This is a genomic window from Herbiconiux ginsengi (assembly GCF_900107435.1).
GTDB classification, from domain to species: domain Bacteria; phylum Actinomycetota; class Actinomycetes; order Actinomycetales; family Microbacteriaceae; genus Herbiconiux; species Herbiconiux ginsengi.
Map to the genome: position 1 here is coordinate 57672 of NZ_FNPZ01000005.1, position 54704 is coordinate 112375.

Below are 54704 nucleotides of genomic sequence, written 5' to 3' on the forward strand. Positions count from 1 at the left end.
ACGCGCCCGACAAGGCGTCCCTCTTGTTAGCCGCGGTTCGACGCTCGACCGACCAGATTGAGCAGCAAGTTGAAGCCCTCGCCCAGGCTTGTCATCTTTCCGCAGCGGAACGACTCACCAATGTGATCGCCTTTCTGCTCACCTCGTTCACCAAAGGCACGCACCGAGTGTTCGTGCTGCAGGCACAGGTGGGGTCCCTCGAGGTCAAAGATCAGGCAATCGCGGTCGACTCGATCAACGCAGTACAGTCGCACATCACGCTCGTGCTCGAGCAGGGCGTTCGTACCGGAGAATTCCGCGCCAGCTCGAGCGCCAGCCTCGAGCTGGCATTCATCAGCGGGGTGATGGCCGCTGCGGTGCGGCAGATGGCACTGGACCCCGCCCGCACGGCTCAGGCCGTCTCGGAGGCGACTGCCTTCATTCTCCGAGCGGTACAGACCTGATTACCCATCCCGAGGCCGCCCAGCAGAAAACCACTACGGATTCAATTGGCCACGGAATCGATCGCAGCGCGGGCTCACCGCTCACGTCCGCCGAGAACCGCACTTTGAGCGGTTCGATGTATTCAGGTGTGCGATAGTACGGAAGATTGTGACAGCAAGGGCCTCGGCGTGCGGGACCCACGGCGTGTCCAATCGCCAAAGGTGTCGCGACGCTGTCCGCAGCGACGATCGAGGCAAGACCCAAACACGGAGACCGTCAGTGTCGCGCACAGAGACGCCCTGCGTGTGGCGCTGCTCGATTCAGCGTCGACAACCCTAGACAGTCCGCTCGGGTGTCGAATGACTCGACTTGGCTTACATGTCACTTCGACTCCCAATCGAACTGGCTGGATCAGTAACTCGAATGCAACGACGATGAGGTTTGCACGGGATCCACGGGTCCGCCGGCATTTGACATTCACCCCATCCCGAAGATCCGCCCACAGGTCTCGCGATGTCGAGCATGCAGAAGCCGTCCGCGGCCTCGCCGAGCTTGGGGGAACCCAAGTTGTGCCGCCTAGGCAGTCAACCTGGCGGGCCTGTGCAGGTGTCTCCGACTAGCCCGCACATAAGGTCGCCAACGGTTCGGCGGCTAGAGAATGTGTGCAGAGCAGTCGCAGCGTCGACTGTAAGCCCACCGGACGCGCCGTGGCATTCTCCAAAATCTTCCGACAAGGACCTGTTGTTGCAACCGCGTCTACCCGACCGTGCAGGGTTCACCCGGTCGCATCACCGGTGTCGGTCTAGTGACAACTTTCCGAGTGGAGGAAGAGTCCACCCGCTCAGTCAAATCTATTGGGTTGCCGTCGGGCGGTGCTTGTTGTTTCGAACCACAAAAGGTAAGAGATCTCCGCGACGACCGTGGGCATCAAGACCACCAGCGGGAGCACGTATTCCGCCGACGCCATGCACGGCTGGCCCACGAAGAGGATGCCTAGCGCGCCACTTTCAGTGAGCACGAAAATGCCAAGCCCACGGCAATCCTGAACAACGGGGCGAGAAGGTGCACGCCGGGGAGTTCAACATGATTCTTCGACAGAAAGTCTCCCTCATCCTGCTTGGGCACGGTGTTGCGGGCACCGTCGTCAAGGTCGGTGCTGCCCTTGGTCGTCTCTATCGAGAAGATTAGCGAGACAAGCAGTCTCGCTAATGACATAATTGAAGTGCGGGCCCACCCATCGCTGCCGACGAGACATCGGCCTGCATCGAGGAGTGTGTCCGAAATCCAATTTCCACGGGCCGCTTCAGCGGCTCTCCAGTTAGGAGCTGACAATGAGTGATCGTCTGACGGGCAGAGTTGCCCTCGTAACAGGCAGCGGCAACGGAATCGGGAAGCAACTCGCCCTGAGCTTGGCAGCGCAAGGCGCAAGTGTCGTGGTCAACGACCTTGGTACCGATGTCGGAGGCCAGGGCCGCAGCTCCGCGGCTGCCGACCTCACTGTCGCCGAAATCGTCGCAGCGGGAGGATCGGCCGTTGCGAACTATGATTCGGTCGCCGAATCCGAGGGTTGCGACAGCGCGGTCTCAACCGCTGTCGCGGAGTTCGGCTCCTGCGACATCGTCGTCGCCAACGCCGGTGCGCTACTGCAAAACACCCTGGCCGGCCTGCAGGCCACAGATGATGCCTGGCTACAACTGCTCAAGCTCTACGTCGGCCAGAAATTCTTCCTGGCCCGTGCTGCCGTGCCCGCGATGGCCGAACGAGGCTGGGGGCGGATGCTGTTCGCGACTTCCGAGATCGCTCGCGGAACGCAAGCGAACCCCCTCGGCGCGATCGCAATGAGCGGTGGCATCGGCCTCTGTCATGACCTGGCGAATCAGTACAAGGGTTCCGGTCTGACCTTCAACTGCTACGCGCCTGCAGCAGGCACACGCACGTTCGACGCGTACAAGAGTCACATGGATGACGCCCTTCGCGCCCAGGGCGTTCCTGAGGACCAGTTCAGCGCGTTCTACCTGCCGCCGGCTGAGTTCATCGCCCCTATGCTCACTTGGCTGTGCACTGACGCCGCCTCCGACGTCACCGGCCAAGTATTCAGCGTTAAAGGTTCCGAGGTCACGCGCTGGACTGGCACAGAGGACGGGCCAAGCATTACCAAGAACGGCGACCTTCGCTCCCTGTGGACTCTGGACGAGCTCGATGCCAAGGTTCCGTCACACCTCCTCGCCTAGCCCGGCGCACCTTCGGCACGCCGGGCGGGAGGCGGGTTCACTCGCGTCCCGCCGGTGGCCGCCCGCGCCGTGAGGGCCGAAACTGCGAGATGATGGACCGGTGTCTGCACGAGGTCCTGGAGCCCAGCGCTCCGAACGCGCGCGGAACGCGATCATGAAGGCCACGCGCGGCGAACTCGCTGCGGAAGGCTACGACCGCCTCTCGATCGACCGCATCGCCGCGGCTGCCGGAGTCGGAAAACAGACCATCTACCGCTGGTACTCGTCGAAGAGCGCGCTAATAGCGGAGTGCATCCTGCGCGGGGACGTCCTCCCACTGGGATTCGTCGTACCTCAGACGCAGGATTGCCGTGCGGATATCGCGCAGTGGATCGACGAATTTGCCACGGAGAGCCGATCGCCCCTGTCCGCCGCCTTGACTAGGGCCGGCGTCGCAGCCGCCGCCGAACATCCCGAGGTCGCGGCCCGCTATGCGGACGTGACCCGCGCGACTGAGTCAGCCCTGATCGCGCGGCTGGATTTGGGGGTCGCCGCCGGCCAAATCTCCGACGCGATGTCGACCGCGACCATGACCGAAATGATCCTCGGCGCCTTGCTGTACCGCGTACTCAACCGGCAGGAGATCACCGAACAGTACTCAGAGCAGTTGCTGGAACCGTTCTTCATAACTGCTGTACGAGTGTCGCGCGACTAGCAACTCACCCGCAGGCGTTGTCGCTGAGCGCTCAGCTCTCAAGGCTGGGGTCGATTAGGATCTTCACCGCCCCGCCGGAAGCGAGCTGGGCCAACGCATCCTGAAGTCCGCCCAGTCCTACGGTCTTGTCGATGAGGGGCGCCGTCTGCAATCGACCGCTGATCATCAGCTCGATAGTGACGTAGAATTCCGGGTTGAGGTGCGCCAACGATGCCATGAGGCTGACCTCGCGCCCCAGCCAGATCCCGGGATTGATGGTCACGGGTTTGAGTGGAGTGCTAACTAGCACCACAGTGCCGCCCGAGCGGGAGAGTAGAGGTCCAGCCTCGAGGGTGGCTGCCAATCCAGCACAGTCCACGACTAGGTCCGCGCCGAGACCGTTCGAGAACGCTCCCACCGCCGACTCCGCGTCATCCGGATGCACCGAGCCGTCAGCGCCAAGCGCGTCTCCTAAGGCTCGACGGCTGTCCACCGGCTCGACGAGCAATACCTTCGCGCCGCTGAGCTTCAGAAACTGCACGGCGAACAGCCCGACCGGTCCGCCACCGAGTACCACGGCGACGTCTCCGAGGCCGACGGGCTTCCTTCGCACACCATGAAGTGCTACCGTGGCCGGTTCTACCATCGCAGCCTGTTCATCGGTGAGTTCGTCCGGGATCCGCATGACCTTCTCGGCCGGGATCTGAATCCTCTTGGCGTAAGCGCCGTGCGGAGGTTGATGCGGGTGCGTACCCATTGAGAGCAGGTGAGCGCGCTCACATCGTCCTCCGTGGCCCGCGACGCAGGTGTCGCATTCCTGGCACGCCTTTGGGGTGCAGTTCAGAACCCGGTCCCCCGCCTTCAACAACGTAACGTTTTTGCCCACCGAGATGATCCTGCCTGCCCACTCGTGACCCGAGAGATACGGCGTGTAAGGCTTACCGTCCTTAAACGCGGCCACGTCGGAGCCGCAGACTCCCACGCGAGAGATCTCGACGACCACAGTGCCCTCGTCGGCCTGCTCGGGAAACGGCGCATCGATCACCTGGTAGCGAGCATCGCCACCGACGAGCACTGCTTTTTGCGAATATGTCATGGCTTTAGCTTTCATCGTTGATGATGGTGATGACCCGAGCCGGGCACACCGCGGCACCCTCCCGGGCTTGCCGGCGCGATTCGACGCCTTGTGGATCATGGTCAAGGACGACCACCACACCATCCTCGTCCCGCTGGTCGTAGACGTCGGGGCCGGCCATGACGCAGCTCCCCGCTGAAATACATCTACTTTCGTCGATCTGTATCTGCATGTTCCTACGCCTCTCCGGACACGACGGTCCGCTCTATTGCATCTGCCAGCTCGCGACGATGCTGCGCGAGCTGGGGGCCGAACCCACTGGTCAAGAACCCGGTGATCTCACCGTTGTGACGACCGACGAGTCCCCACTTGCGCGAATCAAGCTCGCCCCAAGCCAGGTCGTACTCGTCTCCGGGCCCGATCATGCCGAATGACTGCAGCTTGAAACCAAACTGATCGGTCCAGAAGAACGGGACCGGCACGTAGGCAGAACGCGTGCCGCTGAGGGTGAGCGCCAGATGTGCCGCGCCCTCGGTCGCGTTCGCCCGGGTCTCGAAGCGCATGTGCCGCCGGTAGCCGGGGTGGAAGCCGTTTGCGACATCACCGACCGCGAACACGTCCTCGCAGGCCTGCTGATATTCGTCGACGACCACACCGTTGGTGATCTCCACACCGCTCCCCTCCAGCCACTCGACATTGGGACTCGCTCCAATGGAAATCAACACCACGTCGACCGGCACTCGCGACCCATCGGAGACCACCAGTTCCGTGATCTCCCTGCCATCGGCGACGATCTCGGTGCACGATGCGCCGAGCACCAGATTGACCTCGTTGCTGCGATGCTGCTCGAGTAACCACGCCGACAGCTCCGGTGTGATCCGATTGGCGAGGGGCTGCTCCGTCGGCTCGATGACCGTGACGGTCACACCGAGGTTCACTGCGCTCGCTGCGACTTCAAGGCCGATCAGGCCACCGCCGACGATTCCCAGACGCGATCCCGGCGTGAGTCGCCTGCGCAGCTCGGCGGCATCACTCAGAGTCCTCAAGACGAACGCGTTGCCGTAGCCGTCGAACTGCGGCAAACGCCTGGGCGAGGCGCCCGTAGCGATGACCAACGTGCCGTAGTCGATGTCCTCCCCATCGCTCAAGTGCACCGTCTTTTGGGCGAGATCGAGGGCGGTCGCGGCCACTCCCAACCGGCAGACGATCCCCTTTTCAGCGAGCTCCTCATGGCTTGTCAGAGCGATGTCCTCGAATTCCTGCGTGCCGCTCAGCACTCCTTTGGACAATGGGGGACGGTCGTAGGGGAGGTGGCTTTCCGCTCCGATCAGGGTGATGCGGCCGGCGTGACCGTGTGCACGCAGGTCGAGTGCGGTTCCGACACCGGCCCCGGAGGCCCCGACGATGACGACGTGATCGGCCGCGGGCATAACCGACCCCATCAGCTGCGTCCCCACTCGACGACGACCTCGGCCGAACCCTTGCAGAGGGCCCGCTCCCGCCACCCCTCCGACGGAAGCACGTTCTCGAATCGGCTGTACCGTTTCACGATCTCTTGGAGTGCGAGCGTGATCTCCATCCGGGCCAGCTGAGCTCCGGGGCACGCGTGCGGCCCCAGCCCGAAGGTGACGTGCCGAGCCGGGTCGACACGGTCCATGTCGAAGGTCAGCGGATTGGGGAAAGCGGCCGGGTCGGTGTTCGCGGCTAGGAGACTGCCGCCGACGCTCTCGCCTCGCTTGATGGTCGTGTTGCCGAGGATCGCGTCCTCTTTTGCCATGCGGGCGCGGGGGAAGCTGATGCCCACCGTCAGGAGGCGCAGCATCTCTTCGAACGCTCGCGGGAGCGCCTCGGGCTCCCGCTTCAGCCGCTCGAAGGTGGCGACGTCATATGAGAGCCATTCGATGCAACTGTTTAGCATCACGCCGGTGGCGTCGTGAGCGGCGGTGAGCAACGTCATACCCATTCCGCGTAGCTCGTCCTCGGTCCACTTGCCCTCTGCGGTGTCCTGGATCATGGCGCTCATCAGGTCCTCTCCCGGCTCACGCTTCTTGCGTTCGTACAACTCGACGAAGACCGGCGTGATCTTGGAGTACGCCTCGTACACCTCCTCCATGCTCGTCACCCGCGAATCCACGATCGCTGAGCACGCGTCGATGAACACAGGGTCTGTAATTGTCGGCATGCCCAGGATCGAGCACAGGACATGCATTGGCAGCACCTTGCCGATCGTGGAGGTTATATCGGAAGGGTTTCCGCGCGCCTCGAAGTCGTCGAGGCACTGATTCACGAACTCCTGCGTGCGCGGGCGGAGGGCGTTCACGCGCTTGACCGTGAGGTGCCGCATGAGCACACCGCGCTTGGTCTGGTGGTGCTCCCCGTCCGTCGACAAGAACGACTGCGTCAGGGTCGTACTCTTCTCGGTCTGGCGCATCCTCGGGAAGTCTTCGTCGCCGAAGAACTCGACGGTGTAATTGGGGTCCGTGTAGAAGTCTTTGACGAGGTCGTAGGTCGTTGTCATCCATCCTTCGCCGCCGAAGGGGAAGTCCACGCGGACGACGTCGGAGTCCTCACGCAGCGCTGCGTAAGCGTTCGCCGTCTCGGACCAGTTGACCAGATTTTGCTTCGACTGAAGTTTGTAGGGTGTCATGTCTGTGGAGCCTCTCTTAAATCCTGGATCTGTATTGGGGAGGGCACCGGATCGGTGTCGCCTTGAAGAAGTAGGGTCATTGGATCGAAGATCTGGCCGGCCGGATACTGGTTTCCGAACATCCGCGCCCCGTTGGGACTCAGGTGAGGCTCGAGCGAGAACGATCCACCGGCGGAGCGGGCGACGACGAGGAGATCGGCGATCGCTATGCGCGCGTCCGGAACACCGGGCGTGGCGACCGTGAAGGAGCCGGTGTCGCCGATGATGACAATCCCAGGCTCGTTCAGATGAACCGCCAGCAGACCGCCGTGGCCCAGGTAGCTAATTCCCGATGTGGAGCGCCACACGATGGTGTCATCGGCAGTCGTCAACTGACCCGAGAAGGCGAAACGTCCATGCCCCACCGGCCGGACCTCGCCGGCAATCTCTATAACGCCGTCAGGCATGCGTGCAATGTAACGGGAGAAGGACGATTTCACGGCCCAAAGGAGGATCGCCTCTCGTTGTGACATTCAGACGCCCCCTTCCGGCCTCATCGCCAATCGATCTCGACTTCTTATCTCGACAGGTAGATGTTAGGTCGCAAAAGAAAGCGAAGTCAAGAAAATCATACTCGGTTCTGGTTTTAAGACCATATCAAGCACTTCTAGTGTGAGGGCTGATGTTCTTTTAGCAGAACTGGTACTGGTTAGTTGGGGGTGGTATCTGGCGCCTGTACCTAAGTCATCCGCGCTTTGACACAATGGTGCAATGTGGCATTCGTCGTCGACCCCCGTCCCGCCGAACGAGCTGGTCTTTCCCGCGGCATCTCAACCATCCACCCGGCCACAGATCGAGCGCGCAGAGCGCATCCTCTCGATTGCCGCCGACCTCCTGGAATCTGGCGGGGACGGAGCCGTTCAGATGAAGGATCTCGCCGAGCGGGCCGGCGTCGCTCTGTCGACGCTCTACCGATACTTCCCATCCAAGCGCTGGGTCGTAATCGCAGCTGCTGTTCGGCGTCGTCAGGCTCGCACCCGCGATTCTGGCCGCCCCGTAGAACACGCCGGTCGACCCTCGCAACGTGTTGCGGGGTTCTTTCTCGAAAATTTCCGCGACGAGCGGAGGCATCCGCACTTCATGGCAGCCCTTCGGCGGGCGACCTCGGCCGTTACTGGTCCCGGAGAGCGGTCGGCCGTCGAACTCCTTCGCGACCAGTTCCTACGCAACCTTGTGCAAGACGCCGGCCCGTTCTCGGCGGAGCAGCTCCCCATCGTCGAGTTCCTCGTGGAGGTCGTCGACCTCGTCGAATCCCGCTGGGCTTCCGGGGACCTGACCGGCCGCCAGGCGCGGACACGAATCATCCTCGCCTGCAAACTGCTCGACTTGCCCAGCGCAGAGGTCAATGCCGCCACGGCGGCTGCGATCGAGTCCAGCTGATTCAGGCTTCAGTCAAAGAGGCTGAGCGTGGTGGATGGTCTCACCCGTCCACCACGCTCAGTGAAGCTCAGTTACCCGGACGCCATTCCGCGAGTAGCGGAACACTGCGGGCCTCGGTCACCGCAACGTTCTCCACGGTCCCCGTGGCGTAAACGTCAGCTATTGGATTACCTATCGGCACCAGATACGCCTCCTCCGTCGCCCGTTCGCTGATCTTTTCCCAGTAGGGATTGGGATCAGCCGCGCTAGCGCCCTCAAGGAACTGGCCATCGATTTCGGGGTCCGTCCAGCTTCCGGGGTGCGCGAACCCACCGGGTGCGAAATAGGTGCCGTACTGAGAGAACATCGAGCGGTCGAATTGGGGAGCGACTTGGCCGACCGGAGCACTCTTCAGGTTGGCGATGTAGTCAGTGGTCGAGTTGCTTGGGACGATATTCACCCTGATGCCGATTTCCTCCCAGTTCTCCACCACCGCCTGGGCGACGAGACCGTAGTCTGGTCCGGCGAAGTCCTCAGACACCACGTCCATCTCGAACCCATCCGGATAGCCGGCCTCGGCAAGAAGCTCCTTGGCCTTGTCCTGGTCAAACTCATAGCGATCCTCTAGCTCGAGCACGTACCCGTCGAGACTTGCGAGCTCCGAGCTCGGGGTCGCGATGCCTTTGTAGACGGCTTTCGCGATGGCTTCACGATTGACGGCGTAGTTCAAGGCCTGCCTGACGCGCACATCTCCGAGTGCAGGAACCTGCTGACCATCGGCATCCATGATTGCGAACGCCTGCTGGGCCAGCTTGAATGACTGGACGTCCACACCGGGGATCTGCTTTGCCGCCTCGGTGGTGGAATAGTGACCGTTCGCCGCGTCGACCTCGCCTGTCTGCAGCGACTGGAGTCGGGTGTTCGGATTGGTCATGATCCGAACGACAATCTTGTCCCAGTTGACCTTCGAAGGATCGTAGTAGTGCTCATTCGGGACGAATGTGTAGGTGTCCCCCGCCACGGACTGGGTGGGGTCGTAAACATACGGCCCTGCTCCAAAAGTGCTGGTCGCGAGCATCGCCGGATCGGACTGGACTGCCGCCGGCGAGACCAGTCCGCCCCAGTTAAGGCCGGAGTCGGAAAGGATGCGCGGGACGTTCGGGTTCGGCCGGCCGAGATTCAGCGTCACCGTGTTGCCGTCGACGTCGATCGAGTCAATCGGACCCATGAGCCCCGAATATGGGCCCTTCGCCGCTGCGAAGTACTCGAGCCAGATCTTCGCAGACTCCCCAGTCACGGGAGTGCCGTCCGAAAAATACGCATCGTCGCGCAGGGTGAACGAGAAAACTCTGTTCCCATCTCCCACGTAGCCCCACTCTGTTGCGAGGCCCTCCGTGACCGTCCCGTCGGGTTCGAGGTGCAGAATTGCCTCGTTGGTAATCTCGTGCACGGGATTCTGGAAATCTTTCGAACTGTCGAGCGAATTCGGCGCGTAGCTGCCGCCGAAAGTGAGGATCTTGTCGGATGCCGCTGGTGCGCCGGCGCCGCTGCCGCCGCACGCGCTCAGGACGAGCGCCGAGGCAAGGGCCGCAACGACGGCGACGCGTCCGCGGAGTTTACTTCTTCGTACTGTGTTCATCAGTGTTGCTCCTCGTTGAGTGATGACGGAATTGCAGGAGAGAGACAGAAGGCGACGGCGGCGGTCACGTGGTCGCGGCGGCGGCAGATCGCGCGAGCCGACGTAGTCTCTGTCGGGCGGGATCGGGGACCGGTGCGGCGTCGAGCAGCGCGCGGGTGTAGGGGTGCTCGGGATTGTCGTACACTCGAGCCGATTGCCCCCGCTCGACGATGGAGCCCCGCAGGAGTACGAGAATCTCGTCGGAGACGTGCCGGACGACCGCCAGGTCGTGAGAAACGAAGAGGTAGCTTAGGCCAAGTTCTTCTTGAAGATCCATCAGCAGGTTGAGTACCTGCGCTTGGACGGAGAGATCGAGTGCGCTTGTCGGCTCGTCGCAAATAATCAGCCGAGGCCGCCCGATAATCGCCCGCGCGATTGCGATTCTCTGCCGCTGTCCGCCCGAAAAGTTACCCGGGTAGCGGGCAGCAGCGCTCCGCGGCATTCCGACCTGATCGAGCGCCTCCTCAATCCGGTCCGCTCGCTCACTGGCGGACAAATCCGCCACGTGACGCAGACTCTCGGCAATGGTCTGCCCGATGGTGCGCGTCGGATTGAGGGAGCCATAGGGATCTTGGAAGATCACCTGCAGTTCCGAGCTGAGAGCGCGGCGGTCACGAGACGTGATCGCCGCGAGTTCGCGCCCGCCGAATGTCACCGATCCGACTGAGATCGGTGACATTCCGAGGATCGCCCGACCGATAGTCGACTTGCCGGATCCCGACTCGCCGACCAGGCCGACTGTCGTGTTGCTGGGCACATCGAAACTAACGTCCCGGACCGCCGTGAAACCGTCACCCCGACCGCGGGCGGGGTAGGTCACGGTGAGGTCGCGTACCTGTAGAAGCGCGTGCTCAGACATTATGGTCTTCCAGTTCGTCCGCTCGGATACAACGAACGTCGTGTGCCACCTCGACCTGCCGGAGAGCCGGCGATTCGCCCTCCGCGCAGGCCTCAACCGCGAAAGCGCAGCGGGTGCGGAAGTGACACCCGGACGGCCAGGAGCCGGGCGGCGGCACACTGCCCGCAATCGAGATCAGGCGATGTTCACCGATCGAGCGATGCGGGTCGGAGGCTAGGAGACCCTTCGTGTAAGGATGCAGCGGAGCCGCGAACAATTCGTCGATAACTCCCCTCTCCACAACTTCGCCCGCGTACATGACGATCGCTCGATCGCAGACGTCGGCGACGACACCCCAGTCGTGCGTTATCAGGATCATCGACATGCCGCGCTCTGCGACCAGACGTCGGAGCAGGTTCAAGATCTCTGCTTGGATCGTCACGTCCAGGGCTGTCGTGGGCTCATCCGCGATTAGTAGGCGAGGCTCCCCGGCGAGTGCCCGAGCGATCACCACTCGCTGCGCCATGCCGCCGGAAAGCTCGTGAGGGTAGCGTCGCAGCACCTGCTCCGGGTCACGAAGCTCCACCTGCTGGAGTAGCTGAAGCACCCGCGCCTTCGCTGCTCGCCGCGACAGACCCGTGTGGTTGCGCACGACCTCGGCGAGCTGCCAACCGACGCGGAAGCCCGGGTTCAGGCTCACTGAGGGCTCCTGCGAGATCACGGCTATTTCCTTGCCGCGATAGGCACGCATGATTCGTGCGTCGAGGTCGAGGAGGTTGACGCCGTCGAAGACGATACGGCCCGACTCGACGTATCCACCGGAGGGCAGGGCGCCGATGATCGACATCGCGGTCGCCGTCTTTCCGCAACCCGACTCCCCGACCAGGCCGACGGTCTCTCCGCGCCCGACATGGAAGGTAACACTGTCGACCACCCGGACGGGGCGCCCGTCGGGGCGCCGAAACTCGACGTTCACATCCTCGACTCGCAGAAGTGCGTTGCGATCAGCGGGCTCGACCTCAAGACCCTCCTGGGCACGGCGTGATCTCGGCTTCTTCGCTTTCGTGCTGGAGCCCGCCCAACCCTCGGTCGTGGCATCACGGACCGAGTCCCCGAGCAGCCCCAAGGCCAGAGTGGTCAGCGTGACAGCCACTCCCGGAGGCCAGATCAGCCAGGGATCGACCAGGAGATTCTGTAGGCCCTCAGCGATCATGCCTCCCCAACTCGGTGCGGGCGCTTCGACGATCAGGCCCAGAAACGCGAGCCCCGTCTGGCTTATCAGGGCAGCCGCGCTGATCAGGGAGGCCTGGACGATGATCGGCCCTGCAACACGCGGCAGGACGTGCTGCGTGATGATGTACGCGTCGCCAAGGCCCGACACGCGGGCGGCTGACACGTACAGCTCCTCCTTGACGGGGAGCACAGCCGATCGAACGATACGAGCAAGGCCAGGAGCGACGAGGACGCCCAGTGTCACCATCGCTGCAGTCATGCTCAGCGGGAAGACCGCGAGAACGACAAGGATGATGATGATGCCGGGGAGGGCGAAGAGGAGATCTGCGATCCAGGAGATCACCCGATCCGTGCGGCCGCCCACGTACCCGGCGATCAGGCCAAGCGGAACGCCGAGCACCAAGGCGACAGCGAGGGCCTGAGCCACCCCTATCAGTGTGATTTGGGCTCCGACCAGGATCCGCTGGAACACGTCACGGCCGAGCGAGTCGGTGCCGAGTAGATGCTGGAGGCTAGGAAGTTGATTGACGTCGGCGAGGTCACCGGTGCGCTCGGTGAGCACCTCAGGCCAGATCATCGGCGCTACGATCGCGACGATGACCAGAAGGAGGATGTAGGCGAGGCAAACCCGAGCGAGTCCTCGCTTCAACAGCCGGCGAAGAAAACGCGGGGACTGCGCCGCGTGTGGGGAGACTTCGGCGGCGGCCGACTCTTTCCGGCTCGACTTGGTGGCGGTCATCGGGCACTCACTCTCGGGTTCAGCCAGCTGTAGGCAAGGTCGATGGCAACGTTGATGAGCACGACGAAGACCGTGAACACCAGCACGATTCCTTGGATCACGGGTAGATCGTGCCGTCGGGAAGCTTCGACGGCCAAGCCACCGAGTCCCGGCAGTCCGAAGACGGATTCGACGAGGACTGTGCCACCAAGAAGCCCGATCGCCTGGAGGCCGAGAACTGTCGAGATGCGAAGCCCCGCATTCTTCAACGAGTGCCGCAGGACGAGGGAGACCTCGCCGACTCCATTGGCCCGCGCCATTCGGATGTGCTCGCTGCCGAGCACATCCAGCATCGCCTCGCGCGTCTGCTTAGAGATTGCGGCAACAGCGTGCGTCGCCAGAGCCGTAACAGGAAGCACTAGACACAGAAGCCAGGCCATAGGGTCCTCCGCGAACGGCACATACCCCGACGCAGGTAGCCAGCGGAACCGTACGGCGAACAACCCGATCAGCAGCGCACCCACCCACACGGTGGGCAACGCAAATCCGACAAGCGCAAGCGAATCGACAAGCTTGCCGCTCCACCCGCCACGAGCCGCACTGTATACACCGACGATCATTCCGATTATCAACGAGAGGAGGAGCGAAGCGACAACCAGGGAGATGGTGACCGGCATCCTCGCAGCAATCGCCTCGGACACGCTTCCCCCCGTGTAGATCGATGTGCCGAGGTTCCCCTGCAGCGCGTTCAGCAGCCAGGAGATGTACTGCTCCCACACGGGTCTGTCGAGACCGAGTTGGCTACGGAGCGCGAGATACGCTTCCTCACTGGCATCGATCCCGAGCATCTCGCGCGCTGGGTCACCGGGAGTGAGGGAGACCAGCACGAAGCTGAACGCCGTGACGACCAGGATGAGCGGGATCGCCCACAGCAGCCGTCTGATCAGCACCGCCACTACACCGGGCAGACGCGGCTTTCGTGGGGAACGCTGTAGGGCACTCCCCTGCGGCGCGGCGGTCTTCTCGCCAACAGACGTAGTTTCGATCACTCCTGCTCCTTTGCGGGGTGGTGATGTCGTTGAGGCGGCCATCTCGCCTCGAAGCCTTCGCCGACACGATCGGAATGATGTCGACGTACTGTTTTAAGAGACTTTCGATAGTCAGTTCTTGAAGTCCCTCACGCTATTGACGCAAGGTTGGTGACCTAATGATTGCCTTCGCAACCCTAATTCCGTTGACTCAGTGGACTGCACCGATGCTAACCTCTGAGCGGGACCGGGTCAATAATCGGATTTGATTCTGGTTTTCCACTTGCAGACAACTTGGCGTCGGCTATCGCCGCCCACTCAAAGGAGAGCACGTGAGCATCGAGAGTATTGACCTGAGCGGTTTCGAGGGCCTCTGGGTCATGGACCTGGGACATTCGAGGATCCGCGACGAGAATACGGGGGGCTGGAAAGCGGAAGACCTGGAAGGTCAGACAATCGAGATGCTCCACCACGGCGACGTTCAGGAGTACAGGATCCGAGTGGATATCGCTCCGGACCTCACCACCTACATGGGGTACACGTGTACGTTCGGCGACCCGGAGTGGGTGCCCTATTCCGTCGTCGAGATCGCCGGAGATCCGAATCATCCTCGACTCAAGCCGAACAAGGTCCTGAAAGGTGGAACCCGACTGGGCGAGCCCATCGCGTGGGTGAAGCAGGTCTACGTCGACCCGCGAACCCACTACCGCATCACCAAAAACCCTGATGGAACGGCTCAGTACGCGATGCTTCGCAGACTGTCTGAAGACGGCACGACGCTCGTGTCAACCGTACTCAGTGCTGATGGAACCTCCGACGTCGCGAAGCACTTCGTCCGCGCGACTTGAGTGCCATACGCACGCGTCCAACATTCCGGCGTCAGTGCCGTCAGCAGGGACACTTTAGACGCGCCGGCGGAATAAACTCTCGGTATGGCGACGCGAAACTACTCGAAGGGGGCAGCAAAGCGGGAGGAGATCCTCGACGTCGCTTTCGAGACGGTTGCGCATAGCGGATACAACGCCGCGACGATCCGCACGATCGCTGAGGCCGCCGGCCTAAGCAAAACGGGCGTCGGCCACCACTTCGGCAACAAGCATGAGCTGCTGACCGCGGTTCTCACCAGACGCGACGAGATCGGCACTGCGGCTGCGCGCGATGGTGGCGATCACTTCTTCGAGACGCTCCGGGTCATCCTCACGGAGCGAGCCAAGGACGTCGGTCTCATGGAGCTGTATGTCCGGCTCTCCGCGGAGGCCGTCGACCCGATGAATGGGGCACACGAATTCTTCGTTGAGCGTTATCAGCGGATAGATGAATACGGCGTGGCGGAGATCAAACGACAGCAGCGCTCCGGCGCCATCGCGGCAGACATCGATCCGCACGTCCTCTCTCTGTTAATCGCGGCGATCGTAGACGGTCTGCAGCTCCGCATGCTCTACGACCCGAAGGTGACTCCTGCGCCGATCGCGGATGCGCTCCGGGATCTGCTCGCGGCTCCCGCCCGGCCCACTTCGCAGGGCTAGTCGACCCGGCTGGCCCCTTGCCCGGACTCCGCCGCTACCGTGCCCGCACGCCTTTAGGCACCGCGAAGCTGCTTCTCCTTCTTCGAGGTGAAAGGCGGATGAGTGAATTTCACCAGATTCGGCAACCAGGTCACTTTCTTGACGACGGAACGCTCGTGGCTGAACGTGCGCACGCTCTGCTCGCCATGATACGAACCCATGCCGCTCGCTCCCACCCCGCCAAACGGCAGTGCCGCAATCCCGTTCTGAATGAGCGAGGCATTGATGGCCACCGACCCTGACGAGGTCCTCGTCAAGAAAGAGTCGATGGGCATCTGGTCGGTGGAGAAGAGGTACATCGAGAGCGGCTTGTCGCCCCGATTGACAACCGCGATTGCCTCATCCACCTCGTCCACGGTAATGATCGGCAGGATTGGCCCGAAAATTTCTTCATGCATAGCCGGATCGGTCACACGGACGTCGCGGAGGACGGTCGGTGCGATGAAACGATCGTCGCGTGCGACCTGACCACCGATCGCGATGTCGGCTCCCTCGAGCAGGACCGTCAGCCGATCGTGGTGGCGGTCGTTAATGATGCGACCATAGTCAGGGCTTGAACGCGGGTCGGTGCCGTAGAAGGCCGTGATCTCCTTTTGCAGGGCCTCGATCAGCTTCGGCTGCACCGCTGGTGTGGTCAGGACGTAGTCGGGCGCCACGCAGGTCTGGCCGGTGTTCAGGAATTTGCCCCAGGCGAGCCAGTTCGCAGCCGTAGCGATGTCGGCAGACGGATCGACCCAAGCGGGGGTTTTTCCACCGAGTTCGAGTGTGACAGGAGTGAAATGTTCGGCGGCGGCCTTCAGCACGATCCGACCTACCGTGCCGTTACCGGTATAAAAGATGTGGTCCCAAGCAAGTGACAGCAATTCGGTGGTCTCGGAGATGCCTCCTTCGACGACGGTAACGGCTCGGCCATCGAGGTACTTCGCCACCAGGCGCGCTATCAGGGCGCTCGTCCTCGGAGCGAGTTCACTTGGCTTCATCACGACTGCGTTTCCCGCGGCGATGGCGCCGACGACTGGCGAGAGGAGCAGGTTGACGGGGTAGTTCCATGGTGCGATTACGAGAACAGTGCCGAGCGGCTCGCGTTGGATGAAGCCTTGCGACATGACCGCTGGCGCAAACGGGATCGAGCGTCGCCCCGTCCATTTTTTCAGATTCTTGAGTACGGTCTTGATCTCCGATCGCACCCCCTTGATCTCGGTGATGAAACTCTCGAGACGCGGCTTATGGAGATCTGCGTAAACCGCCTCCTCGATTTCGATGTGATTGTCTTCAAGCAAACGGTCCAGTGCTGAGAGTTGTTCACGCCGCCACGCGAAAGGGCGGGTGATGCCCCGTTCGAATCCACGTCTGATGTCTGCCACTCGGACAGGGATGTCAGTGATTTCCGGATTGACACTCGATTCCACGCTGATACTCATGTCGCAACTCCTTCGTTATGCCGGGATGACTTCCACTGTCGACGCCTCGAGAATAACAGGACAACGTCCTGTTTTGGCAACTACACTCGACTCAGCGCCGTGGCGAGCGGCACGCTTCTATCAATGAGGAAGAAGGATTGAGATGACCCGAGCCGATCAGAAGGCCTGGCTAGGTAGCAGCGATCGCTACGCACGACTTCGCCGTATCCTCGCCCTGGATCCGGCGACCGATTACCACGAGATCACCGAACTGTTTTACTACGACTTCCAATCCGTGATGATGCCTCAGGCCGTTTCCGGCTTCCTGTTCACGTTCTCGGCACCTCGGATGTCGCGGATCCTGAAAGCGAGCAAGCAGGTCGAGCACCACACCGCAAAGCGAGTGGTCGATACCGCCTTGCTCACGGGTGCAGTTATGCAGCACGGTCTCGAGCCAGGCGACGGGCGCGAGGCGGCGAAGCGCGTCAACGCCATGCACAGGCAGTACGACATCCATCAGGACGACTTCCTCGCCGTCGGTTGCGAGGTCCCGATCACGTCACTTCGTCTGGCCGAACGGTTCGGGTGGAGAACCGTCACAGAGACCGAGAAGGCCGCCGTTCTACTGCACTACAGCAAAGAAGCACGTGCCTTCGGCTCGCATAGACCACTCCCAGGCACGCTCGAGGAGGCCGAGTCGTTCTGGAACTCGTACCTCGACACCGAGTTGGCCTTCGAAGCGCAGAACAAGGAGCTGACCGATGCCCTACTGCGCTTCGTCCCGACCCTGTTCCCCGCGGGTCTTGGAAGCGTCCTCACCCCCCTGATGCTCGCGCAGGTGGACCAGCGCATCCTCGCGGCCTGCGGTCTTCGGGAACCCTCTGGAACGAAGAAACGTCTATCCGCCACCATGATGCGTCAGCTCGGAAAAAGCGATCCAAAGCCGGATTCTGTAAAATCCGCGACCGACCCGATCGGAGACCTACAGAAGAAGCTCTACCCGAACGGATTCGACATCAAGGGTCTCGGCACCCATCTCAGCCAGCACGCGAAGGCACAGCCGTCGCCCTCTGCGCAGAAGTAGCTGCTGCCGGAATAACTCGAGGAGATCGAAGCTGCAGCAGACGGCATCGGGTTGCAAATTTGCAACCCTCCGTTCACCAGGGATGCTATCGGCTAAGTCCACCCCGTTCGCGCTGCATGCGCGAACCATTGGACACCGTGCGCGCCCGAGTCTGCTTGCCAGGGGCGCTGTCTACGGCAGCAGTCGCAGGCAGGGCGTTGTCGCGGTCGCTGATGATTCTCACGCGAATTAGCTCCGGGTCGAGCCCGGACTCCTCCAGCCGGGCTGCGGCGTGCCGCCGACTTTGGGCGCTGTCGTATGCGTGAGCGGAAGAATTCCGGTTGGTCGCTGCCGCAGTCGAGACCTGTTCGCGGGCGAGCCCCTGTGTCGGGGCGTCGACTTGCGCATCTCGCAGCTCGTGATCGCTCTGCTCGACGTCGAGCTCAACTTGTTCGGCTGCAGCAAGCAGCGCGATGCCCTCGGCATCGTCCTTCCTACTCTCACCGCGCTGTGCGGCCGCATCAGCGCGATCGCGTTCGGTGCGCTCAAGCAGTGCTCGAACACGGATTGAATCGGCGCCAAGTTCGGCAACATCGATGTCGTATCGGACCCGAAGTTCATCGCCCATCTGGTCTGCAGTTCGGGCGATGCCCGGGTCGACTGGTCGCCACGCTTCGGCAGTTTCGTATGCGGCGGATATCTCTCCCACGCTCGTATGGTTCCACCATTCGGCCTGCTGGACTAGGGTCAAGCTCGCGGCAGCCGCGGAGCGTTCGGCATCAAAGCGAGCTTGCAATTCCAGCGTCTGTTGCTCGGTGTGGGACTGAGTCACGCGCGCAAGCTCTTCGCGGAGTCGGGCGAACCGCTGCGCGAGCTGCAATGCGACGGCGAGTGCCGTGCGGAGTTGGCCGTCAAGCGCTTCGCCCATACCGTCACTATCCTCAGCCATTGTCGTTGCCTCCCTGGTCATCTCTCGTGGCCGTCGCGCTCGATGGGCGTGGCGGTGGTTCTGGGTCTCTGCTGCTCGATCGGGTTCGGCAGCGGGCTCCCGGCGCCGGGGATGACCTGGCCGCGTCGCGCGACCTCTACGACGCGTGCGAGCTCGGGGTCGATGCCTTCGGCGGGGCCCGGCATAACCGCACCCTGGGCTGCTGCGTCGGTCTTCGGGATCGCGGGGAGGCGATCGCGCACGGTGGTGTACTGCTCGCGCAGGGTGCGGTCCAGGTGCGCGGCACGTTGGGTGTCTCCGACCGCCTCGTGCATCTCCATCACAGCCTTGACGGTCGCGGCGAGCTGGCGCAGCATGAGCGCTTCGACCATCGAGCCCTTGCCCTGGTCGTCGGCCTGGAGAAGCATCATGGTGGCGCCGGCGACGGAGACGTGGCCAGCAGGGCGGGGCTTGGATTGGTGGGCGCGGATCTGCGCTGTTCTGGACAGATCGCGGGCGGTCTGAGCGAGCGGTCCGGGTGTCACCTCGACGCGCTGCGACCACGCGGCGAACGCGCCGGCCGTGTCGCGCGCGAGGTGCGCCCAGCTGGCCCGATCGTCGATCGGCACGTCACGCATCTGCGCGCGGAGCTCCGCGATCTCGGCCGTGTAGTGCTTCCACAGCTGCGGGTCGGGCGTTGACTCTTCCCGGCCGGGCGTCACGGGCCGGTACTGCCACGGGTTCTTTGCAGTGGCCTTCCACTCGTCGACGGCGCCCTGTGCGGAGTGCACACTGTCTGGCCATCCCTCACGCATGCGCGGAAGGGTTAGGTCGCGAGCGAGGCGGCCGCCGCCGTACCAGACGACCTGCTTGTCGGGCTCGGGCCGCAGCGCCACGGAATAGCCGGCCACCACGTCGTCGCGGCCGGCCGCGAACCGCGGGCGGATGAGCACTCCGCCGCGGCGCAGGCGCCGCACGAACTCTGCCTCGTCGAGTGATGACGTGGCCGCGGCGCGTACGGTGCGCTCGAGGCGGTGCACTCCGACCTCGGCGCCGGCGCGCGTTGCCCTTGCACGCTCGGCCGGCTTCACGCCACGCTCTCCGATGCCGCGCTCCCGCGACTCCAGCTGCTCAAGGCCGTGCTCCTTCTCGAGGTCGCGGCAGATGTTTTGCGCCCGCTGGTAGTCGTTGTGAGTGTTCGCCTTGGTGCCGTCCTCGCGCACAAGCGAGACGGCTACGTGGATGTGATCGTTGCCGCTCGTCGACAGGCCGTGACGGACGGCGACCCACCGGCACGGTGCCCTGCTGCCGCCCTCGGTGGTGAAACCCATGCGGTCGACGAACTGCTGCGCGATCGCCCCCCACCTCTCATCCGAAAGCTGCCCCTCCTCGGCGCGGAGCGAAAGCGAGCAGTGCCACACGTCAGCCGGCACAGTGATGCTGGTCACCTCGCCCGTCTCCGGATCTGCAATCCGCTCCTGGCGGGTGACGTCCACGCCGAGCCGCACGCGCGGTTCGTCGAGATCCTTCGCGATCGCCAGAGCGCTGTCGCGGTCGAGTACTCCGTAGCCATGCATCGTGACGATCGCGGAATCCCCGGCGACGAGGTGCTGCTCTTCGTGCTCGTTCGATCGGCCCTGGCCGACCAGGTAGACCATCAATCCACCCATCCGATCGCCGCGGCTGATGTTGGGCATCATGTGTCGGCCAGCGTCTCGATCGCGGCCGACAGGCGAGGGACGAAAGCACGGTACTCCGTGATGATCGACTCGGCCTCAGCGGGGAACGAACCCTCCGTGTTCGCGAACCGGGCAAGCTGATTCGCGTTGTTCGCAATGCTCGCGAGCAACCGGCGCACCTCAAACATCTCCACGATCGCGGCCTTGCGATCGGTATCCGTCTCGACGTCCGCCACCATCGCCGATTCGAACAGAAGCCGCGGCACGGTGACCTCGCGAACGGCCGCCCGGGCCTCCAGCTGCACCTGCTCTTCGGGGGTGACATAGACGCTGTAGAACTTCTGGCGAGCACCGGTAACGTTCTTGCGCCGGCTGCGGCCGAAGAGGCGCCCTTTGTCTGGTTCAGCCATCGTTCCACCGCCCTTCCTGGCCCAGCGCAGCGACCCCGCATCCCGGGGACCACACGTCCAGTATGCACACGAGAACGCCGCCGCGTCGAGAGGAACGAGCAAGTTACCCTGGGTAACTTCATAGCTTGCTCCGTTTGAAACTCCGCCCTGACGGCCCGTTCGAGCTGGTGGGCCTGCACCTGTAAGGTGCGCTTCGCTCTGTCGCGAACGACGTGCGCGACAGTTAGTGTCGGAGGATGAGTGATGCTTTGGTGAGTTCTCAGGAGGCGGCCGATAAGGCCCGTGCGCTGGTCGAGGCTGAGGTGAATGCGAAGGTTGAGGTCGTCCGTGTCCTCGCGGACGCAGCGAATGCCGCGGACGCTGCCGAGCTGCGGGCCAAGGAAGCGGCGGCGGCGCACGAGTCAGCGTGGACGGCCGCGCTGAAGGCCGGTTGGTCGGAGAAAGAGCTCCGCGCGACGGGTGTCCGTGCACCGGGTCAGGTTGGTCGCCGAGCTCGTCCGCGCGCGTCAGCGGCCACCACGTCCGAGGGGTGAGCCTGCGGCTCTCCGTTCTTCCACAAAGCCCCGTCGAGCTGCGCTCTCGGCGGGGCTTGACGTACTGCAACACGTTGCCTTTTGCACCAGGTGAGCGTACGCGTCGGCTGCGCTCCGGCAAGGGCTTTCGCGGCATATCCTCACTCCGCTGCGCTGCGGTGCGGTATTCCACGGTCTCTTGCCTCCACGCCTCCGACGACTTTCTTGGCGGGTGCCAAAAGGCAATGAGTTGGAGAGGGAAGGAGCACCCTGATGGACAGCATCGTCACCGTGTACGTGAAGCCGGGATGTGTACAGTGCACGGCCACGGAGCGTGCGCTCGTGGCCAAGAAGGTCACCTTCGAGATCATCGATCTCAGTGCCGATGAGGTCGCGCTCGAACACGTCAAGGAGCTCGGCTACCTGCAAGCCCCGGTGGTCGAGACGACCACCGCACACTGGTCCGGATTCCGCCCCGACAAGATCGACGAGCTCGCCGAGACCCTGGTGGCGTGAGCGTGACCATCGTGCCGCTTCTGCTCACTCCCGCGCAGACCGCCGCCATCCTCGGCACCACGACCGCCACCCTCAGACGGTGGCGTGCCAAGGGCACCGGGCCGCCCTTCCACACCCTCGGGCCCCGATCCGTCCGCTACAACAAAGCCACCATCCGCGCCTTCATCACCACCAACCGATAGGAGAACACTCATGTCCACTCGCACCATCACGGGGAACCTCCCTGCCGATCCTGAACAGATCACAGTCGGCAGCATCCAGATCACCAAATTCCGCGTCATCGAGAACACCGGAGACTACTGGCGCGGCGAGTGGGTCGCACACGACACCCCAACCACCCACTTCGTCGAGGCCCGCTTTGAACTCGGCCAGAACGCGCTCGGTTCCCTGAATAAAGGTGACGCGGTCATCGTCATCGGCGCCGAACACACCAAGTCCTGGGGCGACGACACGAACCGGCAGTACGGCCGCGTGCTCCAGGCCCATCACATCGGTCTCGACCTCGCCCGCGCGAAGAGCGGCACCACCATTACGACCCCGAACTAGACCGCACCCGGCAATGCTCCGACGCGGTGTGGGCCGCGTCGGAGCACTGCCCGTTATCGTGACATACAGAGCCGCGCGAGCGAAGGGTTGGTCGATGGTGCAATTGGTGTGGCTGCCGGCCAAGGGCCGACCGCCGGGCACGGCCGCGTTCTGGTTCAACCCCGATCACGTCATTGCCCTCACCCCGCGCTTCAACGACGCCGGCGCGTCCGTGACTCTGTATGTGCGGATGAAACTGCAGGGCCTCCCCGAAGGCGACTATTGGCTGGGCGATTTCGAATCGATGAGCGACGCCGACACCGGCTGGCAGGACTTCCTGGCACGCCTGACGTGACAGAATCCGTGATGAGTCAGGCGAACCGCCAGCCCCCTTCGAAGCAGCCGCACCGGTATCCGTCCAGCACAGTGGTCTCGGTCACATACGGGTGCCATGCCATCGCAGCCCCGCACAATGGGCATTCTGGCACCGAGCGCTCTTCCCACGTCCCCATGCCGCGACGATAGCGGCGCTCTGGGCCGTGTGTCTATGAGCCGAACCTGACTGCTGATACCGCCAGTCGCACACCATCTCGGCGGATCGTGTCTACACGGGGCGAGCGCCCCAACTCCCGATTCACGTGCCGCGACTATTCCCCGATTCCGCGGTCTCCCCGACGGTCATGCCCTCTTGTCGGTGTCCGCGATCGAGGCATGGATTCCTCACGAGCGTGTGGTTGCCTCCCGGGCGAGGGGTGATCAATGCGGGAGAGATCAGCGATGCGCTGGATGTCCGGATCGAGCTGGGCAGAGCTTCCCGCGCCCGGTTCACCGGATACGAGTCGGTCTGCGAGGTAATCGGCAAGGGGGCGCTCGTGTCCCGCGACAGCGTTGAGTCGGAGCGCGCGAAGGGTGTCGACGTCGACACGTTCCCAGTCGATTGGGTGGCCGGCGCGCTCGGCGAGAGTGGTGATGTAGACCGCCTGGGACCGGGTGTTGCCGTCCCGGAACGGGTGGATGGCGGACAACTCACCCCATCGGTCAGCGAGTCGATCCGCGAACTCGCGCCCACTCAGTCCGGCGAGGTAGTTCTCTCGGTCGAGTCGACCAAAGAGCGTTCTGAGGTTCTCGTCAATGAACTCGGGGCGACAGTACGGGATCCCTGTGCCGGTGGCTTGCACATCGACGTCACGGACCCGCCCGGCGATGGCTGGCACGAGGTGCTGAAAGAGACGGGTGTGGATGTGGCGAAGGTAATAGAATCACGGCCGCTCCGGAACCGGCTCCCGGCGCAGCGCAATCATCTCGAGGGTGGCCGTGTCATTCATGGCCTCGTCAAGGAGCGCCTGATCGCGGACTTCGAAGGTGTTGACCAGCACTCCCCCGCTACCGGGGTAGGTGTATTTGTCGTCCTGGGCCACTACCGCGAGTACTTCGCAGCGATCTCCGCGCGCGCTTCTTCAACCGTCAGGTCGCCATCAAGGACTCGGCGGCCGCGCTCGAGCGCTTCGGCGTCCGGGAAGTGGCCCGCGAGCTGCTGCCCCTTCTCGACCATGGCCATCTCGCGGTCCGGGTCGAGTCGGCGGCCGTCGGCCGTGGTTATGATGCTGCGGGTCTTGCTGGCCATAGCGAGCTCCCCTTCCTGAGCGTCAATTCTACCAGCGCCTCCCGACATCCCGGCGAGAATGTAGAGCCTCGGGGGTGCGATCCGTCGCGTTTCCGCGACGATAGGCCGCCGTTGGCGGGCCCGCCCCGGGGAGTGTGAGGGGCCCGCCCCTCACGACCGGCCCGTGACGGGCCGGTCGCCGCGGTCAGACCACTTCTATGGCGTGGGTGAGAATCCGCGCCATGTTCTCCCGGATGAGTACGTGGCAGCCTACCGACGTCGGAGAGGTGACAGGCCCCGGGACGGCGTAGACGGGCGTTCCCATCTGGTTTGCCTGTGCGGCCGTTCTCAGAGCACCCGATCGGGATCCTGCCTCAACGATGATGAGCCGGTGGCCGAGCGCAGCGATGATCCGGCCCCGTTGTATGAGGCGCAAGCGGGTCGGTGAGGTCGTCGGTGGCAGTTCACTGACGACTGCTCCCCCGTTGGTGGCGACGCTGTTGATGAGATCGCGGTGACCAGCCGGGTACGGTCGGTCCACTCCCCCGGCGAGAACCACAATGGCCGTTCCGCTGTCCGCCAGGGTGGCACGGGTGGCCGCTCCATCGATGCCATACGCTGCCCCGGTGACGATCGCGTGCCCTTCTCGGAGCAGATCGGAAGCCAGGGTCATGGCTACGTGCTCGCCGTAGGAGGTCGCAGCACGCGATCCCGTGATTGCGGTGGCCTGCTCTTCATTGAGAGTGGAGGTGTCCCCCGCGCACCAGAGAAGGAGCGGCTCGGCGTCGCCGAGTGCGGAGAGGCGAGCGGGCCAGGTGTCGTCTTCGGGGGTGAGGATTGCGAAGCCGAGGGCCTCGGTGAGGTCGAGGTGACGGACAACGCGTTCAGGGTTGTACCCAGTCCCGGCCAGGCGAGCGAGCTGCACGGGCGCGGCAGGTGTGGAGGTGTTCACGACGAGTTCGAGAGCACGGATCGGTCCGTGCTCGGCGATGAAGGCTCCGGCCTCGGTGTCGCCGGGGTGGATGATGACCGACCATGCAGCGCGGGCGATCGCGTCGTCGCTGTGCCGAAGTGGTGCACATGCGGCGCGGCGGATCGCCTCGATCGGGTTGTGGAACCCGCCAGCGGTGGGGACGTGGTCGTTTCCGGTGCTCTGGAGGGGGTGCTGTTCGCCAGTCATGCTGGATGTCCTTTCAAGGTTGGTGAGAGGGGGCGCGTGTGCGCCCCCTCAGGTGGGTGTTTAGAACGGGTTGGGCTCGTCGGCGGGCTGCTCAGCCGTGTCCTCGGTTCGGGGGGTTTTGGTGTAGACGGTGGTGCCCCAGCTGAGGTCGTGCCCGATCGCGTCAGCATCGATCTCGACACTGATTCCGCTCTTGTCCTCGGTCTCCCAGGCGCGAACCCGGAGCTTGCCGGTGACGATGACTCGCTCGCCTCGGCGGATGCTCTCGGTCACGCCCACTGCGAGCTGGCGAAATCCGGTGACGGTGTACCAGTTGGTTTCGCCGTCGACCCATTTCTGGGACTCGGAGTCGTAGCGGCGCTGGGCGGATGCCAGCCGGAAGCTCGCGATGTCCAGACCCGCCTGGGTGACGATGTGGCGGGGGTCGGTGGCGACGATTCCGGTGATGGTGATGATGTCCGACATGAGTGGTTCTCCCTGTGGTTGGCTGATCATTTTTCTGTGCGTCTCCGCGGGAAGATCCCGTGTGAGCGGGAGCGTCGGAGCGTCGGGACCGTGGAATACCGGACCGGGCGAAGCCTGGGAGGATATGCCGCGAAAGCTCGGCGTGTAGACGCGAGAGCGAGCTAGGGTCTCCACCCGGAGATGCGCAGAAACCTCTAGGGCTGCCGCCGGCTGCGCCGGCGTCCATTCGGCGTCGCTCCGTCGACGCTGCCACGCAGTGGCCACCAGCTGTGCCGAGCCGGCGTTGTACGGTGGGTGGCATGTGCGGGCGCTTCGCGATCGACGGCAAAGTCAATGAGGCCATCAGTGAGTACGTGCACGCCGGCGGGAAACCCCAGGACTGGCGGCCCTCCGACTGGGCACCGAACTACAACGTCGCGCCCACTGACCCCTCGGTGATCATCCGCGACCGCATCGACGACAGCTCGGGAGAGATTCGCCGAGAGGTCGACTGGGATGCCATCTGGGACTTCCGGCCGCCGTGGCTGAAGACACCCGCACCGCAGATCAACGCGCGCATCGAGAATCTCACGAGCTCCAACCTGTGGAAGAAGGCCTTCATCGGCCGCCGGGCAATCGTTCCGATGCTTGGCTACTACGAGTGGAAGACCATCGCCGGCAAGAAGCAGCCGTACTTCATCCACTCCGACGCCGACTTCCTCTCGGCGGCCGGCATCTATGTTCCGGTCGAATCGGGCGACGGCTGGGAGGTGCGATTCGCGATCATCACCCGTGAGGCGCGAGACGCGTCCGGTGAGATCCACGACCGGATGCCCGCCTTCTTGACCCGCGAGTCGTGGGACACCTGGCTTGCTCCGGACGATCTCTCGGACCCAGCGGACGCACTCGAGATGTTGAAGGCATCTTCCGAACAGGTGGCGACCTCGATCACTGCGTATCCCGTGGGTATGGCGATCAACAACGTGCGGGCTCGCCCGGAGTGGGACGATCCGGATCTGCTCGAACCGGTCGACCTCGACACGCCCTCGCGGTAAGGCAGGTGAGCCTGTCCGGGCGCGTTCATGATGTGAGCAGCGAGGGGCCGGCTTTCACGGCCACGGCCAGATTGCATCGATGGCGCGACGCCCGGCTTTGGCGCCTCTGGTTGGGGACTCAGTTACCGCGCAGCGCTGCTGCGAGGTCGTTCTCCGAGGGAAGGGCTGCCTGCATCGCAGGCGGGAGCATGTCGTAGCTGGCGACGCCGATCGGAGTCTGCTGCGAGCCCAGGGCGTAGCGAACCACGGCATCGTTCTTGTTGGTGACAAGGAGCAGTCCGACGGTCTCGGCGTGCTGTGGTCGGCGTAGCTTGTCGTCGACGAGCGCGACGTAGAAGCCGAGTTGTCCGAGGAATTCGGGTTTGAATCGCCCGGTTTTGAGTTCGATCACGACGTAGCGGAGCTGCTCTACGTGGAAGAACAGGAGGTCGACGAAGAAGTCGTCTCCGTCGACGTCGAAGTGGACTTGTTTGCCGACGAACGCGAACCCGTCCCCGAGTTCCCGGAGTGTGTCGATGATGCGATCGACAAGAGCCTGCTCGAGCTCGCGTTCTTTGGCGTCGCCGTCGACGGCGAGGAAATCGAGAACGTACGGGTCTTTGGTGATCTGTTGGGCCAGGTCGGAGTCGCCTGGGGCGAGGACACGGCCGAAGTTGGATGGTGCTGCCTCGAACCGGGTGTGAGCGCTTGTGCGAATGTGGTGTTCGAGGACGTTCCGCGACCACCCGTGGGCGAGCGCGTTGGCGGCGTACCAGTCCCGCAACGGTTGATCACTGATCCGGTCGAGGAGGACGGTGACGTGACCCCACGGCAATTGCGCAACAGCTTGTTGCGCAATCTCGGCATCGGGCCAAGCGCCGGCGAATGTGCGCATGTAGGTCAGATTCCGGGGAGAGAAGCCTTTCATCTCGGGGAATGACTTTCGGAGGTCGGCGGCAAGCCGGCTGACGACTTTGGCGCCCCATCCTTCGGCGTCTTGGCGATCCGCGATCGTGTGCCCGATGTGCCAGTAGAGCGCAACGAGTTCGGTGTTCACGCGTCGCTGCGCGGTGAACCTGGCGGCACGAACTTGGTGCTTGAGTTCGGCGAGTGTGGACTCGTAGGAGGACGGCACCGGGGTGTTCTCGGACATGATCCCTCAGTCTGACTCATTCACCGGGAGTATCCCCGTTCACCACTCCCCCACCCTGACAGCTCACCCGGGGGTGCGTCCGGCTCCCTCCGGGATCATCGCACTCCGTGCGATCACGCAACGGGCTGTTGCGCGATTGAATTGCTTAGCCCCACGGCAGCGATCTGCCGACGACTCGCCGTCTGGGTATTCGAATGTCGCTACCGTCGCGCATACTTGACTATCGATTCTTTGTTCGCTTGGAGGTGTGGTGCTCGCCCTTCATCCTCAACCCATCTCCCCAGAAGTCGTGGCCGTCTTACTGGCGGCTCCGACCGCGGTGGCGTGCGGGTTCCCCTCCCCCGCCCAGGACTACTACGACGGCCCGATAGATCTGACCAGCATGCTGGTTGAGGATCAGGCGGCGACATTCATCGTCCGCGCTGCCGGGCATTCCATGACAGGCGCGGGGATCAGCGATGGCGACGAATTGCTGGTTGATCGCTCGAAGAGGCCGCGGCACGGGGACATCATCGTGGCGATCATCGACGGCGAGCTCACGGTGAAGCGGCTCGCACTCACCGCTGACGGCGTCGTGCTTCGCTCCGAGAACTCCGAACACCCTGACATCGTCGTCGCCGAATTGTCCGACTTGCAGGTGTGGGGCGTCGCGACCTACTGCCTTCATCACCTTCGGTAGGCGGCGTTGCTCGCTCATGTCGACGTCAATTCGGCATATGCGTCGTTCGAACGGGTCTTCAATCCATCTCTCGACGGTCGCCCACTCGTCGTCCTCAGCAATAACGATGGCATGGTCGTGGCCGCGTCGAGAGAGGCGAAGGCGATCGGCCTGGATCTCGGAAAGCCGTGGTTCGAGCTGCGGCCTCACGCACAGCGATTAGGTGTTGCAGCGGTGTCGAGCAACTATGAACTGTACGGCGATATGAGCCGAAGGGTGATGGAAGTACTGGAGCGGTTCACCCATGAGCTCGACGTGTACTCCATCGACGAGGCTTTCTTGACGGTTGATCGTCGTGCCGCCACCGATGCCGCCGCGATGACCCGTCTGGGGAGGGAGATCAAGAACACTCTGCGACGTTTGCTGGGCGTTCCGGTGTGTGTGTGGATCGCCCCGAATCGCACCCTGGCGAAACTAGCCAATCGGACAGCGAAAAAGCTTCCCGTGTTCGACGGCGTCTGTGTGTGGACGGCCACTCGCCCGGAATGGCGCCAGCAGCTCATGGAGGCACTGCCGGTGTCGGAAGTGTGGGGCATCGCCAGCCGGCTCGAACGTCGGCTTCTCGGTTATGGGGTCCGGTCGATTTGGGATCTGGCCACGGCGGAGCCGGTGCAGGTCCGGAAGTGGTTTAACGTCGTCGTCATGCGGACGGCGCTCGAGCTCCGTGGGGTTGCTGCTATCGGCCCGGAGGAGGACCGCACCGGCCGGAAGGATCAATTGATCGTGTCCAGGTCATTCTCGGAGAAGGTCACAACGCGAGCGGGTATCCGCCAGGCGCTATCGGTGTATGCGCAACGGGCGGCTTCACGTCTCGTCCGTCACGGCCAGGTCGCCAAGACGCTCACGACCTTCGCCGGCACGAGTCATTGGACGGAGCAGATGCATCATCCGAGCGCGACGGTGCGGCTGCCCTTTCCGACTGCGGATCCTGTTGAACTGACCCGAGCGGCTCATCTGCTTCTCCCCCAGATTGAGGAGGGCATTCGGTATGCCAGGGCGGGGATCATGCTCACAGATCTGATGCAGGCGGGTGCGCAGCTCCCCCTCGAGCCGTTCCGCCACCGCCACGAGGATGCCGGCATATCGACGTTGATCGACAGCGTGCAGAAGATGGCCGGGCGGGAGTCCCTGGCGCTCGGCTATGCGGGACTCCGGCCAGGTCCGTCGTGGCAGATGAAGCGGGAGCTGCTGACACCGCGTGCGACGACCCACTGGTCCGAGCTCACCACGGTGAAGGCGTGATGTCGTCGCAGGCGGGTGTCAGTTTCAGGTCAGCTTGTCAATGAGATCGGGACGGTAGCCGGACCAATGGTTGTGGTCATCGACGACCACCACTGGTGCTTGGGCGTAGCCGAGGTCGTCGGTGACGTACTCGAGAGCTGCACTGTTCTCGGTCATGTCGACGTCTCGGTACACGAGGCCTTTTCCGTCTAGGTGCCGTTTGGTGGCGGTGCACTGGACGCATGCGGGCTTCGAATAGACCGTCACGGTTGTCTCGTTCATGGTTTCTACCTTTCTCCTTGGAGCGCCTCTCTCGGTGCCTGACGTGTCGATTGAGTGCGAGGGGGCGTGTCCCGTGCCGGGTCGTGGAATACCGGATCAGGCGCAGCCTGGGAGGATATGCTGCGAAAGCCCGACACGGCGGCCGCGCCGCTTGCTATGGTCGGACCGGCAGGCGGCCGAGTGGCAATGCATTGGGGGAACTGAAACCAAAGCATGGGCGAGACACCCACCTAGGGCCCGAATACATGTTCGATTAGGACTCTGGCTTTAGGGGCCCATAGTCAGGCGGCAACTCGTTCGCGCTGGTTTTCCGCCACCGCTCCCCCGGCCCTTGACGGCCGCTAGGGCCGCTTTCACCCCCGATTTGGGCCAGCCACCCATCACGGCCGCCGTTCGTCGATTCTGAGCCAATTCCGCGTCAGTATGCGGATGTTCTGCCGGATTTTGCTACACCAGTAATACTGGTATTTCGGGTTTTGCTGGTGTTACTTGTTTCGATTGCATAATTGGATTTCCCAGTAATCCTGTAAACCCTTGTATTGCTTGGATTCCGATTCGGCCCGCGCGAAGCAGTAAGCCCTGGAATCACCGGCCCTGCCTTATGCCTTGGAATACCCGGATTGCATGTTTTACTTGCTAACCTGGTTTCACCTGAATAGCCAGGAATACTTGCATTACTTGTTTTAGGAGATTGTCGTGGCGGAGATCGATCGGAGCGTGCTGCAGCGCACCGTTGCTGTCATCAATAACAAGGGTGGCGTCGGCAAGACGACCTTGACGACGAATGTCGGGGGACTGCTGGCGGCGTCGGGGTGGCGCGTTCTGATCGTCGATTTGGATCACCAGGGCAATGCCGGTTTGGATCTGGGGTATCGAAATACGGAGAAGGACGATGACGGCGCCAACCTTCTGAAGGCGCTGATCATGAACGAGGATCTGCACCCAGTCGAGGTGCGGCCGAACTTGGATGTCGTGGTGGGGGGGAGTCTTCTCGAGAACGCAAACGGACCGCAGCCGGCGTCGGCGTCGAAGAGGGGAGATGCCCGACTTTCGGTTGCACGAGCGCTGGAGCCTATTGCGGGCGATTACGACATCATCCTGTTGGATTGCCCACCGAGCAGCGATGTGATTCAGTCCGCTGCGGTCGCGGCAGCCCGCTACGTGCTGGTTCCAGTGAAGACGGACAGGGCGAGCTTGGAAGGCCTGGCGCTGACAGCGAATCGTCTAAGTGCCATCTACCAGCTGAACCCAGACATTGACCTGCTCGGCATTGTGCTGTTCTCGTCGACGACGTCGGCGGTGAAGGTACGCGAGGAGTTCGTCAACCAGATCGTCGAGGTGCTGATCAGCGACGACGCGGGCCCCGAGGAGCGGGATGCGGCGAAGAAGTCGATCTTCGACAATTTTGTCCGCAACGCCGAGGCGGTGGCGAACTCCGCTCGGAATAAGGGCGTTCTCGTGCACGAGTTGGATGAGCAGGTGCGGAAGGCTGACAAGTGGTGGGTGTCGCTTCGGAAGGGGGAACCGGCGAAGCGAGTTGGACCTGCGTCCTCGAAGAGTGTCGCTGATGATCTGCAGGCCATCACGCAGGAGCTGGTAGCGCGATTGACAGAGCTTGAGGCTGAGACGGAAGTGGAGGAAGCGAATGTCTGATGACGCATCCCGTTTTGTGGGCGCGCCGCCTCCGCCGCCCCGAAAGGCGCGTGGCCTGACCCGAGCCAGCCGGCCCCCGGTCACCGCAGAGCCCGAGCCAGACACCACGCCGGCGGCCGACTCGACACCCGTCAATCTGGGGAGCGACGTACGGCTGGAGCAGGTGGCAGCCGTCGCGGCGCCGGCTCCTCAGCCAGAGACGGAAGCCCTGACGGCACCTGTCGTCCTGCAACGCGCGACTGAACTGCAGCAACCCGCTACCGTGCAGCAGCCGTCGGGGGAGGAGTTCGAAGTTCCGGGAGCCCGTCGGCACAGGATCAAGGTGACGTTCGAGCTCGATTCTGACCTGCGGATGCGGGCGCGGACGATGTTCAAGCTGACGGGCGATGACGAGGGTGATGTGTCCTTCGGTGGCATGCTTGCAACGCTGATCGAGAACGAGTGCATCCGCCGTGAGCGGTTGTATAACGGCGGTCGTCCTTTCGAGGGAACTGACCGCAGGCTGCGTCCGGGCCGCCCGTTGGGCTGACCGGGTAAACACAGTGCCGCCCGCGGCGGCTCCGCTCGCCTGCTCTCACCGGTTCCCGTGTGCGAGTGCCCGCATGGTCCGGTGAGGGTGCGTTCTGGTTTAGTCGAGTTCTGGCTGCTCTGGGTTGTCGGTGAGCGCGTTCGCGAGGGTATGGGCTGCTCGGAGTACTCGGCTGGCGGTGTTTCGGATGGTGTCGGGGTCGCAGTTGCTCCAGCCAGCGACGTATCCGATGCTGTATTTGCTGGTGTCGAGTCCCATGATGCCGGCGACGATGTAGGCGACGCTTTCGGCTTCGGTTTCTTTGATGCCGCGGTGCTCGATGTACTCACCGGACTCCTCGTCGGTGTGTAGCAGGACGTGTCCGGCCTCGTGTAGGACGGTTTTGGCGGCTTGGGCGGGGGAGAGGTCGGCGTCGACGATGACGCGCTTGCTTCCGTCTTGGGTGGTGTATCCGTTGACCTCGCCGGGGATGGGTTCGCGGGTCACGGTCCAACCAATCGACGTCAGGTAGTCGGAGGCGGCGTCGTAGATGCCAGCCGGGTCGTCGCCGGTAAGGCGCTGTCCCAGCGCGCCGGGGTCGGGCTGCGTGGGGTCGATGAGGTCGGTCTGTGCCCGGTCGAAAACGGACAGGACGGGGAAGTAGGCTACAGTTTTCGCGCCGTCCTCGCCTGCATCGACTTTCTCGCCGTCGCCTGCGTCGCCGGTGAGCTTCTTCTGCCGGAACCCGAAGATGCGGATGCCGCGCTCTCCTTTACGCACCTGGCGGCCGAGTTGCTGCCACTTCCGGAACCCGGCGACATAGGTCGCGGTGGGGCATTGGGTGAGGATCAGGACGAGGTTGTTGAACGAGTAGTTGTGGAACGCCTGAGCGAACGTGAGGAATCGCTCCCATTCGCCGGTTTCGCGCAGCTTCTCGACCTCGGTAACGATCGACGCCTGCAGCGTCTCGGCGTGGGCGCGGCGCTCCTCGGGGGATTTGCTGGGGCGGGTGCTCGTGACCTTGCGCATTGCTCTCTCCTCTCAACCAACCCCTCACGTTGTTTTGCCGTGAAGGCGGTTGACCGCCGCCAGGGAGAGGCGACCGGAGCGCCAGTGACCGTGGAATACCGGACTGAGCGCAGCGAGGGAGGATATGCCGCGAAAGCACTGGCGCTCAGGTCGGCCGACCGCACACTGCCGAAGGCTTCACGGCACAAGAACGGCACCCGTGGGTGCCTGACAGTCGGCCGGTTCGCCGGCCGTCCGATTGCGGTGCGGGCTCCGTCCCGTGCCAGCCGCCCTATTCGTGAGCTGTGCGCGCCAAATCGCCGCCGATCGACTGCGCGAGAGAGGGCGGAACAACCGGTGGCGACAGCGTGGGGGAGTGGGTGGTGTCAGTTGCTTACCTCGCAATCGAGGCAGATCGGCGCAAGCACGGTTCCTCCGAGACGGTGTGACATGCCGGTGGAGGGGCAGGACAGGTTCCTGGTGCGCTTTTGCACCTGGCCTTCGACCTCCAAGGCCTCGTCCTGAGTGAGCTCGCCCGCGTGCTCATCTGCGGGGTCGGTGCGAAGCTCCCATTCGACGCGCTCCCACGCGAGCACGATGAGGTAGGCGTGCGCCGCTTCGTCGCCGTAGTCCTCGAATTCGCCGGCGCCGGGTTTTCCGTACCCGGTGCCACGTTCCGGGAGGTAGCAGGAGTCGGTGACGTACCGGTAGGTGGTGGCCTGGTCGGGGAGGTCGCTTGGGAGCATCCACTCTTCGCGAATGCACTGGGCCTGGATGAAATCCACGGCGGCCGCGACCTTTTGGGGGAGCGGGATGGTTGGGGGTTCGATACTCATGGTGCCCTCCTTGGGCTAGTGGTATGTGGATGGAGGGTGCGGGGCCGGCCTCCGTGGCCGCCCCGCACCCGGGCGGGTTAAAGAGACCGGAGCATGGCGATGATCGGCACGAACGCCGGGTGCACGCTCAGCGTCGCTACCACGGCGTCGACAACCTCGGGGGAGGGCTTCTGCTCGATCGCGTCGGTGACGGCCTTGGCCTGCTCGTCGCTGAGTCCTTTCGTGTCGCCCTCGTCATCGGCGGTCAGCGCGAGCGCCGAGCCGAACAGGGCGGTGGGGTGGCCGAGCGTGTGGGCGATGATCGTCAGTGGCAGGTTGAATGGTGCCCTGTTGATCGCGCCTTCGTCGTCCACGTAGAGGTCGATGCCGTCTCTGCAGCGGACGACGTCAAAGTTCCGGGCGTCGATCGCCTGCTGGATGGCTCGCCAGGTCTGCTCGGCGGGCACGGTGACCTGTTGCAGTTGGGCGGCGCCGATCAGGATGCCGCGAAAGGTGGTGGTCATGGTGTGTCTCCTCAGTGGTCGTAAGTGGTGGGTTCGGTGACGGTGAATCCGTCGATCAGGCCGGAGCGCATCAGGTCGAGCTCTTCGACGGTCGACCACACGGCGTCGTGCTCGTCGAATGGAATGACGCCTCCTTCCCAGCCTTCGCCGTGCTGCTTGTCGAGCCATTTCGAGGCCAGCTCGATCTCATTGGCGGCGGTGATGGTGTCCCCTGCGGGGGTGGACAGAGTCAGCACGACGGCTCCTTGTTCTCGGGGAGGGTGAATCCGCGGGTGCCCTCGAAGTAGGCGCGGGCCTTTGCGTTGGTCTTGATCGCCTCCCACGCCTCGGGGGATACGACGTAGGCCGGGTCGCCTTCGGCATCGGTGAATGCCACGCATGTCCGCGCGTCGAGCACCGCTCCGGTGACGGGGCAGGTGATGGCCCGCCCGACGAGGTAGGCGACCATCTGGCCACGGACGATGTTTTCAAGGGTTGTGCTCATGGGTTCTCTCTCGTTCAACCGTTTTTTTGCCTGTCTGGCAAGCGCAGTGATTGAGAGTGGACGGCCCGTAGTGCGTGCCAATTCGGGCGAAATGAGCCCGTCAGGGCGCGTCCGGATTGGTGGGCACGGAGGGCCGGGAGCGAACTATCGTGAAGTGGCCAGACAGACGGAAAAGTGCTCGAGCGGCACTGTGCCGCGCAGCGGCTCAGATCTCGATCGGGACCGGCGCCGGCGGCGCCGGCGCTCCACTTCGATAGGGCTGGCGCCGGCCGCGACGGCGTTCCGCTGTCGGTCGGAGGTTCCGGCCTCCGTGCCGGGGTCGGGGGAGTGGCCCGGCGTGACAGCAGTAGGGGAGCCGCCACGCCGGGGGCTTGCTACTCCTCGGACTGGTCTGCCTCATTGCCCGAGTCGTCCTGTTCGGCTCCAGGGGCTTCGGTCGGGGCGTCGGCGTGCGCCTCGGCGGTGACGATCTTCTCGACGTCGCTGAGGGTGTAACCCCAGGCTTCGAGCTGGGTGAAGTAGTGGCCGTCGCGGGAAGCGGGGGAGCGCCAGGTCGTCTTGCTCGTGTTCGACTCGATGCCTCCGAGCACCACAGCAAGCGTCACGTGCTGTGCCTTCGAAGGGGTCTTGGCCACGATGCCCGCGAGCTTGTCGCGCTCGTAGTACCCGCCGCGCTCCACGCCCATCAACTCGTGCGCGAGCGCGTTCCCGTCGCGCGATGCGGAGCCGACGGTGAGCCCGTGGACGGTGAGTCCCTGGGCGATGAACTGTGCGGCATCCTTCGGAAGGGTTTTGCGGGAGAGGAATGACGCGAGCCACTCTCGGCGGACGACCGCGGCGCTGGCCCATGCTTTGTTGTTGGCGATCAGCGTCTTGCGCTCGGCTTTCTGCTCGTCGGTCATCGGTCCGGTGGTCGCACCGTGTCCGCTGGATTTCCGGAACCCTGCGCCTTTCGGGTCGGCGATGTAGAACATCGCTCGCACCTGACCGCCGAAGTAGGTTCCGACGTAGACGGCACGACCCTCGGCAGCATCGACCTGCTCCTGGGTAAGGCTCTCACCGTCTGCGCTCACGAGGTTGCGGACAAGGGTGTAGTCCGTTTCGTAGTGGCCACGCTCTCGATCGAGCACCGTGTATCCCCGTGCGGCGTACTCGGCTTCAACTGCGGCTTTCTCCTCGGCCCGAGCTTTCTCATCGCGTGCCCGCTGGGCGGCGTGGGCGAACTGGCCCGGGTCGGTGGTCGCGGTCTCGATTAGGTCCGCCACGGTGTCGTCGTCGCCCTGAAACTCGATCAGAGTTGCTGCCTGGTCGAGGGTCAGCGAGTGCGACACGATGGCGGACGCGGCGGCGGCGTTTTCCGCCACGGCGATTCCGGCCTTCACGGTCGCGGGCTTGGTGTTGAGCCGTTTGGCGATCACGGTCGGCGTGAGGCCTTCGAACGCAAGCTGCTGGTAGGCAGCTACCCGGTCGGCGTCGGTGACGGCCTCGCGGTGCTCGTTCTCTGCCATCTGCTGAATGATGCGATCCACGGTCTTCTCGTCAGCATCGACGATGTAGGCGGGGATGCTCACCAGCCCGACCTCACGGGCCGCGAGGGTGCGGCGCTGACCGGCTCGCACGATGACGTTCCCGTGCTCGTCGCGGCGGGCGAGGATCGGTGTCAGCACCCCGTTCTGCTTGATGCTCGCCAGGAATTCGGTGGGCAGTTTCGCGTCCGTCCGCACGTTGGCTTCGACGACGATCTGGTTCGGGTCGATGTGCTCCACGGTGCCCTGCGCGGTGGAGTTGGCGTTGGTGGTTGTCATTTAGGTTCTCTCCCTCAACTGTTTTTTCTGCCTGTCTGGCAGGCGCAGCGATTGAGAGCGGACGTGCCGGAGTGCCGGGTCGTGGAATACCGGAGCGCAGCGAGGATATGCCGCGAAAGCCCGGAACGCAGGCTCGGGAGCGAACTATCGTGGAGTGGCCAGACAGACGGAAAATCTCGGTCAGCACCTGCCGCGTCGCGGCTCCGCTGGCTGGCGTAGCCAGCACCAATGTCCCACCTCCCTGAGCCGTCAGCTCGAGGCGGCGAGCTTGGGCCGTATTCGACGCGCCGGGGATGAATCCGCGGGGCTTCCACTGGGGGCGTCAGGATTGATAGCACGCTAGCGAGCTATCTAGCACTGTGGAGGAATGATGACGACGATCGACAGCAAGCCCCCGAGGAAGCGTGATGTCGCTGTCCAGCTGAACACTCGGGTGTCGCTTGATAACCGCGAGTTGCTGGACGAGGTGGTGGCCCGTGAGGGGATCAGTCTGCGTGCCGCGGTCGAGATGGCGATCCGGTCCACGTGGGGGAGTGGAGCTCAGAAGGCTGATCCGTCATGAGCGCCGTCGAACCGTCGGTGCCGCGAATTTCGCGGGATCGCCTCAAGGCGCTGAATTTCGCCGCGGCTCAGGAGCAGGACGACAGCAATCCTCTCGTTGGCTATAGCGCACGGGTGTGGGCCCAGGTGTCGTTGCCGTACCGAGACCCGGGCGATGTGCCTTTCTGGACTCGCAAGAACGGCGATGTCGAGTTGACGATGCGTCCTGCTCTTCTGTCGAACGCGGATGGCACGAAGTACGAGGGGTTTGCGTACGGGCTGTTGCCTCGGCATGCGCTCACCTGGATTGCAACAGAAGCGGTCCGCACGCAGACCCCGGTCCTCCAGCTGGGCTCGAGCATGAATACGTTCATGCAGAAGATCGGCTTGGCCAAGGGCGGGCGGGATGCGAAGCGACTCACCGAGCAGCTGCAGCGGTTGTTTGGCTCGCAGCTGTTCGTACGCGGCCTAGCGATGAATGAGAACGGCCGCGGTGAGGTGACGAAGTACTTCCAGATCGCTGACACCGTGCAGTTGTGGTTCTCCAAGGAGGTCGGCGACGAGAATAAGGGTTTGTGGTCGTCGTCGGTGACGTTGTCTGAGTCGTTCTACCGGTCGATCGTCGATGCTCCAGTGCCGGTGCACCTGGAGGCGATGCGCGCTTTGGGTTCGTCGCCGATGAGGCTCGATATCTACCTATGGGCGACGTACCGAGTGTTCACCTTGACGAGGCCGGCGAAAATTCGGTGGACGGAGTTGAACGATCAGTTCGGTGGCCAGTACGGGTCGATCCGTCAGTTCAAGGCGGCGTTCATCAAGAACCTGCACGAAGTGAAGTTGGTGTACCCGGAGCTCAACGTTGAAGTGACTCCTGAGTTTTTGGTGCTGCGGCCGTCGCGCCCGCATATTGCGCCGACGAAACGTCGGGTCGAGCTCATTTAGCCGGCCGGCCCGTTGGCGGAGTGACAAACGGCGTCACAGAGTACCCATGACGTGGGGTGTCACCAATTGCCCACGGGCGGCTGTCACAAGTTACCCACGGGCCGCGATCAGGCGCGGTGGCCTTGGGTTCGCGGTGACGGGCTCAGGTGTGCCGGAACGACCGCGGGGACTGGTGACGGGGGTTTTATGGCCGTAGGACGTCGCTGAGCGCCGTGCTGGCAGCGCGTGTCCGCTGCCGGTAGTCGCGTGGGTGGGTTTGGTTCAAGATTTGGGCCGCTCGAGTCCGAGTCCTAAGACTCAACGCCGGTCCGCTGTGTGGTCGGCTCGAGAAGTGATGTCTTCTACCGGTGGATCTATCTGTAGAACTACAGGGGGCCACCTGATGCGTGCCCGGGATCGCCGTCATTGCAGGCATCGAAGCCTCTGGGTCTGTTCTGGGCTGTCACAAGATACCCACGTCGGCGTCATCAGACACCCACGAAGGCGTCACTGAAGACCCACGTCTGTCACCAATTACCCATGGATTTCGCGGGGGACTTTGGTGACGAGCTTGTGTGGACAGCGCAGGGCCGCTGTTCGTCACCAGATACCCACGATTCGGCGCTCTGGGCCGTCACCAATTACCCATGAGACATCGCCGTCGAACCGGTCGAACGCTGCGTTCGGCGGCGTAATCAGATGCCCATGGCGGACATCATGCAGCGGATCGAATTTTGTTGCGATCTTCATGGGTATTTGGTGACGGCTCGGCCCGCCATGTCACAACGCCGGAGCCGCAGTCTCCTGCTCCGTGGTCGTCTACGCGACGTCGCCGAGCTGCCAGCGGCTGTCGGGGTTGAGGTACCCGGCGTTCACGTATTCGCGTGCCTCACGATGGTTTCCACGGCCATCTGCTGAGCGTGGGTATCTGGGCCAATTCCGTTCCCCGGACCCTGTGTCGCGAAAAATGGGACGAGCAGAGACGTGGGGTCTTTTTGGTCGTTCACGTGGGCTGCTGGTCATGGTGTCGTATTCAGCGAGCCACCAGGCCCAGACCTCTCGTTCTTCGCTGTAGCGTCGCGCTCGGGCAGCGAGGGTTCCAAGTATCCCGAGCTTCCGTGCAGCGGCATCCCGGAGGTCACGAACGGACCGTATCCAGCCGCCGCCACGTTTGATGACGAGTCGCGAGTGACGCAGGCGGCTCAGAGCGGTGGTCGCCGTCCGTCGATCTACACCGAGGAGCTCTGCTGCCCCGTCGACAGTGATCGGGTCCGGACGGTCCCGGAGTTCTGCGTAGATTCGTCCGGCGGTGTGTCCGTGGCCAGCGCGAGTAAAGACGTCATGCCGGCCGTCGGTCAAGAGATGGGTCAGCTTGCTGAGGATCACGGTGCGGTTGCTGAAGAGTTGGCCCGGGGGGCGGGGGTTCTTAAAGGGTTGTGACCGGTCCTTGTCGGAGGGTGTGGAAAAGTCGGGGGTTAGCCTGAATTCGCGGGCGTTGGGACCGTCTGCTGTCCTGATCGTTTCGATCCAGCCGTCCGTGGTGAGCGCTTTGAGGGCCGTGTTGGCGGTGGTGCGTCCGATGCCGGCGAGGAGGGCGAGGTCGCGGATGGAGGCGCCGATGATCTCCTTGCCGGTGTGCATGCTGAGGTACGTCAGAGCGAGGAGGACGGAGCGTTGGCTGACGGCGGCTTCGGTGCGTCCCCACCGGCCGGGGCTTGCGTGCAGGCGCTGCAGGAGTGCCTCGGTGGTGGTGATGATGCTGTCCAGCTGGCTGAGGTCCTGGATGCGCGTGGTGGGCGGAAGGCCCTGGCGGAAGGTTGCGATGTCTTGTGCTTTGGCCCATTGCCGGTTGAGGCGTTCTGCCGCTTCGTGCGCGGCTCTGGGGCGTCGTGCGCCGCGGCCGGTGTTTTTGGTGCGGTAGTGCTCCATGCCGGGGGCGGTGCGGGCGGCGTGTTCGATGTCGCGGGTGCTCCAGCCGGCTGTCGCGGCGGCGAGGAGGCACATGAACCCGGTCCAGGAAGGGTTGCTGCCGCCTCGCACGGTGGCCATGTGGGCTTCACCCCAGCTCGTGAGCTTGCGGTGGGGGCGATGGTTGTTGGTGGGCCCGGAAGGTCCGCTCTGTTCCGTGTGCGCGCGGGGGGCCGCGTTCTCGAGGGCGACGGTCACGGCGGCGAGTGCGGCCGGTTCGGCGTTTGCGTCCAGGAGGCTGTCGATGGTGCCACGAAGCACGGTGGAGTGGCTTCCGTTGCGGTGGGGCGACAGGGGCGGGCGGGCGGCGCCTTCGCGGGCGTTGAGGAGCATGCCGTGGTCGAGGCTTCGGTAGTGGGCGCGGGCTGCGGTGGCGAGGGCGGCTGTGGCGATGGCGGAGAGCCCGCCTCGGGGGGCGATCCAGATGTGGCGGCCGCCGGAAGTGGAGGATTCGCAGATCAGGTGCGGCACGTTGTGGGTTGCGAGGAGGGTACTGAGTGCGTCGCAGTCGTCTTGTGCGGTTTCGGGTTCGTCGGCTTTGGCGTCGAAGTCGAAGCAGAGCAGCCGGAAGGTGCCGTGTTCATCGGCGAGCCTCATGCACCAGGGCGTGGTGGGGGTGTGGGGGTTGAGGCGGTGCAGGTGGGGGTATTCGTTGGCGTGGAGTTGGCCGTCGGCTTCACGAACCATGATCCGGACTTGGTTGCGGGGGCTGATGCGGCGGGTGAGTTCCCATGCGGTGTGGGTATTTTGTGACGGGTGGGTATTTGGTGACACGCCGCCCGGTTGTGCTGCATTTCTGGGGGGTTGGCGCGTTACGATGGGAATATCTCCACTCCGGTGGGTGGGTACGACAAATGCCCGGAGCTCATCCGGTCCATGTTGGGAGATCGGCCGCGGTACCTGTTTGGGTCGCCAAACTTTTCGCAGGTTCGTGGCTGAGAGGCTTTGGCCCGTCGCGTTGCGGCGGGCCGCTTCTTGTTAAGCGGCTGTGATGCGGGCCTCCTTGGGTGGGGGGCGCACGCTGTCGGTTGCAGCTGCGAGCTGTGGGGCGTGGGTATTTGGTGACACGCCGGTGTTGCCGCTGTGCTCAGTTGTGGCGGAGCCTACAATCCTGAACATAGGGAGACCTCCCGTGAGGGTTGGTTGATCTGGTTGAGCTCGAGCCTTCGTGCCTGGAAGCTGGTGGTTCGAGCTTGTTTGTGGGAGATGCCCGCCGCTGTTGCGGCGGGCTCTTTCGTTTTAAGCGGAGATCGGCAGCTCCTCGTAGCGGGGGAGGAGCGGGGCCTGGGGTGCGAGTTCAGCCATGCCGACCTCGCGGGCGAGGACCGAGGCGATGTAGTCGTTGACGCTCATGCCGTGAGCATCCGCCTTTTCGCGGACTGCTTCGCCGAGGGGGGTGGCGACGCGTGAGATGAGCGCTTGGCGGTCGCCTTTGCTTTGCCGGCCGCCTCGGTATCGCTGGCTAGTCATGGCACTGAATCTAGGGGGGTTAAGAATCAGATTCTGGGAGGGTGGCCGGTGTGTCAGAGGTTTTCTGAATCTGATTCTTGATCCTGTGGGCGCATGCCAATGGACACCGTCGATGAGGCCGCCGGCGATGTCAGGGAGAGGGCTTACTCGCTGAACGCCGTTGTCTGGTTGCTGTAGCCGCGAAGGGCTTGTCGCAGCTGCGATTTCTGTACGACCCAGCGGCTTCCGACGTGGAAAGCGGGGATCACGCCGGATTCCATCCATCGGTAGATGGTGGGTTTCGATTTCGCGAACAGAATCATGAGGTCGCGGTAGGTGAGTTCGTCGTCGAGGCCCTGAAGCACGTCCACCGGCGATGCGGGTGTCTGAGGGGAGCGGCTGTTGGTGGTCGCCAGCCAGGAGCGCACTTCGTCGCGGAAGACCACCCAACTGCGTTCGATCCGGTAGGCGGGGATGATGCCGCTGGAGAGGCGTGTGAAGACGGTGACGCGTCCAACGCTGAGAATCTTGGCCAGCTGTGCTGTTGTCAGGGTCGGCGGGTATGACGCCCAGTAGGCGTCTTCCTCGTCGGCGGGAGGCGGGTGTGTCATGAGTCGTCCGGTCTCGGTTGTGGGAGATTCGGTCAGAGTTTTGGCACAGCTGACGTTCGTCGGTGGTGCGGCCAGGTCTCGGCTCGTATCGAGTATCATCCCAGGATCTGCTCGCGGACGCTCGTTCCGAAGCGGCGTTTTGGACACGTAGTCCCAATGGTTGACTGGATGCCTGATGCGGACCGAAGGCGGTGGTTGTTGTCATTAGTAGTTCCTTGCGCAGCTGTCGGCGGGGCAGAGTTCGACGCCAAAGAGGGCGAAGAATTTTTCGGGATCGATGAACCCGGCGACGGGTGCGCCGAGGGTTTCGGATGTCGGGAGGGTAGCGACCTGGGTGTCGGTGTTGCCGTCGACGTTGATGCGGATGTCGAGGTGGCAGCCGGTTGAGGGGCCTTCGTCCCCGGTGAGAGCGATCTGTTGGCCTGCGGTTACCGCGTCTCCGACGCTGACGGTGACGTCGGCGAGGTCCATGTGCAAGTAGGAGACGGTGTATCCGGCGGGGGACTTGATGGAGACCTGGTAGCCCTCGACGAGCGCGACGGTGCCGTTCTCGATGGAGTAGATCGGGTCTTTGCAGTTACCGGGCCAGTGTTGGAGGTCATCAGCGGGGTGCCAGCTCGAGGCACCGCTGGTAGGGGCACCTCGGGGCCCGAAGTCGTCGGTCATGTTGAACCCGGGGGAGAGGGGCAGGACGACGCTGCCGCTGGCGCAGCCGGGACCATTGGGGCCGCCGGCGAGGGCGGTCGCGATTGCGTCTGCGGCTTCGAAGAAGGGGGCGTAGTAAAACGGGTCGGCGTTGCCCTGGACTTTGTGCGCGGCGAGGGTCGGTTCGAGGTTCTGCCAGTCGGGCACGCCTATGAGGCGCTCGAAGAACGCGGTGGCGGCGTGTGTCGGGTCCACGACCTGCTCACGTGTGCCCCAGGTGCCCTGGCACCATTGCTGCTGGAAGAGGCCGAGGGAGCAGGTTGGGGTGCCGTCGGGGTTGGTGACGCCGTTCCCATCGTCTCCGTAGTGGACGTTCACGAGGGTGCTTTCTCCGATGGCGGTCATGATCCCGATGACTTGGGCTTTGTGGTCGAGGCCGAGTGCGCTGGCGGCGTTCATGATGTGGGCCGCGTTGGTCAGTTGTTCGCCTTCGAACCCGGCGACCGAGTCGGTGGGTATCTTGTTCGGATCGACCGTGCTTGCGGTAGCGGCGCAACTCGCGGCCGCACCGCTTCCTGTGAAGACCAGCACGATGAGCAGGAAGACCGTGGCGAACACGATCAGGGGCGCGCCGACGGCGATCAGCGCACCTGTGTTTTTGTGGTCCGCCATAGCATCAGCTCTGGGCGGGCCGGATTCGATCGGCGAGCCAGGGGGCACCTGTCCCGGCACGGCTCAGGCTCACGTTGTAGGGGCCGGCATCGGTCGGCACCTGGACGATCAGCGCGACGTCGGTCGAGCCGTCGAGGATACGACCTGTCCCGGTGACATTGTGTACGGGGACTTTAGCGGGGTCGGTGCCTTCGTGAGCCTTGGCACCGGCCTGACTCATCAGGGGGTAGAGGTTGTTCATCCAGGTCTCGGCATCGAGTGTCGGCTGGCCGAATGTGGCTACGACCTTTTCAGCTGCGACGATCGCGGAGCTCTTGCTGTCGCCGCTGGCTTCGGGAACAGGAATGATCATCGCGTCATCGCTGGGCGGGGTTGGGTTGGGGCTGGCGGCGAATGTCGGCGTAACGGTGGTCGCCGGAGGGCTTGTGTGGTCTACCGCCGGCTGAGCGACGCATCCGACGAGGGTGAGTGCTGCGAGGAGGGGCAGCGCCGTTGCTGCACGGTTCATAGGCCGTCCGCCACGGTGGCAGTGACTTGGAGCCATGCTTCACGGGTGGCCGGCGCGAGGGCGTCGAATGCGAGCGTGCCGCCGTCGACGAGGGCGTCGTCGTGGGGGACGTGGTGCACGGCCCGGGTGAGTGAACGGAAGTGGGAGTCGAGCCGGCGGACGAGCTCTGGGTCGGCGACTTTCGATGGGGAGGCGAGGACGGTGACGGCGTTGCGGACTTTGTCTTCGTGTCCCTTTTCGTAGAGGCCGTCGACGAGCCATGCAGCCGAGTTGGCGGTGTCTTCGCGGATGGTGGAGACGATCACGAGTTGGTCGGCGGCGGCTAGCGCGGCTTCCCAGTTGGAGGCTCGCATGTTGTTTCCGGTGTCGACGACGATCACCCGGTAAAAGCGGCTGAGGGTGTGGTGCAGGTTGTCGAAAGCGGCTGCGTCGATTGTGCTGGAGGCGGCGGCGTCTTCGTCGGAGGCGAGCACGTGGAACTGAGTGGGGTTTTGCGCCCGTACGTAGTTGTCGAGGTCTCCGACGCGGGCGTTGCGGATGTCGTTGAAGCGGTCGAGGTCCCGCAGCAGGTCGACGGCGGTGTTCTGATGGCGGGCCGGTTGTGCTCGCCAGCCGAGCGTTCCTCGGGTCTCGTTGTTGTCCCAGGCCAGGACGGAGCCGCCCCGGTGGATGCCGAATGTGGCAGATAGCAGCATTGTCGATGTCGTCTTGTGGGCGCCGCCTTTGGGGTTGATGACGACGATGGTGCGGGGTCCGCTGAGGCTGCGCGCGACGCGTTCGATGGCGTCGCGGTGGGCGAGTTCATCGGCGCTGGGGGCGGGTTTAATGAGTCCACCGGTGAGTCTTCGAACTGTGCCTTGCCAGCCCATCGTCGCGGGCCCGATAGGGGCCGGCGGGCGGGACTGCAAGAGGTCATCCAGTGTTGGTCTCGGCCGACGCATTAGGACCTGCGGCATTGAAGACTTAAAGTCGTCCGGTGAACCGTCGGCGTGCGCTGGAGAGGGTGGCTCGGTCGGCATTACGGCCCCCGCGGCATCCAGTCCCGACAAGGGTTCGATGTGGCCGTCCGGGTGCACTGCAAGGTCTTGTTCGCCGAGCGGGTCGCGTGTGTGAAGGCGGACGGGTCGGCCGAATTCGATCGCAGTCGCGGTTACGAGGGCCACGATCTCAGCACGGACGGCAGAGTCCGTGCTCGCTGAGACGTCCTGCACGTGTCCGTTGATGGAGACGGTCCCGGTCGCATCTGTTTCGACGGTTGCTTCAATCTTGGGAAAGGTCGGAACGGTGAGGTTCATAGTGTCGAGCGTAACCGGAATTGGGCATATGCGTATCAATGCGAGCAATTAGTAGCTAATTGGGTAATGTGAATTCCGTGCCCCGGGGTCACCCCTCAATGGGGGCCATGACTTCATGTTCTACCAGTGTCGAGGGTGATGCAAGAAACATGACATTCGGTACTCCAAGTCTCAAAATTGGGAGGTGCGGCAGTTTGACGAGTTTGAATCCGTGGTTAGTTCCTCAGGATCGATCGACGGAAGAGGTCCCGCCGTCGAGGGAATTTCCCACCCGGGAGAGGGCCCGGACGAAAGTCACGTCTCCGCAGCCGGGTATTCCCACACCGGACGTGGTTGATCGCTTACCGCGCCGAGACGCAGTGTGGCCAGCGACGGTGTGGTGGCTTGGGGTGCACGGTGGCGCGGGGGAGTCAACGCTCGCGATGCTCGCCGCCGGTTCTCGCCCGGCAGGGCACGCGTGGCCTGTCCCGACCATGCCGGGCACAACGCATCGAGTGGTGCTGGTGGCGCGCAGCAACTATGCCGGCATCAGCGCGGCACGGCTCGCCGCCATCGAATGGGCGTCCAACACGTTGGGTGACGTGATTGACCTGGCCGGACTGGTTGTGATTGCAGACGCTCCCGGCCGTACGCCTAAGCCACTCCGCGACCTCGAACGAGTTGTTGCCGGCGGACTACCGCACGTGTGGCGTCTGCCGTGGGTCGATGCCTGGCGCGTCAGCCCAGTTGATTCACGCTTGCCACTGCACAAAGAGTTCCGCCAGCTGTTCTCCGACCTCGAAATCACAACCGCGAGCACTCCTGCTCACCACTGAAAGGACACACCTTGTCTCTCTCACTAGTAGCCGCGCATGTGCTCACGACAGCCGGTCAGTACGCCGGCCTTCTCCCCGACCCTGACCCGGTAGCACCACCCGGCTTCGAGGGAGTTGCGACGATCCTCAGCTGGGCGAAGTGGGTGGGCCTGATCGCCGCGATTCTCGCTCTTATCGCCGTGGCCGTGATGTTCATGTTCAACTCTCGCCGCGGCGAAGGCGGCGAGCACATCAAGACCTTCGTCGCCATCCTGATCGGCGTGATGATCATCGGCGCCGCCACCGCCCTCGTCGGATTCCTTTCCGGCTCCTAGACCGCCGCCACTCTGCCGAAGGGAACCACGCATGAGCAGCACCGAGACCAGAAGCCCGTTCAAGAGCCGCGGATTCATCGCCGCGGCCATCGTCGTCGGGATCATCGTCCTGGCCGGAATCGTCGTGCTCGTCAACTCACTCACCCGCGGCGGCGACCCGGTGACCACCGCAGCACCGACACCTGCGGGGAGCGCCGAACCAAGCTCGGCAGATGCGAGCGTCTGCGGGCTGGAGGGGTTCGAGGAAGAGAGCAGCCTGACCTCCGCACCCGAGAACGAGTGGGTGCTTGTAGGCACGATGGCTGCGCCTGCAGAGGGGTCGGACGCGGGCCCCGGTGAGGTCGATGGCACGTTCCGGTCCTGCTACGCCCACACGGCAGAGGGCGCACTGTTCGCGGTAGTCGGCTACTTCGCGGTGAGTTCGGACGCTCGGAACACTTCGCGGCTGTACGAGTTGCTGGCTTCCGGCGGTGTGCGCGAAGAGTTGGAGGCCAATCCGCAGGAGGGCGATCCATCCACGGTGCGGTTGCAGGTGGCCGGATTCAAGGTGAACAGCTACACGGCCGAAGAAGCGACCATCGACGTTGCCTGGTCCTCAACCACGCAGCAGGGTGCGCTCATCAGCCTGCCAATGGTGGTGCAGTGGGAGGGCGGCGACTGGAAGGTGCTCGTACCTGACTCCGGGGTGCCGTACGCACCGACCCAGATTCAGAACCTCGGAGGATACATCCCGTGGGCGGGGGTCTGATTTTGGCCGCTGCGGCGGACCCGTGTAGTAACCCTCTCTATTTTGCGACCCACGCCCCGGAGTGCGCGTCCAGCGGGGTAGGCAACATCATCTCGCAGGCATCAAACGACGCCGTGCAGGAGCTGATGAACCGGGTGTTGGAAGGGCTTGGGAAGGCGCTGGCAAGCATCGGGACGATGTGGGTCAACGTGCCCACGCCGGTGCTCACGGCCGGCAACGGCGCAGGGGTGCTGCCCACCAACTACCCCGGCGCCGACCAGTTCACGACGATCCTCTCGTACGTGAGCTACATCGGGTTGACGATCGCCGTTCTGTCGATCGTCGCGCTCGGCGCGCTCATGGCATTGCAGTCCCGCCGCGGTGAGGGCATCCGGAACGCGGGCAAGCTCGGCGTGATCTTCATCGCCATTACGCTCATCTCGGGGGCGTCCGCCCTTGTGGGCGGGCTTCTCTCCGCTCGAGCGCCGGAGGGCTCGTCGTCGACGGTCGGCTTCCTGCAGAACGCTCTCTGGTACTGGGTCGGCGGGCTCGCGATCCTGTCCATCATCATTGCCGGTATCCGGATGGCGTGGGAGCAGCGGGCACAGCCCGGCAAAGACCTGATCCAGTCGCTCATCACCCTTGTTGTGGTGTCCGGCACCGGCCTGGCCGTGATCACTCTGGCCACGACCGCTGCCGACCAGTTCTCCGTGTGGATTCTCCAGGGGGCGACCAACTGCGACGTCTCCGCGGCCGGTAGCCAGTGCTTCGGCACGAACATGGCCGCTCTGATCACCCTGACCGCAGGGTCACCTATCGGCGTGATCGGTGTGCTCATCCTCGGCGCGATCGCCCTCCTGATGACCTACGTGCAAGTCGCGCTGATGGTCATCCGGGGCGGCCTACTGGTCGTGCTCGCGGGCGCGCTCCCGCTCACGGCGAGCTTCACCAACACGCAGATGGGCAAGCAGTGGTTCGGAAAGATGATCGGCTGGACGCTGGCGTTCATCCTGTACAAGCCCGCGGCCGCCCTGATCTACGCGGCCGCGTTCAGCCTCGCCGGCACGGACGCCTTCCAAGACGACGGCGGGGGCATCTACTCGATCCTCACCGGCCTGGCTCTCATGCTCATGGCGCTGATCGCGCTGCCGGCGCTGCTGAAGTTCGTGGCACCGATGACGGGTGCAGTCGCTGGAGGTGGCGCTGGGGGGCTCGCTCTGGCCGGCGCCGCTGGAATGGTCGGCGGCGAGGTTGCCAGCGGTGCGGTTCGACGGATGAGCAGTGCTGGCAACAGCGGAGGTGGGGTCAGCGGGGGTGGCGGTGACTCCAGCCCGAGCGGCGCGAGCATGGCCGGGAAGGGCAGCGCCACCCCGGCACCCTCACCTGCGGGCGCGAGTGGCGGCGGTAGATCGGGAGCGAGCGCCGGTGCATCCGGTGGCGGCGCGGCCGCTGGCGGAGCCGCTGCGGGCGCAGGTGCGGGAGCCTCGGCAGGTGGGGCTGCCGCGGCCGGGCCCGCCGCACCGATCGTGATGGGCGCGCAGATGGTCAAGGAGCGGGCCAAGGCCGTGGGTGAGGCCGCTCAGGGAGCGGTCCAGTCGGCCACAGACGATGCAACCGGAGCGTAGGGAGTTCGTGCGATGACAACGACAGATGGTGCGCCCCCGGCGTACGGCAACTGGACCAAGCCCAAGACGGCCGGCCTGCTCGGCCTGGGCACGATCGGGACCGCGATCCTGTTCTTCGGGGCGGGGTTCAGTGTGATCGTCACGATGGCGTCGACCATCGTCAATGGCCTGCTCACCGCTCTGGTGTTCGGGCTGTTCTTGCTGACGGTTTCCGTCAAGGACAAGCACGGCCAGAGTCTGCTGATGCGGACCACAACACGGATGGGATGGATCGCTACAAAGAGCAAGGGATCGAACATCTACCGGTCGGGGCCGCTGGGCCGCGCCGAGTGGGGAACGACGCAGCTGCCCGGCCTGGCGGCAGGCTCCCGGCTGACGGAGTGGCGCGACAGTTACAGCCGGCCGTTCGCGCTGGTGCAGGTGCCGAACACGTCGGACTTCACGGTCGTCATTGGCACCGAGCCTGATGGGGCTGCGCTCGTCGACCGTGAGCAGGTCGACGTGTGGGTGGCCGAGTGGGGCATGTGGCTGGCCAACCTCGGAGACGAGCCAGGGATCGAGGCGGTGTCGGTGACGATCGAGACGGCACCGGACACCGGCACGAGGCTGCGGCGCGAGGTGAGCTCGCGCATCGATCCGAACGCACCCGAGTTCGCCAAGAGCATCCTCAACGACCTGGTGGAGCACTACCCGGCCGGATCGGCCACGATCAAGGCATACGTGGCCATCACCTTTAACGCAGCCGCGCGCGCCGGGGGCAAAAAGCGCACCCCAGACGAGATGGGCCGCGAACTCGCCTCACGACTTCCGGGCCTGACCCAAACGCTCTCAGCCACCGGCGCCGGTGCGACGCACCCGCTGAGCGCCCAGGAGCTCTGCGAGGTCATCCGCGTGGCCTATGATCCCGCGGCCGCGCGGTTGATCGACGATGCCAACGCGGCGGGCGAGCCGCCCGAGCTGTATTGGCCGGAGGTTGGCCCGACCGCGCATCAGGCCAACTGGGACACCTACCGGCACGACTCCGCCCTGTCGGTGACGTGGATGATGAGCGGCGCCCCACGCGGCAACGTACCCTCGAGCATCCTAGCCAGGCTCCTCGCACCTCACCGCGACGTCGCCCGAAAGCGAATCACGCTGCTGTACCGCCCGATCGACGCAGCCAAGGCGGCCGCACTCGTCGAGGCGGATGCGCGTGCGGCGATGTTCAACCTCCAGTCCTCGAATAAGCCCACTGCTCGGAGCGTTACCGCGACGAAGTATGCACTGGCGACCGCGCAGGAGGAGGCGTCCGGGGCGGGTCTGGTGAACTTCGGCATGCTCGTCACCGCCACGGTGACGAATGCCGCCCAGGAGGCCGACGCGAAAGCGGCGATCGACAGCCTGTCGGCCACCGCACGGCTGAGGCTGCGCGTCGTGCACGGATCGCAAGATTCCGCGTTCGCGGCGGCGCTCCCGCTCGGCCTGGTACTTCCCAAGCACCTCCGCATCCCCACCGAGGTCAGGGAGCAGCTGTAATGCCCGCGATCGACAACACCCGCCGCAGGATCCGCGCATCGAAACCGAAGGAGCTCGCTGCCGCCAAGCCATCGAAGGCCGACCGCGAACGGGAGAAGAAGCCCGCCGTAAAGCGGCCCGGGCCCCGCGGGTGGCTGGGTCGTGCACGAGGTGAGGCGAGCGTCGTCCAGCCCGTTGACGAGTGGCGTGGCACTACCGTGCAGGTCTGCGGGCTCCACCCGTTCTCGGTCGGCACTGGGACGCCGATGATCGGTGTTCCACTGGGCTTGCAGCTGTTCACGGGTGCGACTGTGTGCGCCGACCCGATTTCGTGGTTCCAGGACGCCGGACTCATCTCCAATCCCTCGGTGTTCGTCCTTGGCCTGCCCGGTCTGGGGAAGTCGACGCTGATCCGGCGCATGGCCGCGGGCGGCGCCGGCCTCGGCAACCTGCCACTAGTGCTGGGAGATCTGAAACCCGACTACGTGGACATGATCAAAGCCCTCGGCGGCCAGGTCATCACCCTCGGCCGCGGCCGCGGCCACCTCAACATCCTCGACCCCGGGGAGGCCACGGCCGCTGCCGAGCGGCTGCGAGCGGCGGGCAAGGAGAAGGAGCGAGCGATCGTGCTCGCGGACGCCCACGGCCGCCGCCACACGATGGTGTCGGCGCTGCTGACGATCCTGCGGAAAAACCCGCCCTCCGCCCGCGAAGAGGCGATCATCGACCGCGCTCTGAAGGTACTCGACGACCGGGCGGCCGGCGTCCCGGTGCTCGGTGACCTGCTAGCGGTCATCCAGGAGGCGCCACCCGAAGTGCGCGCGGTCGCGCTCGACCGCGGCGACGACGACCGCTACCGGCGCATCACCGAAGAGCTGGAAGCATCACTCATCAGCCTCACCACGGGCGGCCGCCTCGGAGAGACGTTCGCGCACCACACCGATGTGCCGATGATGCGCGACCGCCCAGTGGTCTACGACGTGTCCTCGATCGACGATTCCGATACAGACATGCAGGCCGCCATCCTGCTCGCCTGCTGGTCGGCCGGCTTCGGCACGGTCAACATTGCGAACGCCCTTGCGGATGCCGGGCTGGAGCCACGCCGCCATTACCTCGTGGTGCTGGACGAGCTGTGGCGTGCTCTCCGCGCCGGTCAGGGCATGGTCGATCGCGTCGACGCGCTCACCCGCCTCAACCGGCAGCGCGGCGTCGGCCTGGCAATGATTTCGCACACCATGAGCGACCTTCTCGCGCTGCCCACCGAATCCGACCGGATGAAGGCGCGCGGCTTCGTCGAGCGCAGCGGCATGGTGATCGCCGGCGGCCTGCCTGGCGCGGAGATGCCCATGCTGACCAGCGCCGTGCCACTGTCGCGTGCGGAGCAGGAACTGTTGGCGTCATGGCAGGACCCCGGAGCGTGGGACACCGGCGCCGGCCGCGAGGCGGAGCCGCCTGGGCGCGGAAAGTTCCTGATCAAGGTCGGTGGCCACCCGGGCATCCCCGTGAAGGTCGAGCTCATCGAAGCAGAGCGCGCGATCAACGACACGAACAAGCTCTGGCACCCGGCCGATTCATTCCCGCAGCCGGACGAGTCCAACCCGGTGATCGGCCTGGAGAGCGCCGACGAGGTGGAACGCGAGTTCGAGGCTGAGGTGCCGGGCGCAGCTCGAGCAGAGGAAGGCGCAGCATGAGCACCTCGAACCGGCGCCGCGCACCTGGCCTCGACGGCTCAACGATCCTGCTCCTGGTCGGGCTCACGCTGGCTGTGCTGGTGCTCGGCACGGTGTGGGCGGCCGTGGCGTTGGGATCGAAGCTCGACGACGTGAATCCTGAGCTCACTGGTGACCCGTTTGAGCTGTTCTTCGGGGTGCTCCGCGGCAGGGTGACCTGGCCTGGCTCAGCCACCTGGATCGCCGTGGCGGCCGGGGTGATCATCCTCGCTCTGGGCATTCTGCTGTGGGTGGCGATCGCCCGCGCCCGCTCGCGGCGCACGCGCGTCGACGAGGCCGCCCAGTTCATGGGCAAGGGCAAGGATCTTGCCTCGCTGTCGGCCAAGAACGCACGCGCCACGGCGCAGCGCCTCGGCGTCGACGGCTGGATCGGCGTCACGATCGGCGTCACCGTCGTGGGTCGGCAGAGGCTCTACGCCTCCGCGGAGGACATGATCGTCATGGTTGCCGGCCCCCGAGTCGGCAAGTCGACCTCCTACGTTATTCCGGCGATCATCGATGCTCCCGGCGCAGTCGTCACGACGTCGAACAAGCGCGACGTCGTGGATGCCACCCGGGACGTGCGTGCCGCGAACGGGTCGACCGTCTGGGTGTTCGATCCACAGGGCATTGCGCGGGAGGAACCGACCTGGTGGTGGAATCCACTGTCTTACGTCACCGACGACACCCGCGCAGCCCGCCTGGCTGCGCACTTCGCATCATCAACGCTGACGGGCGGCTCGTCCGAAAACTCGTCGTACTTTAACCGTGCCGGCGAGAATCTGCTTGCCGGCTTCCTTCTCGCAGCCGCGCTCGACGGCCGGCCGATTACGCAAACGTTCACCTGGACGACCCGCCCAGGAGAAATCGAGCCAGTGAAGATCCTGGAGCGGCACGGATTCAACGGCATGGCTGACGCCGTCGCCGGTGAGGTAAATGGCGAGCCCAAGCGCCGCGACAGCGTCTACGGCACCGCCGCGCAAATGGTGGACTGCCTGAAAATCGGCAAAATCGTCCGCTGGGTAACCGCACTGGGTGGCGACGCGACCGCCGACCCGCGGCCGCAGTTCTCACCCGAAGCGTTCGTGCGGAGCGAAGACACGCTGTACAGCCTGTCAATGGAAGGCCAGGGATCGGCCGGTCCGCTTGTCACCGCGCTAACCGCGATCACAGTCGAGGCCGCGGAGGAGTTGGCCACCACTCAGCGCGGTGGGCGCCTCAAGGTGCCGATGCTAGGGGTGCTAGACGAGGCTGCAAACGTGTGCCGTTGGCGAAACCTCCCAGATCTCTACTCGCACTACGGATCGCGGGGGATCGTTCTCATGACGATTCTGCAGTCCTGGTCACAGGGCGTTGAGGTGTGGGGGAGAGAGGGCCTTCGCAAACTGTGGTCTTCGTCCAACGTCAAGATTTACGGCGGCGGTGTCGCGGAAACGGAGTTCCTCGGAGAATTGTCTCAACTGGTGGGGGATTACGACAAGCACACCTCCTCGACATCGGTCGGGCGCGGCCACCGGTCGACGTCGCATCAAACGCACCGAGAGCGCAATCTCGACATCTCGGAACTCAGCGCCCTTCCCCGTGGCCGAGCTGTCGTGTTCGCTTCTGGATCACTGGCCACACTCGTCGAGACATTGCCATGGATGCGCGGCCCTCATGCTGCGATGGTCCAACAGTCGATCGCGGCGCATGACCCGGGCGGGCGTGGTCTGCAATTCGTTCGTGAATTCAGGGAGCGCACGGCTCAACAATCGAGCGGTGACGAAGCTTTTGAGGACGTTCCTCATGGGCGATAGTTATGATGAACTGGACGCCGCGGATTTCGATGCACTCGACGTCGTGCCCTCAAGTGCTCCTCCGTCGCTGGTCTTTGGATCCGTCGACGAATTCGTACGCGAGAAGCTGATCCAGCAATACCGGCGCGTGGTGGGCCCGCCGGGCAGAGCCCATCGGCGGTGGGCGGCTGAATGGTGGCGCTACCCCGAGGCCGTGTCTCGGCTGGAGGCCCTCTGGCGGTCATGGGAGCATCTCAGGCTCGACGGTGCGACCGGATCTAGCATCTGGTGGCGGGACCATCTCGACCCGCACATGGCCGTGCTCATGGATGTGGATGGGCCATTCGCAGAAGCGAAGGATCAGAACGACCCGGGAGAGCCGCTGCCCTACGCGCACCCCCCGACCGGGATGTTTCCGGACGTGCGTACCGCGGACGTGGTGTGAACTTTACCCTCAGGGTTGAGGGGTCGCAGGTCCAAGTTCTGCCGTACCGACCAAAGTCGTCTGTCTCAAACCTAAGGGCCGAGAAAGTCCGCGAGTGAGCCAACAGAGGCATAAACCGCAGGATTTCCCGCCGAGAGGCCGGGGCTCCTGCTGTTCTTATCGGCCCGAGATTCGCGGTGAGCCTCCGCGGCGGCTTCGAGTTCTCGAACAGCCCGCCAA

The 54704-nt window shown here is 64.1% G+C and carries 61 protein-coding genes (2 of these 61 cut by a window edge); 27 read left to right on the forward strand and 34 right to left on the reverse strand.

Annotated features, from left to right (window positions below):
- The 3 genes from BLW00_RS19310 to BLW00_RS19325 form a co-directional block, all read left to right on the forward strand.
- Window positions 1-443, forward strand: partial view of a TetR/AcrR family transcriptional regulator gene (locus BLW00_RS19310; protein WP_175494409.1) — the 3' portion only. It extends 163 nt beyond the left edge of the window; 443 of the gene's 606 nt are visible here — the last part of the coding sequence; the start codon falls outside the window, past its left edge; its stop codon occupies window positions 441-443.
- A gap of 1311 nt (window positions 444-1754) precedes the next feature.
- On the forward strand, window positions 1755-2654 hold the full coding sequence (locus BLW00_RS19320; RefSeq protein ID WP_092557319.1) for an SDR family NAD(P)-dependent oxidoreductase: 900 nt from the start codon (window positions 1755-1757) through the stop codon (window positions 2652-2654).
- Between the two features lie 154 nt (window positions 2655-2808).
- The gene (locus BLW00_RS19325) at window positions 2809-3348 is read left to right on the forward strand and encodes a TetR/AcrR family transcriptional regulator (protein ID WP_092557321.1); all 540 of its coding nucleotides are present in this window, start codon (window positions 2809-2811) and stop codon (window positions 3346-3348) included.
- Window positions 3349-3379: 31 nt separating this feature from the next.
- Here BLW00_RS19325 and BLW00_RS19330 read toward each other — a convergent pair whose 3' ends face one another.
- The 5 genes from BLW00_RS19330 to BLW00_RS19350 form a co-directional block, all read right to left on the reverse strand.
- A complete protein-coding gene (locus BLW00_RS19330) occupies window positions 3380-4423 on the reverse strand; it encodes a zinc-dependent alcohol dehydrogenase (RefSeq protein ID WP_175494411.1) in 1044 nt (347 codons plus the stop codon).
- Window positions 4424-4427: 4 nt separating this feature from the next.
- Window positions 4428-4634, reverse strand: a complete 207-nt coding sequence (locus BLW00_RS19335) for a ferredoxin (protein WP_092557325.1) — start codon at window positions 4632-4634, stop codon at window positions 4428-4430.
- Window positions 4635-4638: 4 nt separating this feature from the next.
- Complete coding sequence (locus BLW00_RS19340) at window positions 4639-5832, reverse strand: NAD(P)/FAD-dependent oxidoreductase (RefSeq protein ID WP_175494413.1); 1194 nt, start codon at window positions 5830-5832, stop codon at window positions 4639-4641.
- Window positions 5833-5843: 11 nt separating this feature from the next.
- Complete coding sequence (locus BLW00_RS19345; RefSeq protein ID WP_175494415.1) at window positions 5844-6920, reverse strand: cytochrome P450; 1077 nt, start codon at window positions 6918-6920, stop codon at window positions 5844-5846.
- 125 nt (window positions 6921-7045) lie between these two features.
- Window positions 7046-7561, reverse strand: a complete 516-nt coding sequence (locus BLW00_RS19350) for an HtaA domain-containing protein (protein WP_092557331.1) — start codon at window positions 7559-7561, stop codon at window positions 7046-7048.
- Window positions 7562-7799: 238 nt separating this feature from the next.
- Between BLW00_RS19350 and BLW00_RS19355 the strand changes: the two genes are divergently transcribed.
- Complete coding sequence (locus BLW00_RS19355) at window positions 7800-8468, forward strand: TetR/AcrR family transcriptional regulator (RefSeq protein ID WP_092557333.1); 669 nt, start codon at window positions 7800-7802, stop codon at window positions 8466-8468.
- Window positions 8469-8535: 67 nt separating this feature from the next.
- Here BLW00_RS19355 and BLW00_RS19360 read toward each other — a convergent pair whose 3' ends face one another.
- The 4 genes from BLW00_RS19360 to BLW00_RS19375 all read right to left on the reverse strand — a co-directional run bounded on the left by BLW00_RS19360 (window position 8536) and on the right by BLW00_RS19375 (window position 13963).
- Window positions 8536-10086 (reverse strand): ABC transporter substrate-binding protein, encoded by a 1551-nt coding sequence (locus BLW00_RS19360; protein ID WP_092557335.1) that lies wholly within the window; start codon window positions 10084-10086, stop codon window positions 8536-8538.
- A 64-nt stretch (window positions 10087-10150) separates the two neighbouring features.
- Window positions 10151-10984: an ATP-binding cassette domain-containing protein gene (locus BLW00_RS19365; protein ID WP_092557337.1), complete on the reverse strand. Its 834-nt coding sequence runs from the start codon at window positions 10982-10984 to the stop codon at window positions 10151-10153.
- The gene (locus BLW00_RS19370) at window positions 10977-12935 is read right to left on the reverse strand and encodes a dipeptide/oligopeptide/nickel ABC transporter permease/ATP-binding protein (RefSeq protein ID WP_092557339.1); all 1959 of its coding nucleotides are present in this window, start codon (window positions 12933-12935) and stop codon (window positions 10977-10979) included. The genes BLW00_RS19365 and BLW00_RS19370 overlap by 8 nt, the downstream gene beginning before the upstream one ends.
- On the reverse strand, window positions 12932-13963 hold the full coding sequence (locus BLW00_RS19375) for an ABC transporter permease (RefSeq protein WP_217634436.1): 1032 nt from the start codon (window positions 13961-13963) through the stop codon (window positions 12932-12934). Before BLW00_RS19375 ends, BLW00_RS19370 begins: the two co-directional genes overlap by 4 nt.
- Window positions 13964-14274: 311 nt before the next feature.
- Between BLW00_RS19375 and BLW00_RS19380 the strand changes: the two genes are divergently transcribed.
- On the forward strand, window positions 14275-14790 hold the full coding sequence (locus BLW00_RS19380) for a hypothetical protein (protein WP_092557343.1): 516 nt from the start codon (window positions 14275-14277) through the stop codon (window positions 14788-14790).
- A gap of 84 nt (window positions 14791-14874) precedes the next feature.
- A complete protein-coding gene (locus BLW00_RS19385) occupies window positions 14875-15468 on the forward strand; it encodes a TetR/AcrR family transcriptional regulator (RefSeq protein WP_092557345.1) in 594 nt (197 codons plus the stop codon).
- 53 nt (window positions 15469-15521) lie between these two features.
- Here the strand turns inward: BLW00_RS19385 and BLW00_RS19390 are convergent, their stop codons facing one another.
- Window positions 15522-16928: an aldehyde dehydrogenase family protein gene (locus tag BLW00_RS19390; protein WP_092557347.1), complete on the reverse strand. Its 1407-nt coding sequence runs from the start codon at window positions 16926-16928 to the stop codon at window positions 15522-15524.
- Between the two features lie 142 nt (window positions 16929-17070).
- On the opposite strand from BLW00_RS19390, the gene BLW00_RS19395 reads away from it, so the two are divergent.
- Entirely contained in the window at window positions 17071-17991 is a 921-nt protein-coding gene (locus tag BLW00_RS19395) for an oxygenase MpaB family protein (protein WP_092557349.1), read from the forward strand.
- A gap of 85 nt (window positions 17992-18076) precedes the next feature.
- On the opposite strand, the gene BLW00_RS19400 is transcribed toward BLW00_RS19395, so the two are convergent.
- From BLW00_RS19400 to BLW00_RS19410, 3 genes are read right to left on the reverse strand one after another with little or no spacing between them, the layout of a single operon-like run.
- A complete protein-coding gene (locus tag BLW00_RS19400; RefSeq protein WP_139256806.1) occupies window positions 18077-18919 on the reverse strand; it encodes a hypothetical protein in 843 nt (280 codons plus the stop codon).
- Between the two features lie 17 nt (window positions 18920-18936).
- Window positions 18937-20598 carry a relaxase/mobilization nuclease domain-containing protein gene (locus tag BLW00_RS19405; RefSeq protein ID WP_092557353.1) on the reverse strand — a complete coding sequence of 554 codons (1662 nt, stop codon included), beginning with the start codon at window positions 20596-20598 and terminating at the stop codon, window positions 18937-18939.
- The gene (locus BLW00_RS19410; protein ID WP_139256807.1) at window positions 20595-21089 is read right to left on the reverse strand and encodes a plasmid mobilization protein; all 495 of its coding nucleotides are present in this window, start codon (window positions 21087-21089) and stop codon (window positions 20595-20597) included. The genes BLW00_RS19405 and BLW00_RS19410 overlap by 4 nt, the downstream gene beginning before the upstream one ends.
- Before the next feature lie 134 nt (window positions 21090-21223).
- Here BLW00_RS19410 and BLW00_RS19415 point away from each other — a divergent pair, with 134 nt between their 5' ends.
- The 5 genes from BLW00_RS19415 (at window position 21224) to BLW00_RS19435 (ending at window position 22895) form a co-directional block, all read left to right on the forward strand.
- Window positions 21224-21520, forward strand: a complete 297-nt coding sequence (locus BLW00_RS19415; RefSeq protein ID WP_092557357.1) for a hypothetical protein — start codon at window positions 21224-21226, stop codon at window positions 21518-21520.
- Between the two features lie 252 nt (window positions 21521-21772).
- Window positions 21773-22015: a glutaredoxin-like protein NrdH gene (nrdH, locus tag BLW00_RS19420; RefSeq protein WP_092557359.1), complete on the forward strand. Its 243-nt coding sequence runs from the start codon at window positions 21773-21775 to the stop codon at window positions 22013-22015.
- Entirely contained in the window at window positions 22012-22197 is a 186-nt protein-coding gene (locus tag BLW00_RS19425; protein WP_092557361.1) for a helix-turn-helix transcriptional regulator, read from the forward strand. Before nrdH (BLW00_RS19420) ends, BLW00_RS19425 begins: the two co-directional genes overlap by 4 nt.
- A 10-nt stretch (window positions 22198-22207) precedes the next feature.
- A complete protein-coding gene (locus BLW00_RS19430) occupies window positions 22208-22561 on the forward strand; it encodes a single-stranded DNA-binding protein (protein WP_092557363.1) in 354 nt (117 codons plus the stop codon).
- Window positions 22562-22655: 94 nt separating this feature from the next.
- Window positions 22656-22895 (forward strand): hypothetical protein, encoded by a 240-nt coding sequence (locus BLW00_RS19435; RefSeq protein WP_092557365.1) that lies wholly within the window; start codon window positions 22656-22658, stop codon window positions 22893-22895.
- A 292-nt stretch (window positions 22896-23187) separates the two neighbouring features.
- On the opposite strand, the gene BLW00_RS19440 is transcribed toward BLW00_RS19435, so the two are convergent.
- The 5 genes from BLW00_RS19440 to BLW00_RS19455 all read right to left on the reverse strand — a co-directional run bounded on the left by BLW00_RS19440 (window position 23188) and on the right by BLW00_RS19455 (window position 25788).
- The gene (locus BLW00_RS19440; protein ID WP_245741693.1) at window positions 23188-23754 is read right to left on the reverse strand and encodes a Fic/DOC family protein; all 567 of its coding nucleotides are present in this window, start codon (window positions 23752-23754) and stop codon (window positions 23188-23190) included.
- Window positions 23755-23799: 45 nt separating this feature from the next.
- Window positions 23800-23958, reverse strand: a complete 159-nt coding sequence (locus BLW00_RS24125) for a hypothetical protein (RefSeq protein WP_245741694.1) — start codon at window positions 23956-23958, stop codon at window positions 23800-23802.
- On the reverse strand, window positions 23958-24164 hold the full coding sequence (locus BLW00_RS19445; protein WP_092557367.1) for a hypothetical protein: 207 nt from the start codon (window positions 24162-24164) through the stop codon (window positions 23958-23960). The genes BLW00_RS24125 and BLW00_RS19445 overlap by 1 nt, the downstream gene beginning before the upstream one ends.
- A 184-nt stretch (window positions 24165-24348) precedes the next feature.
- On the reverse strand, window positions 24349-25323 hold the full coding sequence (gene dprA / locus BLW00_RS19450; protein ID WP_092557369.1) for a DNA-processing protein DprA: 975 nt from the start codon (window positions 25321-25323) through the stop codon (window positions 24349-24351).
- Between the two features lie 60 nt (window positions 25324-25383).
- Window positions 25384-25788 (reverse strand): single-stranded DNA-binding protein, encoded by a 405-nt coding sequence (locus BLW00_RS19455; RefSeq protein ID WP_175494417.1) that lies wholly within the window; start codon window positions 25786-25788, stop codon window positions 25384-25386.
- A 299-nt stretch (window positions 25789-26087) separates the two neighbouring features.
- On the opposite strand from BLW00_RS19455, the gene BLW00_RS19460 reads away from it, so the two are divergent.
- Window positions 26088-26822, forward strand: coding sequence for an SOS response-associated peptidase (locus tag BLW00_RS19460; RefSeq protein ID WP_092557373.1), 735 nt, complete (start codon window positions 26088-26090; stop codon window positions 26820-26822).
- A 118-nt stretch (window positions 26823-26940) separates the two neighbouring features.
- Here the strand turns inward: BLW00_RS19460 and BLW00_RS19465 are convergent, their stop codons facing one another.
- The gene (locus BLW00_RS19465; protein WP_092557375.1) at window positions 26941-27954 is read right to left on the reverse strand and encodes a PDDEXK nuclease domain-containing protein; all 1014 of its coding nucleotides are present in this window, start codon (window positions 27952-27954) and stop codon (window positions 26941-26943) included.
- Window positions 27955-28243: 289 nt separating this feature from the next.
- Here BLW00_RS19465 and BLW00_RS19470 point away from each other — a divergent pair, with 289 nt between their 5' ends.
- Both BLW00_RS19470 and BLW00_RS19475 read left to right on the forward strand, forming a co-directional pair.
- On the forward strand, window positions 28244-28633 hold the full coding sequence (locus BLW00_RS19470; RefSeq protein ID WP_092557377.1) for a LexA family protein: 390 nt from the start codon (window positions 28244-28246) through the stop codon (window positions 28631-28633).
- Window positions 28634-28639: 6 nt separating this feature from the next.
- Window positions 28640-29914, forward strand: coding sequence for a Y-family DNA polymerase (locus BLW00_RS19475; protein WP_092557379.1), 1275 nt, complete (start codon window positions 28640-28642; stop codon window positions 29912-29914).
- A gap of 24 nt (window positions 29915-29938) precedes the next feature.
- On the opposite strand, the gene nrdH (BLW00_RS19480) is transcribed toward BLW00_RS19475, so the two are convergent.
- The gene (nrdH, locus tag BLW00_RS19480; RefSeq protein WP_092557381.1) at window positions 29939-30175 is read right to left on the reverse strand and encodes a glutaredoxin-like protein NrdH; all 237 of its coding nucleotides are present in this window, start codon (window positions 30173-30175) and stop codon (window positions 29939-29941) included.
- A 696-nt stretch (window positions 30176-30871) separates the two neighbouring features.
- On the opposite strand from nrdH (BLW00_RS19480), the gene BLW00_RS19485 reads away from it, so the two are divergent.
- Window positions 30872-31828, forward strand: coding sequence for a ParA family protein (locus BLW00_RS19485; RefSeq protein ID WP_217634437.1), 957 nt, complete (start codon window positions 30872-30874; stop codon window positions 31826-31828).
- Window positions 31821-32357 (forward strand): hypothetical protein, encoded by a 537-nt coding sequence (locus BLW00_RS19490; protein ID WP_139256808.1) that lies wholly within the window; start codon window positions 31821-31823, stop codon window positions 32355-32357. The genes BLW00_RS19485 and BLW00_RS19490 overlap by 8 nt, the downstream gene beginning before the upstream one ends.
- A gap of 99 nt (window positions 32358-32456) precedes the next feature.
- Here the strand turns inward: BLW00_RS19490 and BLW00_RS19495 are convergent, their stop codons facing one another.
- From BLW00_RS19495 to BLW00_RS19515, 6 genes are all read right to left on the reverse strand, one after another.
- Window positions 32457-33365 (reverse strand): ArdC-like ssDNA-binding domain-containing protein, encoded by a 909-nt coding sequence (locus BLW00_RS19495; protein ID WP_092557387.1) that lies wholly within the window; start codon window positions 33363-33365, stop codon window positions 32457-32459.
- A gap of 365 nt (window positions 33366-33730) precedes the next feature.
- Window positions 33731-34180: a hypothetical protein gene (locus BLW00_RS19500; protein ID WP_092557389.1), complete on the reverse strand. Its 450-nt coding sequence runs from the start codon at window positions 34178-34180 to the stop codon at window positions 33731-33733.
- A gap of 77 nt (window positions 34181-34257) precedes the next feature.
- Window positions 34258-34683 carry a DUF3846 domain-containing protein gene (locus tag BLW00_RS19505; protein WP_175494419.1) on the reverse strand — a complete coding sequence of 142 codons (426 nt, stop codon included), beginning with the start codon at window positions 34681-34683 and terminating at the stop codon, window positions 34258-34260.
- An 11-nt stretch (window positions 34684-34694) separates the two neighbouring features.
- On the reverse strand, window positions 34695-34919 hold the full coding sequence (locus tag BLW00_RS23615) for a hypothetical protein (protein ID WP_175494421.1): 225 nt from the start codon (window positions 34917-34919) through the stop codon (window positions 34695-34697).
- Window positions 34913-35167 carry a hypothetical protein gene (locus BLW00_RS19510; RefSeq protein WP_139256809.1) on the reverse strand — a complete coding sequence of 85 codons (255 nt, stop codon included), beginning with the start codon at window positions 35165-35167 and terminating at the stop codon, window positions 34913-34915. The genes BLW00_RS23615 and BLW00_RS19510 overlap by 7 nt, the downstream gene beginning before the upstream one ends.
- A 374-nt stretch (window positions 35168-35541) precedes the next feature.
- Entirely contained in the window at window positions 35542-36972 is a 1431-nt protein-coding gene (locus tag BLW00_RS19515; protein ID WP_092557395.1) for a ParB/RepB/Spo0J family partition protein, read from the reverse strand.
- A gap of 370 nt (window positions 36973-37342) precedes the next feature.
- Here BLW00_RS19515 and BLW00_RS19520 point away from each other — a divergent pair, with 370 nt between their 5' ends.
- Window positions 37343-37534, forward strand: a complete 192-nt coding sequence (locus BLW00_RS19520) for a hypothetical protein (RefSeq protein ID WP_139256810.1) — start codon at window positions 37343-37345, stop codon at window positions 37532-37534.
- Window positions 37531-38454 (forward strand): replication protein RepA, encoded by a 924-nt coding sequence (locus BLW00_RS19525; RefSeq protein ID WP_092557399.1) that lies wholly within the window; start codon window positions 37531-37533, stop codon window positions 38452-38454. The genes BLW00_RS19520 and BLW00_RS19525 overlap by 4 nt, the downstream gene beginning before the upstream one ends.
- A gap of 579 nt (window positions 38455-39033) precedes the next feature.
- Here BLW00_RS19525 and BLW00_RS23620 read toward each other — a convergent pair.
- The 7 genes from BLW00_RS23620 to BLW00_RS19550 all read right to left on the reverse strand — a co-directional run bounded on the left by BLW00_RS23620 (window position 39034) and on the right by BLW00_RS19550 (window position 45581).
- Window positions 39034-39183: a hypothetical protein gene (locus tag BLW00_RS23620; RefSeq protein WP_175494423.1), complete on the reverse strand. Its 150-nt coding sequence runs from the start codon at window positions 39181-39183 to the stop codon at window positions 39034-39036.
- A gap of 69 nt (window positions 39184-39252) precedes the next feature.
- The gene (locus BLW00_RS19530) at window positions 39253-41088 is read right to left on the reverse strand and encodes a hypothetical protein (RefSeq protein ID WP_245741695.1); all 1836 of its coding nucleotides are present in this window, start codon (window positions 41086-41088) and stop codon (window positions 39253-39255) included.
- 552 nt (window positions 41089-41640) lie between these two features.
- A complete protein-coding gene (locus tag BLW00_RS23090) occupies window positions 41641-41871 on the reverse strand; it encodes a hypothetical protein (protein ID WP_139256811.1) in 231 nt (76 codons plus the stop codon).
- Window positions 41872-42014: 143 nt separating this feature from the next.
- Window positions 42015-42560, reverse strand: a complete 546-nt coding sequence (locus BLW00_RS19535; RefSeq protein ID WP_092557403.1) for a helix-turn-helix domain-containing protein — start codon at window positions 42558-42560, stop codon at window positions 42015-42017.
- Between the two features lie 105 nt (window positions 42561-42665).
- A complete protein-coding gene (locus BLW00_RS19540; RefSeq protein WP_175494425.1) occupies window positions 42666-43838 on the reverse strand; it encodes a M23 family metallopeptidase in 1173 nt (390 codons plus the stop codon).
- Window positions 43783-44286, reverse strand: a complete 504-nt coding sequence (locus BLW00_RS19545) for a hypothetical protein (protein WP_139256812.1) — start codon at window positions 44284-44286, stop codon at window positions 43783-43785. The genes BLW00_RS19540 and BLW00_RS19545 overlap by 56 nt, the downstream gene beginning before the upstream one ends.
- The gene (locus BLW00_RS19550; protein WP_092557409.1) at window positions 44283-45581 is read right to left on the reverse strand and encodes a MinD/ParA family ATP-binding protein; all 1299 of its coding nucleotides are present in this window, start codon (window positions 45579-45581) and stop codon (window positions 44283-44285) included. The genes BLW00_RS19545 and BLW00_RS19550 overlap by 4 nt, the downstream gene beginning before the upstream one ends.
- A gap of 149 nt (window positions 45582-45730) precedes the next feature.
- On the opposite strand from BLW00_RS19550, the gene BLW00_RS24325 reads away from it, so the two are divergent.
- The 8 genes from BLW00_RS24325 to BLW00_RS19585 all read left to right on the forward strand — a co-directional run bounded on the left by BLW00_RS24325 (window position 45731) and on the right by BLW00_RS19585 (window position 54485).
- Entirely contained in the window at window positions 45731-46396 is a 666-nt protein-coding gene (locus BLW00_RS24325; protein ID WP_322788351.1) for a DUF6668 family protein, read from the forward strand.
- Window positions 46397-46407: 11 nt separating this feature from the next.
- A complete protein-coding gene (locus BLW00_RS19555; protein ID WP_092557411.1) occupies window positions 46408-46710 on the forward strand; it encodes a hypothetical protein in 303 nt (100 codons plus the stop codon).
- Window positions 46711-46741: 31 nt separating this feature from the next.
- On the forward strand, window positions 46742-47458 hold the full coding sequence (locus BLW00_RS19560; protein WP_092557413.1) for a hypothetical protein: 717 nt from the start codon (window positions 46742-46744) through the stop codon (window positions 47456-47458).
- A gap of 176 nt (window positions 47459-47634) precedes the next feature.
- On the forward strand, window positions 47635-49062 hold the full coding sequence (locus tag BLW00_RS19565; protein ID WP_092557415.1) for a hypothetical protein: 1428 nt from the start codon (window positions 47635-47637) through the stop codon (window positions 49060-49062).
- 12 nt (window positions 49063-49074) lie between these two features.
- Entirely contained in the window at window positions 49075-50577 is a 1503-nt protein-coding gene (locus BLW00_RS19570; RefSeq protein ID WP_175494427.1) for an SCO6880 family protein, read from the forward strand.
- Window positions 50577-52247: an ATP/GTP-binding protein gene (locus BLW00_RS19575; protein WP_245741696.1), complete on the forward strand. Its 1671-nt coding sequence runs from the start codon at window positions 50577-50579 to the stop codon at window positions 52245-52247. Before BLW00_RS19570 ends, BLW00_RS19575 begins: the two co-directional genes overlap by 1 nt.
- Window positions 52244-54061 (forward strand): type IV secretory system conjugative DNA transfer family protein, encoded by a 1818-nt coding sequence (locus BLW00_RS19580; RefSeq protein WP_092557417.1) that lies wholly within the window; start codon window positions 52244-52246, stop codon window positions 54059-54061. Before BLW00_RS19575 ends, BLW00_RS19580 begins: the two co-directional genes overlap by 4 nt.
- Complete coding sequence (locus tag BLW00_RS19585; RefSeq protein WP_245741697.1) at window positions 54024-54485, forward strand: DUF4913 domain-containing protein; 462 nt, start codon at window positions 54024-54026, stop codon at window positions 54483-54485. The genes BLW00_RS19580 and BLW00_RS19585 overlap by 38 nt, the downstream gene beginning before the upstream one ends.
- 71 nt (window positions 54486-54556) lie before the next feature.
- On the opposite strand, the gene BLW00_RS23100 is transcribed toward BLW00_RS19585, so the two are convergent.
- Window positions 54557-54704, reverse strand: partial view of a hypothetical protein gene (locus BLW00_RS23100; protein WP_139256814.1) — the 3' portion only. 140 nt of this gene lie beyond the right edge of the window; only the last 148 of its 288 coding nucleotides appear in the window; its start codon lies beyond the right edge, outside the window; it ends in the stop codon at window positions 54557-54559.

Excerpts from the sequence above, each read along its gene's own strand:
- nrdH (WP_092557359.1), top strand. The coding sequence starts at position 21,773 with ATGGACAGCATCGTCACCGTGTACGTGAAGCCGGGATGTGTACAGTGC.
- BLW00_RS19365 (WP_092557337.1), bottom strand. The coding sequence starts at position 10,984 with ATGTCTGAGCACGCGCTTCTACAGGTACGCGACCTCACCGTGACCTAC.
- BLW00_RS19325 (WP_092557321.1), top strand. The coding sequence starts at position 2,809 with ATGAAGGCCACGCGCGGCGAACTCGCTGCGGAAGGCTACGACCGCCTC.
- BLW00_RS19360 (WP_092557335.1), bottom strand. The coding sequence starts at position 10,086 with ATGAACACAGTACGAAGAAGTAAACTCCGCGGACGCGTCGCCGTCGTT.
- BLW00_RS19535 (WP_092557403.1), bottom strand. The coding sequence starts at position 42,560 with ATGATACTCGATACGAGCCGAGACCTGGCCGCACCACCGACGAACGTC.
- BLW00_RS19530 (WP_245741695.1), bottom strand. The coding sequence starts at position 41,088 with ATGGTTCGTGAAGCCGACGGCCAACTCCACGCCAACGAATACCCCCAC.
- BLW00_RS19405 (WP_092557353.1), bottom strand. The coding sequence starts at position 20,598 with ATGATGCCCAACATCAGCCGCGGCGATCGGATGGGTGGATTGATGGTC.
- BLW00_RS19515 (WP_092557395.1), bottom strand. The coding sequence starts at position 36,972 with ATGACAACCACCAACGCCAACTCCACCGCGCAGGGCACCGTGGAGCAC.
- BLW00_RS19465 (WP_092557375.1), bottom strand. The coding sequence starts at position 27,954 with ATGTCCGAGAACACCCCGGTGCCGTCCTCCTACGAGTCCACACTCGCC.
- BLW00_RS19330 (WP_175494411.1), bottom strand. The coding sequence starts at position 4,423 with ATGACATATTCGCAAAAAGCAGTGCTCGTCGGTGGCGATGCTCGCTAC.
- nrdH (WP_092557381.1), bottom strand. The coding sequence starts at position 30,175 with ATGAACGAGACAACCGTGACGGTCTATTCGAAGCCCGCATGCGTCCAG.
- dprA (WP_092557369.1), bottom strand. The coding sequence starts at position 25,323 with ATGACTGGCGAACAGCACCCCCTCCAGAGCACCGGAAACGACCACGTC.
- BLW00_RS19390 (WP_092557347.1), bottom strand. The coding sequence starts at position 16,928 with ATGAGTATCAGCGTGGAATCGAGTGTCAATCCGGAAATCACTGACATC.
- BLW00_RS19505 (WP_175494419.1), bottom strand. The coding sequence starts at position 34,683 with ATGACCACCACCTTTCGCGGCATCCTGATCGGCGCCGCCCAACTGCAA.
- BLW00_RS19550 (WP_092557409.1), bottom strand. The coding sequence starts at position 45,581 with ATGAACCTCACCGTTCCGACCTTTCCCAAGATTGAAGCAACCGTCGAA.
- BLW00_RS24325 (WP_322788351.1), top strand. The coding sequence starts at position 45,731 with ATGACATTCGGTACTCCAAGTCTCAAAATTGGGAGGTGCGGCAGTTTG.
- BLW00_RS19435 (WP_092557365.1), top strand. The coding sequence starts at position 22,656 with ATGGTGCAATTGGTGTGGCTGCCGGCCAAGGGCCGACCGCCGGGCACG.
- BLW00_RS19510 (WP_139256809.1), bottom strand. The coding sequence starts at position 35,167 with ATGAGCACAACCCTTGAAAACATCGTCCGTGGCCAGATGGTCGCCTAC.
- BLW00_RS19545 (WP_139256812.1), bottom strand. The coding sequence starts at position 44,286 with ATGAACCGTGCAGCAACGGCGCTGCCCCTCCTCGCAGCACTCACCCTC.
- BLW00_RS19340 (WP_175494413.1), bottom strand. The coding sequence starts at position 5,832 with ATGCCCGCGGCCGATCACGTCGTCATCGTCGGGGCCTCCGGGGCCGGT.
- BLW00_RS19395 (WP_092557349.1), top strand. The coding sequence starts at position 17,071 with ATGACCCGAGCCGATCAGAAGGCCTGGCTAGGTAGCAGCGATCGCTAC.
- BLW00_RS19370 (WP_092557339.1), bottom strand. The coding sequence starts at position 12,935 with ATGACCGCCACCAAGTCGAGCCGGAAAGAGTCGGCCGCCGCCGAAGTC.
- BLW00_RS19460 (WP_092557373.1), top strand. The coding sequence starts at position 26,088 with ATGTGCGGGCGCTTCGCGATCGACGGCAAAGTCAATGAGGCCATCAGT.
- BLW00_RS19525 (WP_092557399.1), top strand. The coding sequence starts at position 37,531 with ATGAGCGCCGTCGAACCGTCGGTGCCGCGAATTTCGCGGGATCGCCTC.
- BLW00_RS19565 (WP_092557415.1), top strand. The coding sequence starts at position 47,635 with ATGTGGGTCAACGTGCCCACGCCGGTGCTCACGGCCGGCAACGGCGCA.
- BLW00_RS19575 (WP_245741696.1), top strand. The coding sequence starts at position 50,577 with ATGCCCGCGATCGACAACACCCGCCGCAGGATCCGCGCATCGAAACCG.
- BLW00_RS19560 (WP_092557413.1), top strand. The coding sequence starts at position 46,742 with ATGAGCAGCACCGAGACCAGAAGCCCGTTCAAGAGCCGCGGATTCATC.
- BLW00_RS19430 (WP_092557363.1), top strand. The coding sequence starts at position 22,208 with ATGTCCACTCGCACCATCACGGGGAACCTCCCTGCCGATCCTGAACAG.
- BLW00_RS23090 (WP_139256811.1), bottom strand. The coding sequence starts at position 41,871 with ATGACTAGCCAGCGATACCGAGGCGGCCGGCAAAGCAAAGGCGACCGC.
- BLW00_RS19350 (WP_092557331.1), bottom strand. The coding sequence starts at position 7,561 with ATGTCACAACGAGAGGCGATCCTCCTTTGGGCCGTGAAATCGTCCTTC.
- BLW00_RS19415 (WP_092557357.1), top strand. The coding sequence starts at position 21,224 with ATGAGTGATGCTTTGGTGAGTTCTCAGGAGGCGGCCGATAAGGCCCGT.
- BLW00_RS19320 (WP_092557319.1), top strand. The coding sequence starts at position 1,755 with ATGAGTGATCGTCTGACGGGCAGAGTTGCCCTCGTAACAGGCAGCGGC.
- BLW00_RS19580 (WP_092557417.1), top strand. The coding sequence starts at position 52,244 with ATGAGCACCTCGAACCGGCGCCGCGCACCTGGCCTCGACGGCTCAACG.
- BLW00_RS19385 (WP_092557345.1), top strand. The coding sequence starts at position 14,875 with ATGGCGACGCGAAACTACTCGAAGGGGGCAGCAAAGCGGGAGGAGATC.
- BLW00_RS19495 (WP_092557387.1), bottom strand. The coding sequence starts at position 33,365 with ATGCGCAAGGTCACGAGCACCCGCCCCAGCAAATCCCCCGAGGAGCGC.
- BLW00_RS19570 (WP_175494427.1), top strand. The coding sequence starts at position 49,075 with ATGACAACGACAGATGGTGCGCCCCCGGCGTACGGCAACTGGACCAAG.
- BLW00_RS19500 (WP_092557389.1), bottom strand. The coding sequence starts at position 34,180 with ATGAGTATCGAACCCCCAACCATCCCGCTCCCCCAAAAGGTCGCGGCC.
- BLW00_RS19445 (WP_092557367.1), bottom strand. The coding sequence starts at position 24,164 with ATGGCCAGCAAGACCCGCAGCATCATAACCACGGCCGACGGCCGCCGA.
- BLW00_RS19400 (WP_139256806.1), bottom strand. The coding sequence starts at position 18,919 with ATGGCTGAGGATAGTGACGGTATGGGCGAAGCGCTTGACGGCCAACTC.
- BLW00_RS23620 (WP_175494423.1), bottom strand. The coding sequence starts at position 39,183 with ATGAAGATCGCAACAAAATTCGATCCGCTGCATGATGTCCGCCATGGG.
- BLW00_RS19345 (WP_175494415.1), bottom strand. The coding sequence starts at position 6,920 with ATGACAACGACCTACGACCTCGTCAAAGACTTCTACACGGACCCCAAT.
- BLW00_RS19520 (WP_139256810.1), top strand. The coding sequence starts at position 37,343 with ATGACGACGATCGACAGCAAGCCCCCGAGGAAGCGTGATGTCGCTGTC.
- BLW00_RS19490 (WP_139256808.1), top strand. The coding sequence starts at position 31,821 with ATGTCTGATGACGCATCCCGTTTTGTGGGCGCGCCGCCTCCGCCGCCC.
- BLW00_RS19455 (WP_175494417.1), bottom strand. The coding sequence starts at position 25,788 with ATGTCGGACATCATCACCATCACCGGAATCGTCGCCACCGACCCCCGC.
- BLW00_RS19355 (WP_092557333.1), top strand. The coding sequence starts at position 7,800 with ATGTGGCATTCGTCGTCGACCCCCGTCCCGCCGAACGAGCTGGTCTTT.
- BLW00_RS19335 (WP_092557325.1), bottom strand. The coding sequence starts at position 4,634 with ATGCAGATACAGATCGACGAAAGTAGATGTATTTCAGCGGGGAGCTGC.